56 protein-coding genes (1 of these 56 running past the window's edge) are annotated in these 57671 nt (G+C 43.6%); 19 read left to right on the forward strand and 37 right to left on the reverse strand.

Features of this window, described 5'->3' with window-relative positions:
• A partial coding sequence (locus NCCP2222_RS08470) for an amino acid kinase family protein (RefSeq protein WP_483882515.1) occupies positions 1–273 on the forward strand: 273 nt, incomplete at its 5' end.
• On the opposite strand, the gene NCCP2222_RS08475 is transcribed toward NCCP2222_RS08470, so the two are convergent.
• On the reverse strand, positions 254–1339 hold the full coding sequence (locus NCCP2222_RS08475) for a CAP domain-containing protein (protein WP_248511458.1): 1086 nt from the start codon (positions 1337–1339) through the stop codon (positions 254–256). The genes NCCP2222_RS08470 and NCCP2222_RS08475 overlap by 20 nt on opposite strands.
• Positions 1340–1644: 305 nt before the next feature.
• Here NCCP2222_RS08475 and NCCP2222_RS08480 point away from each other — a divergent pair, with 305 nt between their 5' ends.
• Both NCCP2222_RS08480 and ytvI read left to right on the forward strand, forming a co-directional pair.
• Positions 1645–2010, forward strand: a complete 366-nt coding sequence (locus tag NCCP2222_RS08480) for a YugN family protein (RefSeq protein WP_248511459.1) — start codon at positions 1645–1647, stop codon at positions 2008–2010.
• 104 nt (positions 2011–2114) lie between these two features.
• Complete coding sequence (gene ytvI, locus NCCP2222_RS08485; protein ID WP_248511460.1) at positions 2115–3173, forward strand: sporulation integral membrane protein YtvI; 1059 nt, start codon at positions 2115–2117, stop codon at positions 3171–3173.
• A gap of 45 nt (positions 3174–3218) precedes the next feature.
• Here the strand turns inward: ytvI and NCCP2222_RS08490 are convergent, their stop codons facing one another.
• From NCCP2222_RS08490 to cyoE, 7 genes are all read right to left on the reverse strand, one after another.
• Positions 3219–3680: a DUF420 domain-containing protein gene (locus NCCP2222_RS08490; protein ID WP_248511461.1), complete on the reverse strand. Its 462-nt coding sequence runs from the start codon at positions 3678–3680 to the stop codon at positions 3219–3221.
• 31 nt (positions 3681–3711) lie between these two features.
• Positions 3712–4626, reverse strand: coding sequence for a cytochrome c oxidase assembly factor CtaG (gene ctaG / locus NCCP2222_RS08495; RefSeq protein WP_248511462.1), 915 nt, complete (start codon positions 4624–4626; stop codon positions 3712–3714).
• Between the two features lie 149 nt (positions 4627–4775).
• Positions 4776–5123 (reverse strand): cytochrome C oxidase subunit IV family protein, encoded by a 348-nt coding sequence (locus NCCP2222_RS08500; protein WP_248511466.1) that lies wholly within the window; start codon positions 5121–5123, stop codon positions 4776–4778.
• A gap of 1 nt (position 5124) precedes the next feature.
• Entirely contained in the window at positions 5125–5751 is a 627-nt protein-coding gene (locus tag NCCP2222_RS08505) for a cytochrome (ubi)quinol oxidase subunit III (protein WP_248511468.1), read from the reverse strand.
• Positions 5751–7625, reverse strand: coding sequence for a cbb3-type cytochrome c oxidase subunit I (locus NCCP2222_RS08510; protein ID WP_248511469.1), 1875 nt, complete (start codon positions 7623–7625; stop codon positions 5751–5753). Before NCCP2222_RS08510 ends, NCCP2222_RS08505 begins: the two co-directional genes overlap by 1 nt.
• Before the next feature lie 32 nt (positions 7626–7657).
• A complete protein-coding gene (gene coxB, locus NCCP2222_RS08515; protein ID WP_248511470.1) occupies positions 7658–8722 on the reverse strand; it encodes a cytochrome c oxidase subunit II in 1065 nt (354 codons plus the stop codon).
• A 97-nt stretch (positions 8723–8819) separates the two neighbouring features.
• A complete protein-coding gene (gene cyoE, locus NCCP2222_RS08520) occupies positions 8820–9737 on the reverse strand; it encodes a heme o synthase (RefSeq protein ID WP_248511472.1) in 918 nt (305 codons plus the stop codon).
• Positions 9738–10060: 323 nt separating this feature from the next.
• On the opposite strand from cyoE, the gene NCCP2222_RS08525 reads away from it, so the two are divergent.
• Both NCCP2222_RS08525 and NCCP2222_RS08530 read left to right on the forward strand, forming a co-directional pair.
• Positions 10061–10975, forward strand: a complete 915-nt coding sequence (locus NCCP2222_RS08525; RefSeq protein ID WP_282570683.1) for a COX15/CtaA family protein — start codon at positions 10061–10063, stop codon at positions 10973–10975.
• Positions 10976–11071: 96 nt separating this feature from the next.
• Entirely contained in the window at positions 11072–11263 is a 192-nt protein-coding gene (locus NCCP2222_RS08530) for a hypothetical protein (RefSeq protein ID WP_248511473.1), read from the forward strand.
• Between the two features lie 361 nt (positions 11264–11624).
• Here NCCP2222_RS08530 and pyc read toward each other — a convergent pair whose 3' ends face one another.
• The 3 genes from pyc to NCCP2222_RS08545 all read right to left on the reverse strand — a co-directional run bounded on the left by pyc (position 11625) and on the right by NCCP2222_RS08545 (position 16594).
• The gene (gene pyc, locus NCCP2222_RS08535) at positions 11625–15062 is read right to left on the reverse strand and encodes a pyruvate carboxylase (RefSeq protein ID WP_248511827.1); all 3438 of its coding nucleotides are present in this window, start codon (positions 15060–15062) and stop codon (positions 11625–11627) included.
• A 7-nt stretch (positions 15063–15069) separates the two neighbouring features.
• The gene (locus NCCP2222_RS08540) at positions 15070–16251 is read right to left on the reverse strand and encodes an FtsW/RodA/SpoVE family cell cycle protein (protein WP_248511475.1); all 1182 of its coding nucleotides are present in this window, start codon (positions 16249–16251) and stop codon (positions 15070–15072) included.
• Positions 16252–16312: 61 nt separating this feature from the next.
• Positions 16313–16594: an Fpa/YlaN family protein gene (locus NCCP2222_RS08545; RefSeq protein ID WP_238084326.1), complete on the reverse strand. Its 282-nt coding sequence runs from the start codon at positions 16592–16594 to the stop codon at positions 16313–16315.
• 179 nt (positions 16595–16773) lie between these two features.
• On the opposite strand from NCCP2222_RS08545, the gene NCCP2222_RS08550 reads away from it, so the two are divergent.
• Together NCCP2222_RS08550 and NCCP2222_RS08555 are read left to right on the forward strand one after the other, a co-directional pair.
• Positions 16774–17271: a peptidyl-prolyl cis-trans isomerase gene (locus NCCP2222_RS08550; protein ID WP_248511482.1), complete on the forward strand. Its 498-nt coding sequence runs from the start codon at positions 16774–16776 to the stop codon at positions 17269–17271.
• Between the two features lie 24 nt (positions 17272–17295).
• Positions 17296–17499, forward strand: a complete 204-nt coding sequence (locus NCCP2222_RS08555) for a YlaI family protein (RefSeq protein ID WP_248511483.1) — start codon at positions 17296–17298, stop codon at positions 17497–17499.
• A 20-nt stretch (positions 17500–17519) separates the two neighbouring features.
• Here the strand turns inward: NCCP2222_RS08555 and NCCP2222_RS08560 are convergent, their stop codons facing one another.
• Together NCCP2222_RS08560 and typA are read right to left on the reverse strand one after the other, a co-directional pair.
• Positions 17520–17855 carry a YlaH-like family protein gene (locus tag NCCP2222_RS08560; RefSeq protein WP_238079838.1) on the reverse strand — a complete coding sequence of 112 codons (336 nt, stop codon included), beginning with the start codon at positions 17853–17855 and terminating at the stop codon, positions 17520–17522.
• A gap of 66 nt (positions 17856–17921) precedes the next feature.
• The gene (gene typA, locus NCCP2222_RS08565; protein ID WP_248511484.1) at positions 17922–19763 is read right to left on the reverse strand and encodes a translational GTPase TypA; all 1842 of its coding nucleotides are present in this window, start codon (positions 19761–19763) and stop codon (positions 17922–17924) included.
• Positions 19764–19861: 98 nt separating this feature from the next.
• On the opposite strand from typA, the gene NCCP2222_RS08570 reads away from it, so the two are divergent.
• A complete protein-coding gene (locus tag NCCP2222_RS08570) occupies positions 19862–20047 on the forward strand; it encodes a YlaF family protein (RefSeq protein WP_248511485.1) in 186 nt (61 codons plus the stop codon).
• Between the two features lie 95 nt (positions 20048–20142).
• On the opposite strand, the gene NCCP2222_RS08575 is transcribed toward NCCP2222_RS08570, so the two are convergent.
• Both NCCP2222_RS08575 and NCCP2222_RS08580 read right to left on the reverse strand, forming a co-directional pair.
• Positions 20143–20934 carry an inositol monophosphatase family protein gene (locus NCCP2222_RS08575; RefSeq protein ID WP_248511486.1) on the reverse strand — a complete coding sequence of 264 codons (792 nt, stop codon included), beginning with the start codon at positions 20932–20934 and terminating at the stop codon, positions 20143–20145.
• Positions 20935–21209: 275 nt separating this feature from the next.
• Entirely contained in the window at positions 21210–21407 is a 198-nt protein-coding gene (locus NCCP2222_RS08580; protein ID WP_207962264.1) for a hypothetical protein, read from the reverse strand.
• A 157-nt stretch (positions 21408–21564) separates the two neighbouring features.
• On the opposite strand from NCCP2222_RS08580, the gene NCCP2222_RS08585 reads away from it, so the two are divergent.
• On the forward strand, positions 21565–22197 hold the full coding sequence (locus NCCP2222_RS08585; protein WP_248511487.1) for a YktB family protein: 633 nt from the start codon (positions 21565–21567) through the stop codon (positions 22195–22197).
• Positions 22198–22233: 36 nt separating this feature from the next.
• Here the strand turns inward: NCCP2222_RS08585 and NCCP2222_RS08590 are convergent, their stop codons facing one another.
• The 8 genes from NCCP2222_RS08590 to NCCP2222_RS08625 all read right to left on the reverse strand — a co-directional run bounded on the left by NCCP2222_RS08590 (position 22234) and on the right by NCCP2222_RS08625 (position 30259).
• A complete protein-coding gene (locus NCCP2222_RS08590) occupies positions 22234–22506 on the reverse strand; it encodes a UPF0223 family protein (protein ID WP_248511488.1) in 273 nt (90 codons plus the stop codon).
• Between the two features lies 1 nt (position 22507).
• On the reverse strand, positions 22508–23479 hold the full coding sequence (locus tag NCCP2222_RS08595) for an NAD(P)H-dependent flavin oxidoreductase (RefSeq protein ID WP_248511490.1): 972 nt from the start codon (positions 23477–23479) through the stop codon (positions 22508–22510).
• Positions 23479–24327 (reverse strand): polysaccharide deacetylase family protein, encoded by an 849-nt coding sequence (locus NCCP2222_RS08600; protein WP_248511492.1) that lies wholly within the window; start codon positions 24325–24327, stop codon positions 23479–23481. The genes NCCP2222_RS08595 and NCCP2222_RS08600 overlap by 1 nt, the downstream gene beginning before the upstream one ends.
• Before the next feature lie 160 nt (positions 24328–24487).
• The gene (gene lpdA / locus NCCP2222_RS08605; protein ID WP_248511493.1) at positions 24488–25900 is read right to left on the reverse strand and encodes a dihydrolipoyl dehydrogenase; all 1413 of its coding nucleotides are present in this window, start codon (positions 25898–25900) and stop codon (positions 24488–24490) included.
• 4 nt (positions 25901–25904) lie between these two features.
• Positions 25905–27242, reverse strand: a complete 1338-nt coding sequence (locus NCCP2222_RS08610) for a dihydrolipoamide acetyltransferase family protein (RefSeq protein ID WP_248511494.1) — start codon at positions 27240–27242, stop codon at positions 25905–25907.
• Between the two features lie 36 nt (positions 27243–27278).
• The gene (locus NCCP2222_RS08615) at positions 27279–28256 is read right to left on the reverse strand and encodes an alpha-ketoacid dehydrogenase subunit beta (RefSeq protein WP_248511495.1); all 978 of its coding nucleotides are present in this window, start codon (positions 28254–28256) and stop codon (positions 27279–27281) included.
• A gap of 3 nt (positions 28257–28259) precedes the next feature.
• Positions 28260–29375 carry a pyruvate dehydrogenase (acetyl-transferring) E1 component subunit alpha gene (pdhA, locus tag NCCP2222_RS08620; protein ID WP_248511496.1) on the reverse strand — a complete coding sequence of 372 codons (1116 nt, stop codon included), beginning with the start codon at positions 29373–29375 and terminating at the stop codon, positions 28260–28262.
• 245 nt (positions 29376–29620) lie between these two features.
• Entirely contained in the window at positions 29621–30259 is a 639-nt protein-coding gene (locus NCCP2222_RS08625) for a YkyA family protein (protein ID WP_248511497.1), read from the reverse strand.
• Between the two features lie 158 nt (positions 30260–30417).
• Here NCCP2222_RS08625 and def point away from each other — a divergent pair, with 158 nt between their 5' ends.
• From def to rnjA, 3 genes are all read left to right on the forward strand, one after another.
• The gene (def, locus tag NCCP2222_RS08630; protein WP_248511498.1) at positions 30418–30975 is read left to right on the forward strand and encodes a peptide deformylase; all 558 of its coding nucleotides are present in this window, start codon (positions 30418–30420) and stop codon (positions 30973–30975) included.
• Between the two features lie 229 nt (positions 30976–31204).
• Positions 31205–31414, forward strand: a complete 210-nt coding sequence (locus NCCP2222_RS08635) for a DNA-dependent RNA polymerase subunit epsilon (protein WP_248511499.1) — start codon at positions 31205–31207, stop codon at positions 31412–31414.
• Between the two features lie 5 nt (positions 31415–31419).
• Entirely contained in the window at positions 31420–33087 is a 1668-nt protein-coding gene (rnjA, locus tag NCCP2222_RS08640; RefSeq protein WP_248511505.1) for a ribonuclease J1, read from the forward strand.
• A gap of 248 nt (positions 33088–33335) precedes the next feature.
• On the opposite strand, the gene NCCP2222_RS08645 is transcribed toward rnjA, so the two are convergent.
• The 3 genes from NCCP2222_RS08645 to ahpA all read right to left on the reverse strand — a co-directional run bounded on the left by NCCP2222_RS08645 (position 33336) and on the right by ahpA (position 35352).
• Positions 33336–33995 carry a potassium channel family protein gene (locus NCCP2222_RS08645; protein ID WP_248511506.1) on the reverse strand — a complete coding sequence of 220 codons (660 nt, stop codon included), beginning with the start codon at positions 33993–33995 and terminating at the stop codon, positions 33336–33338.
• 284 nt (positions 33996–34279) lie between these two features.
• Complete coding sequence (locus NCCP2222_RS08650) at positions 34280–34729, reverse strand: TlpA family protein disulfide reductase (RefSeq protein WP_248511507.1); 450 nt, start codon at positions 34727–34729, stop codon at positions 34280–34282.
• Positions 34730–34809: 80 nt separating this feature from the next.
• Positions 34810–35352, reverse strand: coding sequence for a biofilm-specific peroxidase AhpA (gene ahpA, locus NCCP2222_RS08655; protein ID WP_238079857.1), 543 nt, complete (start codon positions 35350–35352; stop codon positions 34810–34812).
• 244 nt (positions 35353–35596) lie between these two features.
• Here ahpA and NCCP2222_RS08660 point away from each other — a divergent pair, with 244 nt between their 5' ends.
• From NCCP2222_RS08660 to NCCP2222_RS08690, 7 genes are all read left to right on the forward strand, one after another.
• Complete coding sequence (locus NCCP2222_RS08660) at positions 35597–37048, forward strand: magnesium transporter CorA family protein (RefSeq protein WP_248511508.1); 1452 nt, start codon at positions 35597–35599, stop codon at positions 37046–37048.
• 149 nt (positions 37049–37197) lie between these two features.
• Complete coding sequence (locus tag NCCP2222_RS08665; protein ID WP_248511509.1) at positions 37198–37740, forward strand: helix-turn-helix domain-containing protein; 543 nt, start codon at positions 37198–37200, stop codon at positions 37738–37740.
• Between the two features lie 13 nt (positions 37741–37753).
• The gene (locus NCCP2222_RS08670) at positions 37754–38857 is read left to right on the forward strand and encodes an ABC transporter ATP-binding protein (protein ID WP_248511511.1); all 1104 of its coding nucleotides are present in this window, start codon (positions 37754–37756) and stop codon (positions 38855–38857) included.
• Entirely contained in the window at positions 38850–39671 is an 822-nt protein-coding gene (locus NCCP2222_RS08675) for an ABC transporter permease (protein ID WP_248511513.1), read from the forward strand. Before NCCP2222_RS08670 ends, NCCP2222_RS08675 begins: the two co-directional genes overlap by 8 nt.
• Positions 39655–40455: an ABC transporter permease gene (locus tag NCCP2222_RS08680; protein ID WP_248511515.1), complete on the forward strand. Its 801-nt coding sequence runs from the start codon at positions 39655–39657 to the stop codon at positions 40453–40455. Before NCCP2222_RS08675 ends, NCCP2222_RS08680 begins: the two co-directional genes overlap by 17 nt.
• Positions 40452–41525, forward strand: a complete 1074-nt coding sequence (locus tag NCCP2222_RS08685) for an ABC transporter substrate-binding protein (protein ID WP_248511517.1) — start codon at positions 40452–40454, stop codon at positions 41523–41525. Before NCCP2222_RS08680 ends, NCCP2222_RS08685 begins: the two co-directional genes overlap by 4 nt.
• Before the next feature lie 179 nt (positions 41526–41704).
• Positions 41705–42904: an MFS transporter gene (locus NCCP2222_RS08690; protein WP_248511519.1), complete on the forward strand. Its 1200-nt coding sequence runs from the start codon at positions 41705–41707 to the stop codon at positions 42902–42904.
• 40 nt (positions 42905–42944) lie between these two features.
• Here NCCP2222_RS08690 and NCCP2222_RS08695 read toward each other — a convergent pair whose 3' ends face one another.
• The 11 genes from NCCP2222_RS08695 to cbpB form a co-directional block, all read right to left on the reverse strand.
• The gene (locus tag NCCP2222_RS08695; protein WP_248511520.1) at positions 42945–45542 is read right to left on the reverse strand and encodes a VWA domain-containing protein; all 2598 of its coding nucleotides are present in this window, start codon (positions 45540–45542) and stop codon (positions 42945–42947) included.
• Positions 45526–47292, reverse strand: coding sequence for a vWA domain-containing protein (locus NCCP2222_RS08700; protein ID WP_248511521.1), 1767 nt, complete (start codon positions 47290–47292; stop codon positions 45526–45528). The genes NCCP2222_RS08695 and NCCP2222_RS08700 overlap by 17 nt, the downstream gene beginning before the upstream one ends.
• Positions 47293–47306: 14 nt before the next feature.
• Complete coding sequence (locus tag NCCP2222_RS08705) at positions 47307–48176, reverse strand: DUF58 domain-containing protein (protein WP_248511523.1); 870 nt, start codon at positions 48174–48176, stop codon at positions 47307–47309.
• Positions 48176–49168 (reverse strand): AAA family ATPase, encoded by a 993-nt coding sequence (locus tag NCCP2222_RS08710; RefSeq protein ID WP_248511525.1) that lies wholly within the window; start codon positions 49166–49168, stop codon positions 48176–48178. Before NCCP2222_RS08710 ends, NCCP2222_RS08705 begins: the two co-directional genes overlap by 1 nt.
• A gap of 17 nt (positions 49169–49185) precedes the next feature.
• Positions 49186–50664, reverse strand: a complete 1479-nt coding sequence (locus NCCP2222_RS08715) for a hypothetical protein (RefSeq protein ID WP_248511527.1) — start codon at positions 50662–50664, stop codon at positions 49186–49188.
• Between the two features lie 17 nt (positions 50665–50681).
• On the reverse strand, positions 50682–51530 hold the full coding sequence (locus NCCP2222_RS08720; RefSeq protein ID WP_248511529.1) for an ABC transporter permease: 849 nt from the start codon (positions 51528–51530) through the stop codon (positions 50682–50684).
• Between the two features lies 1 nt (position 51531).
• Positions 51532–52464, reverse strand: a complete 933-nt coding sequence (locus NCCP2222_RS08725; protein WP_248511531.1) for an ABC transporter ATP-binding protein — start codon at positions 52462–52464, stop codon at positions 51532–51534.
• Positions 52461–54875 (reverse strand): hypothetical protein, encoded by a 2415-nt coding sequence (locus NCCP2222_RS08730; RefSeq protein ID WP_248511533.1) that lies wholly within the window; start codon positions 54873–54875, stop codon positions 52461–52463. The genes NCCP2222_RS08725 and NCCP2222_RS08730 overlap by 4 nt, the downstream gene beginning before the upstream one ends.
• 90 nt (positions 54876–54965) lie before the next feature.
• Positions 54966–55859: a transcriptional regulator CcpC gene (locus NCCP2222_RS08735; RefSeq protein ID WP_248511534.1), complete on the reverse strand. Its 894-nt coding sequence runs from the start codon at positions 55857–55859 to the stop codon at positions 54966–54968.
• Complete coding sequence (locus NCCP2222_RS08740) at positions 55846–57336, reverse strand: MDR family MFS transporter (RefSeq protein WP_248511535.1); 1491 nt, start codon at positions 57334–57336, stop codon at positions 55846–55848. The genes NCCP2222_RS08735 and NCCP2222_RS08740 overlap by 14 nt, the downstream gene beginning before the upstream one ends.
• Before the next feature lie 175 nt (positions 57337–57511).
• Positions 57512–57671, reverse strand: partial view of a cyclic-di-AMP-binding protein CbpB gene (cbpB, locus tag NCCP2222_RS08745; RefSeq protein ID WP_248511536.1) — the 3' end only. The gene runs 281 nt beyond the window's last position; 160 of the gene's 441 nt are visible here — the last part of the coding sequence; its start codon lies beyond the right edge, outside the window; the stop codon is at positions 57512–57514.

A 57671-nucleotide genomic window follows, 5' to 3' on the forward strand; every position in this document is an offset into this window, starting at 1 on the left:
ACCGCTGTTGCATTGGCAGCAGCATTACAGGCCACCCATGTTGAATTTTTTAAAGATGTGCCAGGCGTTATGACAACCGATCCAAAACGTTCGGCAGAGAGCAAGAAAATCGACAGTCTCACTATTCCGGAATTACTTCCGCTGCTTGAGGAGGCGCGTCCCATTATTCAGAAACGCGCTGCTATTTACGCACATAAAAAGTCGATGCCCCTATACATAAGAGGCATCGATACGATTGAAAAAGGAACATGGATCATTCCGTATTCAGATTAAGGTTTTCTTTCTTTTTATTTTCGTTCTGGATAAAGTCCTGCGTATAATATTTGCCGTATACCCCAGTACCTAAATGTGAAAAATCGCTATCCAGCAACACTTGACGGTGAGCTGATGAATTCAGCCATCCATGCACGGCTTCAATGGCATCCACATAATTGAATGCAATATTTTCGCCGGCTTTGCGATGCACAAAGCCCGAAGTCTTTAAGCGGTCGCTAAGCGTGCCGGTGGAAGGGGACTCATTTGAAAAATAATTTTCCAGAGCCATATCTTTGCTATGTTCTCGTGCCAGGACACCAAGCCAATAATCGTTTTTCAACTCGGTCAGTCCATGATTTTTCCGATATTCATTTGTCAATTCAAAAACTTGACGTTCCATGGCACGATCCACTTCCATCTGTATAGAAGCCGAAGGCGGAGAAATACTGATCATTTCTCCGCTGTATTCCATATCATACGGCTGATGAATGACCAGAGTCTTCGGCTCGATAAAACGGATTCCTTCAATCTTGGCATCCTCTTCATCTACGTATACTTGAGCATACAAATCCTTGAATTTCACAAGAGCACGATTTGCGATATCCTCACTTTTTAATGAAAACATATAAAGATTCGAGCCTAGCTGCACATCCACTTCCGATTCTATAATCGTAGAGCGATATACTTGATTGACATCCTGACCGATTGTAAATGGGCTCATATTCACTTGGCTATCTGCACTAAATACTTGATTGACTTGTTCTCCGCTCACCCCAGCCATAAAATATGGATCATCCAAATAAATCCACCACTCATAACCGTAAGCTGACGGCTCAATTCGATCGGGATCTCCATACGTTTTAATGAGCTGCTCAGTTGTTTTGCCGACGAAAATGGATAAGCCCTGGTCAGGCCTTTCTGCTCCAACAACCTGGCTATTCAATTGTTTTTCCGGTACCGGTATGGCCGTGCCATGCTTGACTGGAGATTCTAATGGTTCATTCTCTTTTACGCGCGTATCCATCAAGTAAAATAGGCCGAGAAGGATAACGAGTAACAGAGCTATTTTCCATATAACTTTCACTTCGACTGCGCCCTACTTTCGATTCATGATTATTAGTACTACTTTAACATGAGAGAGAATGAGTTTTACACCCTTTTTGCTTATTCCGGCATTTTTCAGATAACATTATGTAAGTTGAGGTAAATAGATTCCAATATTGACATCCAAGTTTTTGTTTACATAGTAGCCAAGCAAACGATGAAACCAATTGAAATGCAGTACGAATCCTTCATGACACAATGTTGTCATTGCAACTACCGGTAATTTGTTCTATGATTATGAAGTATAGGCAAATGACTGGTTATGAGTGAAGGAGGATTTGTATTATGGACATTCTAAATACTGGAATCGAAGGCATCGTTGCCGAATTGTCCGTTCTGGATGAAGTTTTGACAAAGCATGATCTGATCCGTGCGGGTCAATGGGATTATGAGCGGGTGACGTATGATAAAAAATATGTGATCAAAGAAGGCACTTACTATTTGCGTGTTTTCGGTTATACACCCGATGAGGATATCGGCACACGTGAAGCCGTCATCCATTTGAAAACACCGGCTGTGGGCAAGCATTATTATCCACATGGTGTTGAATACGGAGAAGATGAAGTCTATCCAGAAGGCTTGATCAAAGACTGCCAAGCGACGCTTAAAGCAGTATATGAAGAACTTCAAAATTTTAATTTAGCAAAATAATTTGTTACAGCCGGAGAACAATAGGTTCTTCGGCTTTTTTTTCCTATTCATTACTCATTTTTTTGGTTATAATGGAAACAATGAATTAATTGGAGGAATTGCCGTTGTCCCGTTGGTTTACAAAACGAATTCTCATTTTTACGATTGCCATAATAGCTCTCATCTTAATCTGCCTTTTCATTTTGCCCGTCTCCGTTCCAATTATTATCGCCCTTCTTACTGCCATGGTATTTGAACCGCTCGTTAAATTGGTTGAAACCAAATTTAAATGGAAGCGGAAAGTTTCCGTTATCACCATCTACATCTTTTTTGTTGCCTTATTAGCAGCTCTTCTATACTACACTGTCAATTCCCTTATCGGTAAATTGATTCAATTTACAAAAGATGCACCGGATCATTTAAATAAGCTCTCAGGTGTCTGGATTGATTTGCAGAGCAAGATGTCGAATTATACAGCCGGCATGCCTCCTGAATTCGTAAAAGCTATTCAAGATGAATTTGATAAAATGATCGTGACCCTTCGGAATTCTTTAACCAGTTTGTTAAGTTCCGATAAAATCATGACATTGGCAGGCGAAATCCCCAATTTTCTTGTCAGCTTGATCGTATTTATGATCGCTCTTTTCTTATTCATGCTCGAATTGCCAGATTTAAAAAAGATGTTCTTCCGTCATTTAACTGATGATACCGCAAAGAAAGTCCGATATATGATGTCTAAATTGAACTCTGTGATTTTCGGATTCATGAAAGCCCAGTTGCTTGTCAGCTTAATCATTCTGGCCGTTACATTTGTGGGCCTTCTCGTAATCACACCAAAGTATGCAGTCGTCATGTCGCTTATTATTTGGATCATTGATGTTATCCCTATATTAGGATCAATTATCATCCTCGCTCCCTGGTCGCTGTATCAGCTGGTTAGCGGAGATGTCGGAATGGGAACGAAGCTGGCTATTCTTGCAGTCATCCTGCTCATTATCCGAAGAACGGTGGAACCGAAAGTAATGGGGAATCAAATTGGCCTTTCCCCGCTGCCAACATTGATTGCAATGTTCATCGGCTTGAAGCTATTTGGATTTCTTGGCTTTTTTATCGGTCCACTCATCGTTATCCTCTTTAACACTGCCCGTGAAGCCGGCATCATCAAAATGAATTTCAAAATATGAGAAAGCACAAAAAACGCGCGCCTTTCATAAAAGGCAGCGCGTTTTTTATAATCCTAAAATGGCTTTGATGACGGAAGTTGTCTCCCCGCCGTGGTAAAACACATACAGAAGCAAGTAAACAGCAACTCCTGTAATGGCTGTGAAAAACCAGATAATGCTGGTCACCGGTCCTAATTTCCGGTGTCTTGCCAGATTGTTTTTAAACCCTGCGACAAGGGTGAAAATCCCTAAGACTGCACCGACAGTCGCCAAGGTGATGTGAAATATTAAAAAGATCGTGTAGTAAATTTTCAAATGTTCTGGTCCGCCAAAAGCGGTATTGCCAATGAATACCGTTCTGGAAAGATAGATGATAAAAAAGATCAATGCTGATACAGCAGCAGCTATCATCGTTTTTTTATGCGCCTCGATCTTTCTTTGTCGAATCAGATTCCAGCCAATTGCTACAAAAATGGCGGATAACACAATAAAAAAAGTACTAATCGTTGGCAATAAAGGAACGTTCATTTGGAATCCCCTCGTCTAGAAATTGTGCAATTTAGTTATGATACTCCAGGTTTTGACGGTCAATCAGTGCCTTCTTCGTAATTTCCTCGGCATTCATCTGCTCATCACGATACCACTGGATGAAAATCTTTCCGATCACAACAACATAAATCAGCTCCTGGATCACTTTCATAATAATACCGCCCAATTGCTGGTCATATAATGTTGGCATATTCGTAAATAGCTCAGGGCCAGAGATGGATAAGCCCGACAAGGTCCCCGGTGGAACACATAGAGCCATCGCTTTTAACCAAGCTTCCCCGCTATAGTACGTTTCGTACACAGGCACGTCCACAAAAATGATAAGGGAACAAGCAGGCGTGATAAGAATGGCACTTAGAATAACATAGCCAATTTTTTTTAATCCGTGTAGCTTTGGCTGGCTTTCGAGTGTGTTAACAATTGGCCACCAAAGGAATAATGCAGCTATGAATAAAGTGATGGTAAAAACAGCATGAAGAACGAGACTGAGCTTAACATAATCCAAAATTAACGGATAATGATATAACGAAAACATCAATGTGAAAACCATCAGGCTAATAATCGGTTTGGTAAACAACCGGACGATACGGTCAATAATTGAAACCGACAAAACTTTTTTCCAAATAAAATCCGGTATGCCGATTATGAACAATGGCGCGACGATTAATAGAAGAATGGCCATTTGTGCCATATGAACCGAGAATAGAATATGTCCAAGCAGATCCATCGGGGAACCTTTTACCACATAGAGAAGAAACATGGAAAGAAGAAAATAGGTAATCTCCTTGCGGGTCACCTGTTCACTGCCTTCAAACCGATTCCTCCATTTTTTCGTCAGCAGGAAATATAAAACAATACCAGCCAGTATGAAGAACAAAAAATAAGGACTCCATAAGGCACGAAACCCAAAAATACTTAAAGGCATTATGCCATCGCTCCTTTTTCAGACTATCCCCATTATAGAACGTTCCGTCTTCGATGACAATGAACGAACTTTGACATTTGCAATTGTATGAACTTAGCATGTAAATTCATAAAAAAACTCCACGGATTTGGAATCCGTGGAGTTTTGAATTACCACCAAACAATTGTAGCGAAAGTCAATGGAATGAGGAAACCAAATAGCGCTCCAGTAAACATGAACATTTGCGGAATGCCATGGCCTTTTTCACTCATATGCATGAAATAATACAATTGTAAACCGACTTGGACAGCTGCGAAAAGCATCAGCATTGGAACAATGAAGTATTTGGAGAAACCAGCTACTCCACTTTCAAATGCGACAACCATCGAAAACGAAATAAGAGTCAAGAAGATCATGAGGGAAAACATCATGATTTGGCCTTTCATCGACTGCTTTGCCCGTTTCTTCAACATAGCCTGCTCAGCAGGCGTCCTTTTGTAAACTTCGATCTCTGCCATCTTAACCTATCACTCCCATCAAGTAGACTACAGTGAAGATGAATACCCACACAACGTCAATGAAGTGCCAGTAAAGCGAGAAGGTGTAATACTTAGTTGCATTATAAAGGTTCAAGCCTCTTTTCGCATTACGGAAAATAAGTAATGTGATCCAAACAAGACCAATCGCAACGTGGAAACCGTGAGTTCCTACCAATGTGAAGAAGGAAGAACTGAAGGCACTATTGCCATAAGTAAATCCGATTTTCACATAGTGGGAGAATTCATATACTTCAAGCATCAGGAAGCCGAGACCAAGCAATGCTGTGATTGCAAGCCAAAGCTGCATCTTTTTGAAGTTATAGTTTCTAAGATGATACATAGCATATACACTCGTTAAAGAAGATGTTAAAAGCAACATCGTCATAACAAAAACAAGTGGCAATTCATAAAGTTCTTGCGTGCTAAATCCGAAACCGCTCGGACCGGAGTTTTTAAGCGCAATATACGTTGCAAACAAAGTTGCGAAGAGAATTGTTTCCCCGCCAAGGAATAGCCAGAAGCCGACAAACTTATTTTTTGCTTCAAGTGTCGCTTTTTCCGGATGATCAGGCCATGTTTCTGGAGTGAATTTTTTATTCAAATCCATTATGCTTGACCTCCTTTGCGCTTCATATCACGAAGCAATTCATCTTTTTTAATGTAATAGCCAGTGTCATCAATCAATGAACGGGCCGACATGCAGACAAATGTGAAAGCCAGACCGATGATGAGAACCGGAAGTCCCCAGCTTGTTTCTGTACGGAACATCGCACCGAAACCTGCAACGAACAAACCTAAAGACATGAATAACGGAATGATGGAACCGTTTGGCATATGGATATCCTTTACAGGCTCCGCTGCTGTATAACCGGCTTCATTTCCTTCCATTTTCTCGATCCAAACTGTATCCAATCCACGGACAAGCGGTGTTGTCGGGAAGTTGTAAAAAACAGGCGGAGATTCGATCGCCCATTCAAGTGTACGCCCGTCACCCCATGGGTCATTGGATACCCGAACATTTTTAACAGATGTAATGATGATATTGATGACGAGTACAATTACGCCGACTGCCATTAGAATAGCACCGATCGTACTGATAAAGTTCGCCATATTCCATCCTTGGCCATCCATGAAAGTCCATACTCGGCGCGGCATGCCCCAGAATCCTAACCAGTGCTGAATTAGGAATGTCATGTGGAAGCCGATGAAGAAAAACACAAATGTCACTTTTCCAAGACCTTCATGCAGCATCGTACCAAACATTTTTGGCCACCAATAGTGAGTTGCTGCCAAGATCGCAAGCACAACCCCACCAACGATTACGTAGTGGAAGTGGGCAACGATAAAGTAAGAATCGTGCAATTGATAGTCAAGTGGCGCAGCACCTTGCATGACACCTGTAACTCCACCCATTACGAAAGATGGGATGAAACCAAGCGCATACAACATTGGTGTGGTCACCTTGATGCTACCGCCCCACATAGTCAAGAGCCAGTTAAAGATCTTAACCCCTGTCGGAACAGCGATCGCCATTGTAGCAACCGCAAAGATTGCGTTCGCTGTTGGTCCTAGACCAACTGTGAACATGTGGTGAGCCCAAACCATGAATCCGAGGAATCCGATAAGGACCGTTGCGAATACCATGGATGGATAACCGAACAGACGTTTTCTTGAGAATGTAGAGAAAATCTCAGAGAAAATACCGAAGGCCGGCAAAATTAGAATGTAAACTTCAGGGTGACCGAAAATCCAGAAAATATGCTCCCAAATAATCGTGTTACCACCCATCGCATGATGGAAGAAGTTACCTCCGAACATGCGGTCAAATGTGAGGAAGAACAAACCAACTGTCAATGGAGGGAATGCGAAGAGAATCATCGCAGACGCTACAAACGTTGTCCATGTAAACAATGGCATACGCATGTAAGTCATCCCTGGTGCACGCATGTTAATGATCGTGACCAGGAAGTTGATCCCCGCCATCAACGTACCACCACCGGCTATCTGAAGCCCGATAGCGTAGAAATCGATACCATGGCCAGGCGATGCAAGAGATAGGGACGCGTAAGAAGTCCATCCTGCATCCGGCACTTCACCGTAAATCCAAGAAATATTCAGGAATAATCCTCCGAAGAAGAACATCCAAAAACCTAACGAGTTAATAAATGGGAACGCAACGTCCCGTGCTCCAATTTGAAGCGGTACTATGGCATTCATAAATCCGAATAAAATCGGCATGGCCGCTAAGAAAATCATCGTCGTTCCGTGCATCGTGATCAAGTCATTGAAAAGTCCCGCACTGACGAAATCGTTGTTTGGCTTATGGAGCTGCCAACGGATCAACATCGCTTCGATTCCGCCGACAACGAAGAAGAATCCGCCTCCAAGGAAGTAAAGGATTCCGATCTTCTTATGGTCGACTGTTGTCAGCCAATCCCATAGCGTTGCGCCAAAACCCTTTTTTTGAGCAACTGAACTCACTTTGTTACCTCCTCTACAAATTCAAGTGGAAATTATTTTTCTACTGATAATCCCATTAAGTATTCAGCCAACGCGTCCAGTTCTTCATCTGAAAGCTGGTCTTTGAAAGCTGGCATTGTGTTGCCTGGTTTATGTTCCTGCGGGTCTTTGATCCACTCGATCAAATTTTCCTTTGTATGGTCCATATAACCGGCAATTCGGTTACGGTCTCCAAAAGTGGCAAGGTTTGGTCCTTGAGCACCACTCTCTCCAGCTCCTGAGTTAGCGTGACAATAAATACAGCTTGCTTCGAATACTTCTTCACCTTGTGGGTTTGCTACAACTTGCTCATCTTTTGTAGATTGCATCGCTGCAACCCACTTATCAAAATCAGCACGAGGCATAGTCTTAACTTTGAAATCCATCAAAGCGTGGGATGGTCCGCAAAGCTCAGCACACTTACCATAAAAGACGCCGTCCTTCAGGTCAGTCGAGTCTTTGTCAAATTTCAAATAGAATTTGTTGACGTTTTCAACGTTCGTATCCATCTTACCGCCAACTGCTGGAATCCAGAAGGAGTGCTTTACATCAGCAGCAAGTAGATTGAAGTAAACCTTTTCATCTGTCGGTACTACGAGTTCCTGTGCAGTAACGATACCTAGATCCGGGTATTCAAATTCCCACCAGTACAATTTAGCTGTTACATCGACAACTAGATTTTCAGGATTCCCTTCATCATCAACAGCTCCCATTGCTGACACATCTCCAAGTTTATACGTGTAATAAACTGTCGGTACAGCAAGAAGCAAAATAAGGAGAATCGGAATGATCGTCCATACAAGCTCAAGCGTATGGCTTCCTTCCACTTGTTCAGGAATATGATCTTCACCTAGTTTCGAACGTCTGAAACGGAGTAGGGCGATCAAATAGATTGCTACTACAACAATAATGACCAGTAACATGATTCCTGATGATAATAGCAGTAGATTGAACTGATCCTTACCGACCTGACCAGCCGGAAGAAGCGTGGAAAGTTCTTCTTGTCCACATCCTGCAAGGAAAACCGTAAGAACTGCTAATAGAGAAAAGAGACGCCATTTTTTGAGTCCTTTCATCATCGCTTCGTATACCTCTCTTTCTAAAAAATGTTTTCTTTTACTGAGGACGCTAGACCTCTCTATAATGAATTCCTGTCAAAAAGAAGAAATTCCCGCTTTAAATAAAAATAGAAAAGATGATCATGGAGACAAAAAGAATTGTCATGTAGTTCAGAGAATAAACGAACATGGAAGTCGCCCATTTCAGATCCTCTTTTGCTTTAAAGCCTTTGATCGCTAAGTATAGCCAGCCTACATTCAATAGTGTGGCTAGGATGATGAATCCGATGCCAAGTTCAGACAATAGGAATGGCAATGGGAATAAGATCAGAATCCATCCGAATATCGATCTCTTCGTTCTTGCAAACCCTTTTACAACTGGAAGCATCGGTATGTTCGCAGCACGGTACTCTTCCGTTCTTCGCATAGCAAGCGCATAAAAGTGCGGCGGCTGCCAAGCGAACATGATTAAGAACAATGCCCATGCGCCCATTCCAAGTGATGGTTCAACTGCAGCCCAGCCAATCAGCGGCGGAATCGCGCCTGACAAGCTTCCTACTACTGTATTGCCCACATGTTTCCGTTTGGACCACATGGAATAGAGCACGACGTAGCTAAAAATGCCTGCAATCCCCAGCCAACCTGCTGTAGCGGATGCAAGGAACAGCATGATTTCTCCAATTGCCAAGAAAGTGAGTGCAAGTGCCAATACAGCCGTCGCATTGAATCGCCCAGTCACCGTCGGACGTGATTTTGTCCTTGACATGATGGGATCGATATCCCGATCAATCAAGTTATTCAAAGCTGCAGACCCGGCAATGATCAAAGCGGAACCGAGCAAGGCATAGATAAGCAGATCCAAGTTTTGTATGAAGCTCTTATCAGCCAGCCGGATTGCCAAGAACAAGCCTGTAAATGTCGTTATGAGATTTGAATTGACAATGCCGATTTTAATGAGTGCTAGAAAATCTTTTAATAAGGAAGCCGATTCGACGGACGTTTCAGTGGACGTTGATATCGTTCGACCGTTTGACATAGTTACCCTCCTTTCCATGATGTCGGCAATAGCCACTATATTTAACTATATCGAAATCCTGCGCTAATTTCTATACTTAAACAAAAAAACAGCTAAGAATGCGCAATACTTCGACATAATTACCCCTTCACCCTATCTATAGTAAATCATTTCCGTATACCTTTTGTGAAGTTAAAGGGGCTTTTTTATGAACAATTTGTGAAAAGGACATAGAATGCTCACTTTTCACCCAATGGACGTTGTTTTTTGCCGGCTTTTTCGCTATCATCAAAAAACAGGGCCTTTTTGCACGATGGTCATCATTCACAAAGAAGGTGCTAAATTTGCGTTATCATAAATATTTAAAGTGGTTTGCAGTCGCCTCCACGATCGGGATGCTTTTAATCCTCCTCGGTGGTGCGCTTGTCACTAAAACAGACAGCGGCATGGGCTGTGGCCGACATTGGCCAGGCTGCAACGGACAACTGATTCCCGATGAAATCACACCAGAAGTGCTCATCGAGTTCTCCCATCGGTTAGTCACCGGGGCAGTTGGAATTTTTATTCTCATCTTATCTGTGTGGTCGTGGAGATCGATCGGCCATATACGCGAGACAAAATTCCTTTCATTCATGGCTTTATTCTTTTTAATTCTTCAGGCACTGATTGGAGCCGCCCAGGTCCTTTGGGGCCAAGGAGATTTTATTCTCGCTTTGCATTTTGGCATATCACTTATTTCATTCGCCTCAGTGTTCCTGTTAACCCTTCTTATTTTTGAAGTGGACAAGAAATTTGACGCGGACAAGATTATCATTGGTAAAAAAATGCGTTGGCATACGATTGGGGTAACAATTTATTCTTACCTCGTCATCTACACTGGAGCTCTTGTACGGCATACTGAATCCGAACTTGCCTGTACTGACTGGCCGATGTGCCGCAATGGCGACTTCCAGCTTCCCGCGAATTTTTGGGAATGGATCCAAATGAGCCATCGATTTGCCGCAGCATTGATTTTCATCTGGATTGCTATTATAGCTCTCCATGCGTACCGGAATTATAAAAACTCACGCATTATTTATTGGGGATGGATCATCGCTTTCATTCTCGTCTGCTTGCAAGTTCTTGCAGGTGCATCCGTTGTTTTGACAAGACTGAACTTATACTTGGCGTTGCTGCATTCCTTGTTTGTCACATTGCTATTTGGTTTGCTGACTTATATGGTATTGCTAATTTCACGAAGCCGCCAAAGGAACAAATAATTCGGAAAAATGGACTATCTCGATCGTCAGTGTTGCTGACTTTCTGGATAGTCTTTTCTTATGAAGAATTCCACTTTTGGTTAGAGGAAGTTACGAGTGGTTCGACAACGAATTCGAGCGGTTAGCGAAATATACGAGTGGTTCGACAGCAGATACGAGCGGTTAGAAAAATATACGAGTGGTTCGACGGCAGATTCGAGCGGTTTGAAAAATATACGAGTGGTTCGACGGCGTATACGAGCGGTTCGAGGAATGTACGAGTTGAAGTCTTATACGAGCGGTTGGTAGAATATACGAGTCCTTGACAGCGGATACGAGCGGATAGCAAAATATACGAGTGGTATGACGGCGGATACGAGCGGTTAGAAAAATATACGAGTGGTTCGACGGCGGGTACGAGCGGTTAGAAAAATATACGAGTGGTTCGACGGCGGGTACGAGCGGTTGATGGAATATACGGGCACTCCTAGGAATATACGAGTGGTTCCGGCACATTTACGAGCGTTCAAAAAATAATCGAGGACTTCCCGTATACATCCGATTAAGTAAAGCTACCAATTGCATATCCATAATAGAAAAAAGACGGAGAAAAACAACTTGTTTTTCTCCGTCTTTTTCATGCTTAGACCTATTTAATTGTACTAGCTGCTCAGTGTTCCAATTCAAGCAGCAAGTCGCCTGTCGAGATGGCTTCGCCTGCACCAACGTGGATGGCTTTGACAGTGCCCGCGAACGGTGCTTGGATGGTTGTTTCCATCTTCATCGCTTCGGTAATGAGCAAGTGTTCTCCCCGTTTTACCTTTGCGCCAGCCGAGACGGCTACTTTTAGCACAGTGCCAGGCATCGTCGCAGCAATATGTGTATCATTCGATGGATCCGCTTTCTGCTTGCGCACGACGTCCGCCTCTACGCTCATATCTTGAATAATCACTTCACGCGGCTGGCCGTTCATTTCGAAATAGATGATCCGTGTGCCGTCAGACTGTGGCTCGCCGATGGATACCAGCTTGACGATCAGCGTTTTGCCTCGTTCAATTTCCACTTCGATTTCCTGGCCGAGACGCATTCCAAAGAGAAACTCTGGTGTGCTGATGACTGATACATCGCCGAACTGTTTTTTCACCGCAGAGTACTCTTCAAATACTTTTGGATAGAGTGCATAGGCAAGAGCATCCTGCATCGTCGCCTGCCCTTCCACAACGCCCTCCAGTTTTTTCTTAATTCCTTCAAAATCTACGTCATCCAGCAGTTCACCTGGCCTTACAGTGATCGGCTTTCTTTCTTTCAAGACGATACGCTGTAATTCTTCTGGGAATCCGCCATACGGCTGTCCGATATACCCTTCAAAGAATTCGATGACCGATTCAGGGAAGTCGATTGATTTCCCCCTCGTAATGACAGTTTCCTCATCCAGCTGGTTCTGGACCATAAACAATGCCATATCCCCGACTACTTTAGATGAAGGCGTTACTTTCACGACATCGCCAAAAAGCATATTGACGCGGGAATACATCTCTTTCACTTCTTCCCAACGTTCGCCAAGACCGACTGCTTTCGCCTGCTGCTGCAAGTTGGAATATTGGCCACCCGGCATTTCGTGCACGTAGATTTCTGAATGTGGACTGATCATGCCACTTTCAAAATGCTGATAATACTTTCGTACATCTTCCCAATAATACGACAGATCTTCCAATGCCTTCACGTCTGCCCGAATATTTCGCTTGCCATATTGCAAAGCGTAGAATAATGAGCTGGCGGATGGCTGGGATGTCAAGCCGGCCATTGCTCCAAGTGCTGTATCGACAATATCGACTCCAGCTTCGATCGCTCTGGCATACATATAAACTCCGTTTCCGCTCGTGTCATGAGAATGAAGGTGAATTGGTATGGAAATACTATCTTTTAATTCTGAAATTAAACGATAAGCTGCTTCCGGCTTCAGTAATCCAGCCATATCTTTGAGTGCCAGTATATGGGCTCCTGTTGCTTCCAATTCCTTCGCCATCTTCTTATAATAATCCACAGTATATTTCGCTCGGGATTCATCCAACAAGTCGCCTGTATAGCATAGAGCAGCTTCTGCAACCTTGCCTGCGTCCCTCGTGGCTTCAATTGCCACTTCCATCCCTTTAATCCAGTTAAGACTGTCAAATATACGGAAGACATCAATTCCCGCCTCTGCTGCATTTTTAACAAATTCACGGATGACGTTATCCGGATAGTTGGAATACCCTACCGCATTGGCTCCGCGGAATAGCATTTGGAACAATACATTCGGAATTTGTTTCCGCAATTTTTCCAGCCTATCCCAAGGGTCTTCCTTAAGGAATCGGTAAGCAACATCAAATGTGGCGCCGCCCCACATCTCATAAGAGAACAGATCGGGCATCAGCCGAGCAGATTCCGATGCAATATTGAGAAAGTCGGATGTCCTTACACGCGTAGCCAGCAGCGATTGATGGGCATCCCGGAAAGTCGTATCTGTCAACAGGACATCATTTTGGCTTTTCACCCACTCGACCAGTCCGTCCGCACCCCTCTCGTCTAAAATTTGCTTTGTCCCAGGTGCTGGCGGAGACGATAAATCGACTGCCGGTTTCCGAACCGGATGGAAAACAGGTTTGGATTGCTTGCCGATTCCCGGAAAACCGTTTACGGTTACATTCCCTAAATAATTTAGCAGCTTGGTACCTCGGTCGAGCCGAACCGGGAACTCAAACAATTCCGGCGTGCTGTCAATGAATCCTGTATCATAATTACCTGTTAGGAAGCTTTCATGCCGCACGACATTCTCAAGGAACGGAATGTTCGTTTTAATTCCACGGATACGGAACTCCTGCAAATTGCGGTCCATTTTAGCTGCCGCATCTCTGAAAGTCGTACCCCATGTAGAGACTTTCACTAATAAGGAATCATAATAAGGCGTAATGACAGCCCCTTGGAAACCATTTCCGGCGTCCAGTCTTACCCCAAAACCACCACCTGAACGATAAACCATCAATTTTCCTGTATCCGGCATAAAATCATTCAATGGATCTTCCGTCGTGACGCGAGATTGAATCGCATAGCCAAACAGCGGAATCTCATTCTGTTTAGGTACAGCCGCCTTCCCTTCATGCAAATCACTGCCATTTGCAATGTGGATTTGCGCATGGACGATATCAACGCCTGTCACCATTTCTGTTATGGTGTGCTCCACTTGGATTCGAGGATTTACCTCAATAAAATAGAACTTTCCTTCCGACACAAGGAATTCGACCGTCCCGGCATTGACATATGAGACATTTTTCATCAATACGACAGCTGCCTCACAAATCGCTTTTCTTAATTCATCGTCAAGAGAGATGGACGGTGCGATTTCCACGACTTTCTGATGACGTCGCTGAATCGAACAATCCCTTTCATACAGGTGGACGACATTGCCATATGTATCACCTATGATTTGAACTTCAATATGCTTTGGTTTATTAATATATTTCTCCACATACACTTCATCTGAGCCAAACGCAGATTTCGCTTCCGATCTTGCTCGCTCATATGCTTCTGCAACTTCCTCGGCATTGTGGACGATTCTCATTCCACGCCCCCCGCCTCCGAGAGAAGCTTTTATGATGATCGGATAACCATATTCCTCACCAAAAGAACTCACTTCTTCCATCGATTTAACAGGTCCGTCACTGCCCGGAATGACGGGAATGCCTGCGCGAATCGCCTGTTCCCGCGCTTTGACCTTATCTCCGAACATATCAAGATGCTCTGATTTAGGACCGATGAATAGGATGCCTTCTTCTTCGAGACGCTTAGCGAACTGGACGTTTTCAGCCAGAAAGCCGTACCCTGGATGAACAGCATTGGCACCGCATTCCTTTGCAATTTGGATAATCCCTTCAATATCCAAATACGCATCAATCGGTTTTTTCCCTTCGCCGACCAAATAGGACTCATCAGCCTTGTAACGATGGAAAGAACCTCTGTCTTCGGCAGAATAAATGCCGACAGTCGGTATTTTCAGTTCTGTACAAGCACGGAAAATACGAATGGCGATTTCGCCTCTGTTTGCTACGAGAATTTTCTTGATTTCTCCCATTTCCACTTCAGGCACTCCCTTTACTAGTGTTCTTTTTGTATTTTACGAACATTGACACATTCATCAATATTCCTAAAGCTAAAGATAACAGAATAATTGAAGTTCCGCCATAACTAATAAACGGGAGAGGAACACCTGTCAGTGGAATCAAGCCGGTTAACCCCCCAATATTGACAAATGTCTGGATACCGATGACACTGCCGATCCCCGCCGCAAGCATTCTCGCTTGCGGATCCTTTGTGCGCATCGCGATGAATAGTGCACGCAGCACAATAAATCCTAAGCCCCCAATAACAATAAACGTTCCGAGAATGCCTGTTTCTTCTGAAATGACTGCCATGATGACATCGGTCTGAGGCTCAGGCAAATACCCGAGTTTTTGAATGGAATTCCCCAATCCAAGACCTTTCACTCCGCCCGTTCCGATTGCGATATACCCGTTTGCAATTTGATAGCCAGATCCCTGCATATAGTCAAACGGGTTTAAGAAAGATAGAATCCGACCTTTCCGGCCAGGAGTCATAATGGAATCCCATGCCAAAAAGATGCCGATGGCCATTGGAATCATCGCAAGTCCAATATAACCGCATATCTTTCCGAAAGTCCGAACTTTTATGCCGCTGGAAGCCAGCACCGCCAAAGCTGCCATGAGAATGATAAATGACGTACCAATATCCGTTTCCGTCATGATTGAACCAACCGCTAAAATCAATATGAAAACCGGTGGCGCAATCGATCTATTAATATCATCTATGGTTCCAGCTTCATATTTTTTTGCAAAAACGCTCGCAAAATAAATGATAATAACGAGCTTGGCCACTTCCGATGGTTGGATGCTTCCCAGCTTCGGCAATTGAATCCAGCTCTGCGCTCCGACATCTCCACCATAACCGACGAAGTGGACAAGTATTAACAAGATAAACATGATAACGACAGAGGAGACCATGAAACCTTTTCTTTTATAATTTTGGAACGGGAAAAAGGCGGCAGCAAAAAAAGCGAAGGCCGCAATTGTGAGGTTAATAAGCTGCTTTTTGTAGAAATAATCCGGAGCATACCCATACTTATTCACCGCCCACGCCATACTGGAGCTATAAATCATGACAAGACCGAATGAACATAGCAGCAAATATGTAAAAAATAGTGGAAAATCGAAGTTCTTAATCATTCTTTTAACGTAATTTTTCATGGCAATTCCCCGTTTTCATTAAATAAAAAACTCAAACCTTTAACGAGTTTGAGTCTTACGTCTATTTGTCTGTATATAATTCATGCAAGACATTCATTTCTTTTTCAAGCAAGGAGAGGATTTCCTTTCCTTTTTCGCGTTCAATCAAGCCCAATTTGACAGCGAAGTCAATCTCTCTAGATAACCCGTACATTTGCGTATCCAACACTTCTTCATAAAGTGGGCATTGAGGCATCGTCAAATGATCCATCTGCACTTTGATGAGTTGAGCGATCTTCTCGGCATCTGCCTGAAGTTGTTTCAACGCTTTCTCCTGATATGTTTCTCGCACTTCTATATCCATGAGGACGCCCCCATTCACCTATTATTCCATCATGGTGACCATACGTAAATTGTATCTTTTGATAAGATAAAATGCAAGTGTTTCCCTTAGGCGCCGAGAATGGTAAATGACTTTCCTCCAAAGAAGTAAAGCGTTATACTTACATTATGACGGTTTTATTATGTAGGAGGTTCTGTAAAGTGGAAACAATTATCCCAGTGACAGGAAATGTTAAATTTAGTATAACTTTAGATCCGACCGTATGGATTTTTGACGATAGAAGACTCGATCTTGATACATTTTTTACTGATCAGCATGTAGATCGGGACGAGATGGAAGAGTATAAAGAAGCGATGGGCAAACATTGGTCCCGCGAAATTATGGAAGGGGCTACGTTCCCTCCTACTTTAAAGACCGAGAAGAAATACGAGAAACAAAAAATGCTGACAGGCACTTTCGGCATGTTGCTTGAACCTTTCATAAAAAATGCCGAACCCGGGGAAAATGCCACTACGTTTTCATTCGTTACCGGTGATGAGGAGCATACTTTCCCTCTTAAGGATGCGGTTGATATGATTCTTCAATATAGTATCGAAGGAAAGCCGGTAAAAGAAGGCGGTCCCGTCTATGTGCTTTTCCGTGACGGTTCGAATCGTGATAATCCAATCAAGAATGTTACAGCTATCCGTGTGGATTAATATCAATTTGAAGGAGTTGAGGAGATGCGTGTAAAATGCGTCTTATGCGATGAAATCGGTCAACTACCGGATGATCTGCCGCTCGCAAAGAAGCTGCGCAACCATCCGATCAACACCTATATGTGTGAGACCTGCCACGAGCGCATTGCAGATGAAACAAGCAAACGCCTGGCGACGGGCAATTTCACGTTCTACCGTAGCTCACATGTGTCAGAAAAAGATTTTTAAAACGGTAAAAAAGGACTCTGTCAAGATACGACAGAGTCCTTTTTATGTTCATTGAGACGGCGCAGCCGATAAATAATCAGAATGAGCGCCGCCACAATCAATCCTTCTACTATCGGAAGGAAAATGGCAAAAAACGTTAAAACGATACACCCTAAAAATAGGAAGCTATAGACAACGATATTTTGCCAAAACTTAATTTTCCTAGCGAAACCTAACTTATATACGATGGCGGAAAGGATGAAAACAACTGCAAACAGCACAATTCCGGTCATGGATGAAGATGTCAATTCATAAATCATCCGCACAACTGGAGACATGGCTTCAATAGTTTCAGCATCCCCGATAGGACCATTCATATAGCACATTCCCTTCTACACAAAGCGATTGTACGCATTCTTTTTACTAGCTTTGACCATTATACCTCATTCACCGAGTTTTTTCTTTTTTTGCGCACGTTCCCGCTCGTTTTTATCAAGAATCTTCTTGCGCAAACGAATCGATTGCGGCGTCACTTCACAATATTCATCATCACCGACATATTGCAAAGCTTCTTCCAATGATAAAATCCGTGGTTTTTTTGTTGTGACCGTCTGATCTTTCGTAGCAGAACGAACGTTGGTTGCATGCTTGACTTTCGTCAAGTTGATCGTCAAGTCATTGTCTCGGTTGTTTTCCCCGACAATCATGCCAGCGTAAATATCTGTTCCGGCTTCCACGAACATGACTCCGCGGTCTTCCAGCTGCATGATTCCGTAACCTGTCACTGTTCCGTTCTCCATAGACACGAGAACCCCATGACGGCGTCCGCCGACTCTTCCGGCAGCAAGCGGCTTATATGAATCAAATGTATGGTTAATGATTCCGTACCCTCTTGTCAGCGTCAAGAACTCGGTAGAATAGCCGATCAATCCTCTTGCTGGAACGAGGAAAATCAAACGTACTTGACCGTTGCCGTTATTAATCATATCGAGCATTTCGCCTTTACGTTCACCAATTGATTCGATAATCGAGCCTGTATATTCTTCAGGAATGTCGATTTGTACTCGCTCAACCGGTTCACTCCGTACACCATCAATCGTTTTCACGATAACTTCCGGCTTCGATACTTGCAATTCATACCCTTCACGGCGCATGTTTTCAATTAGGATGGAAAGATGCAACTCACCACGTCCAGATACGATCCAAGCATCAGGAGAGTCAGTTGGGTCAACCCGCAGCGATACATCAGTCTGCAATTGCTGTTCCAATCGCTCTTCGATCTTGCGAGCAGTCACCCATTTCCCTTCCTTACCGGCAAACGGACTGTTATTCACAAGGAATGTCATCTGCAAAGTAGGCTCGTCCACATGAAGTTCAGGTAATGCTTCCAAATGATCCACCGGGCAAACCGTTTCACCGACGTCAATATCCTCCATACCTGATACGGCAATGAGGTCTCCTGCAAACGCTTCTTGTATTTCAATCCGTTTTAATCCAAGGAATCCATACATTTTAGTAACACGGAAATTCTTCGTCGATCCATCCCGTTTCAGGACTGACACTTGCTGGCCAACTTTCATAGTACCACGGAAAACTCGTCCAATCCCGATTCTTCCTACATAATCATTGTAGTCAAGTAGCGATACTTGGAACTGTAATGGTTCTTCGCGATTATCGACAGGCGCAGGGATATGTTCCAAGATGGCATCAAAGAGGACACGCAACGTCTCTTCTTGATCTGCCGGATTTGGCGAAAGGCTAGCTGTTCCATTAAAACCGGATGCATAGACGACAGGGAACTCAAGCTGCTCATCGTTCGCATCAAGTTCAATGAACAATTCAAGGACTTCATCGACAACTTCTTCTGGGCGAGCGAATTCGCGGTCGATTTTATTTACGACGACGATCGGCTTCAAATTAGTCTCTAGCGCTTTTTTCAATACAAAACGGGTTTGCGGCATACAGCCTTCGAAGGAGTCAACAACAAGGATTACCCCATCTACCATGCGGAGGATACGTTCCACTTCGCCTCCGAAATCGGCATGTCCTGGTGTGTCGAGGATATTGATTTTTGTATTGTTATATTCAATTCCCGTATTCTTTGCAAGAATCGTAATTCCACGTTCCCGCTCTAAATCGTTGGAATCCATTGCGCGTTCATCCACATGTTCATTCGAACGAAAAATTCCTGATTGTCTTAGCAATTGGTCAACTAGTGTCGTTTTCCCGTGGTCAACGTGGGCAATAATTGCTATATTACGTAAATCATTACGAGATGTAGTCATAATTTCACTCCAATATTCTTTTTTCAGGTGATTAACTGTGTTATTATAGCACATGAGTACAAGATTAAAAAACATTTACTTTATGTGGAGGGTTTTTTTTGAATAATATAAAGTGGATTTTCGTGCTTTATTCACTCGGCGCACTTGCCGCCATGTGCGGAATTGGCGTTGCAGTCGGCATGCGTAGCATCCCCGTTGCCATTGTTGCTATACTCGCATTGATTTTTGTCATGGGAAATGGATTCAAGACGAAAAAGAAAATGCGTGAAAAAGGCTTATTATAAATTAAGGATATCAGTGCCCTTTCAAGTAAAGGACTGGCAGAGGATTCGTTCCTGCCAGTCCTTTTTCCGTCTATGTATGGAAGCGTGCCTGTTCTTTATTTCAAACGGATGTGGTTTCGTAACATGTTGTCATGCAATCCTGGACGCGCAACGATAAAAGTATCGGTTCCAAGCAGATGAGGCGTTTCCCCTTTCAGGTTTGTTGCCACCGCTCCGACTTCCTGCGCAATGACCATGCCTCCCGCAATATCCCAAGGTGCAAGCCGCATGGACACATAGGCGTCAATTCTCCCAGAAGCCACATAGGCAAGCTCAATGGCGGCGGAGCCATAAGAACGGGTGCCTCTGCATTTTGCTACAAGCTCAATGAGCGGTTCATGCTCTACCCTGCGATTCGGCACGACCCAACTGGCATTAATGCCAATTACCGCTTCTTCCAGTCGCGTCACTTCAAGTAAAGGAAGTCTCTCGTCATTGTAGTATGCCCCTTCTCCCTTGACGGCATGGTAAAAATCATCTGCCATTACATCATAAATGTACCCGAGCATCCCGACCCCGTCCTTGTAAATACCAAGTGAGATGGCGAAATTCTTTTTTTGGTGAATAAAATTCATCGTTCCATCGATCGGATCTAGCAGCCACACGATACCATCAAGTGAATGGATCTGGTCCCCAAATCCTTCTTCACCAAAAATTTTATGGTCAGGAAAAGCATCTCTAATTCGTTGAATAAAAAATCGTTCCACTTCTTTATCAATATTTGTAACCAGATCATTGGCCTCCGCTTTCGACTCCACATCGATCTGGCTATAAAACGAAATGCGTATTTTATGTCCCGCTTCTCGAATAAGCGACTTCGCAAATCGATCAATATATCCCAAATTCATGTCAGCACACCTCGTTATCATTCAACATTTTGTCCAGTATACCATACATCTCCATCATTTCTGAAAGACGGGCTCACCGTGCGGCATCCACTTCTTTCATCTTCAACTTTAACTTAGAATCGATCCGCTGCCGGCTTCTAAATTCATTTCCGTTGACAGAGCGCTGTTTTCTATTTAGATTGGATAGCATCGGACGCAAAAAAAGGCAACCGTACACAACATCTTCCTCTCAGAAGAGCGTGGACAGAAGCCTTTTTTCGGGTAGCAATATTCGATTACGCAAAAGCATTGAATGTCTCCAGCTCGCCGTGAATTTCAGTCAATCTCTTCTTGCTTTTACCGATTTGCTTCGAATCATTTTCCTGTACAGCATCGTAAAGAGTAGCCAATTCATAATCAAGTTCCAACTGAAGCAAATTGACATATTCCTTTTCAATTTCAGCTTTTCGTATAATATGGACCACTTGTTTCATGTTCAACACTCCTTTATGAAGTATAGTTTTCCGTGCTTATCACTTACTATAAAGTATGCCGTCGTTTTTACTTTTGTTAGTTATAAGCCTTCTTGTATAAGATTGTTCCCCAATTTTTGATACGATAAACGTGGAATACACGAAAGGAGGAATTAAATTGGCAACAACTACAAGCTATTGGACACCGGATGATTTTAATGTGTTCACTATTGAAGGGCTGGAGCATCGCATGGCTGCACTTCAAACAAAAATCCAGCCAAAATTTAACGAACTCGGAGAGGAATTCGCTTCCCAACTGTCATCTCATGGAAAAGGAGAGTTTTTTCCTCATGTTGCAAAGCATGCCAGAAGAACGGTAAATCCGCCGAAAGACAGCTGGGTTGCATTCGCCCCTGCGAAACGCGGCTACAAGGCGCTTCCACATTTTCAAATTGGTTTATGGAATACTCATCTGTTCATTATCTTAGCTGTTATTTATGAAAATCCGGATAAAAAAGGTATCGCAGAAAGGCTGCAAGCCAATAGGAATGTTCTGAATGACTTGCCGGATACATATATCATCTCGGGAGACCATATGAAACCGGAAGCGCATACACTGAAGGAAGCAGGCGAGACGGGAATTGAAGAAGTACTGGAAAGACTTCAGACGGTGAAGAAGGCGGAATTTCTAGTCGGCAGGCATATCCCTCGTGAAGCGGCTGTCACCTACTCAAAAGAAGCATTTCTGGAATTGACACGGCAAACTCTAAACGAATTGCTTCCTGTATATGATGTAATTGTTGGTGGATAATAAAAAGAGTGCAGCTCGCGCAGCACTCTTTTTATATTATGATCCAGAAATTGCGTCCCCATCATCCGCTTCTTTGGCAAGTTTGACGATCCGATAACTGCTAAGGCCGCTCGCTTCTTCGAATTCCTTAAACAGCGTCTTCTCTTCTGCCATTGACGGCACAATCCCTTTAAATTTACGGTAGGCTTGCATGAATTCTTCTCGTTTTACTTTTGTCTCGTATGCTTTTTCAATCATTTCAAAAAATGTAACGACCTCAATTATCTCTTGTGTCGACCAATCATGCCGTATCGGATAACTGTATTCCATCTTAGCACTCTCCTTCATTACCCCATCTTTTCCTTATTTCCGTTGCCTCACACACCATCCGTCCAAATAACTCCTCGACGGTGGGGATATCATTAATTAAACCAACGACTTGCCCGGCCCAGCCGAATCCTTGCTCTGGATCGCCTTCATGGATAAATCTCCTGTTCGCCTCACCGCTAATATATGGTTTTAGACCCTCATACCCGGCGGATTCTGACTCAAGCCGTAAAATCTTCTCCGTCCAGGTCCCCTTTAATGCACGAGCAGGTGCTCCAAGCGACCGTTTGATAATGGCAGTACCTGTTTCAGCACTTTGTACGACTGCCTCTTGATACGCTTTAGAAGCATGCACACACTCCTTTGTGGCAATGAATCGCGTTCCCATCTCAATGCCTTCCGCGCCAAGGGCATGTGCGGCCATCCAGCCTCTTCCATCCCCAATTCCTCCGGAAGCGATAACAGGGATTTTGACACTATCGACAACTTGCGGCACCAGCACCATAGTGCCAATATCATCTCTGCCTAAATGTCCGCCGCCTTCCTGCCCAACAACCATCACAGCATCAGCACCAAGCTCTTCGGCTTTTACAGCCTGCCTCTTAGCTGCGACAAGAACCAGCTTCTTCACGGACGTCCCTTGAAGCACGTCAAAGAAAGGAGCGGGATTGCCTCCTGTTACTGACATGATGCCAACGCCTTCATCCAAAGCAACTTCGACCATATGCTCAAACGGCCTTCCGTGTTGCCCGATAGCAAAGTTCACCCCAAATGGCTTGTCTGTCATTTGCTTAACTTTTTTAATTTGCTGCCGAAGAAGCTCAGGGGATTCCAAGCTCATTGCTGTAATCTGTCCAAGCCCGCCAGCGTTTGAAACAGCTGAAGCCAGCTCGGCGTATGCCAAATATGCCAATCCCCCTTGAATGATCGGCAGCTCGATACCTAACATGGCGGTCACTCGAGTTTTCCATTCCATCACTCTTTCCCCACTCCCTGTATAGTCTTCGGATCAACAAAGCCATACCCTTTGTTGCGCAATCCTGTAATAATTTCTTCTAACGCATCAGCCGTCCATTCACGATCGTGCATCAACAGATTCGCGCCATCCCGCAGATACTCAGTGTTTACCATAATATCAGCAATCTTCTCTTTGGACATGTACTCTTTTTCAAAGTCATATCCATACGACCAGTTCATCAGGAGCATCCCCTCCTGTTTCGCTAACGCACGGCTGAAATCGGTATTGGCACCGAAAGGAGCTCTGAAAAACATGGGCCGTTCCCCTGTAATCGCTTCGACTTCATCATTCACTGAAACAATTTCCTCACGTTGTTCCTCTTCAGAGAGCTCTTTTAGATTCGCATGGGTCCTAGTATGATTACCTATTGAGAACCCCATATCATATAGTTCTTTTACTACCTTCTTCTTTTCCTCCGTTTGCAAGAAGTGTCCATTGACAAAGAATATCGCAGGCGCATCCATCTTTTGAAGCGTCTTTGCAATGTCGAGCGCACGTTTGTCAGGAGCATCGTCAAAAGTAAGCAGAACCACTTTCGGATCTGCCTCATCGATCGGCACAACCGAGTACACCTCGTTTAATTTATATAGAGGTGCTGTAGGTTGTGTTTCACTAATTTCTGCTCCTGATGTTTCTTTCATTTCCTCATCAGGTTCTTCCGTTTCCTTCTTTTCTGCTTCATTCTGTCCTTGTGAGGATGATAGATTACCCTCTTCGTTCTTCTCCACTTTATCATCCGAAGATTGCGAACAGCCGGCTATCACTAGAATCAAACTGATGAATATGTATACCAAAAATTTATTCATAGTCTCCTCCTTTTTCTTCATCCTATCACGTGAAAAACGACAACTCCACTCAAAGGTGTTCCAGTATTTCTATAACCATATCCTATGGAGATACATAATTTTTTCGCTATGTAAATAAAGACAAAAATCCCGGAAAGGATTACCTTTCCGGGATGGAGTATTACTTCGTAATCATGTGAATTGGTTTACCAAGCGCAACTTCAGCTGCTTCCATGGAGATTTCTCCAAGGGTAGGATGCGCATGGATTGTCATCGCAATATCTTCAAGCGTCATACCAGCTTCAATCGCTAGACCTAGTTCAGCGATCATATCAGATGCATTCGATCCTACGATTTGAGCACCGATCAATAGACCGTCTTCTTTACGCGCTACAAGTTTAACAAAACCATCTGTTTCATTTAATGAAAGGGCACGGCCATTCGCTGCAAATGGGAATTTGCCTGCGACTACGTCAAATCCTTCGTCTTTCGCCTGTTGCTCGTTATAGCCCACTGTCGCAAGTTCAGGATCTGTGAAGCAAACAGCCGGAATAGCTAAGTAATCAACTTCGGATTTTTCACCTGAAATCGCTTCTGCAGCAACTTTCGCTTCATAGGATGCCTTATGTGCAAGTTGTGGACCAGACACGATATCACCGATTGCGTAGATGTTCGGTACACTAGTACGGCATTGCTTATCAACGTCAATCAAACCGCGATCAAGGAATTTAACGCCCATTTCCTCAAGGCCGATTTCGTCAGTATTTGGACGTCTTCCAACAGTTACGAGTACATAATCAGCTTCGACTTTAACCTCTTCGCCTTTTGCTTCATACGTCACGATTACGCCGTTATCAGTCTCTTCAACGCCTTTTGCTGAAGCTTTGACAACAACTTCCACGCCTTTTTTCTTCAAGCCTTTTTTCACGATTTGAGTCATTTGTTTTTCAAATCCAGCTAGGATATCATCCCCACCTTCAATGATTGTCACTTGTGCCCCAAGATTTGCATATGCTGAACCGAGTTCAGTACCGATATAACCGCCGCCGATGACGACTAATTTTCCTGGTACTTCTTCCAAGCTCAAAGCGCCTGTAGAATTGATAACGCGTTTAGAGTACTTGAACGTCGGGATTTCAACCGGACGGGCACCCGTAGCGATGATCGCATTTTTAAACTTATATGTTTGTGCGGAATTCTCATCCATGACACGCGCTGTGTTAGCATCTACAAAATATGCTTCACCTTTAACGATATCAACTTTATTGCCTTTGAGAAGTCCTTCTACACCGCCAGTCAATTTTTTGACAACGCTGTTTTTAAATTCTTGTGCTTTGGAGAAGTCCAATTTGACTTCCGTTGCTGTAATTCCCATATCATCGGAACCTTTTGCATGTTCAAAACGATGACCTACAGAAATCAATGCTTTCGATGGAATACAACCTACGTTCAAACAAACTCCACCGAGGGTGTCTTTCTCGACAATCGTCACTTTTTGACCTAATTGAGCTGCACGGATCGCAGCAACATATCCTCCGGGACCTGATCCTACGACGAGTGTATCCACTTCGATTGGAAAATCTCCTACTACCATTTGCTTACGCCTCCATTAATAAAAGTTCTGGATTACCGAGCAATTTTTTGATATGGTTCAAGGCTTGCTGACCTGTCACACCATCAATGACCCGATGATCGAATACCAATGATAATGCTAACATAGGTGCAGCTACAATTTCACCATTTTTTACAACAGGTTTTTCAGAAATGCGGCCAATACCAAGGATTGCCACTTCCGGATGGTTAATTATCGGTGTGAACCATTGCCCACCTGCAGAACCGATATTAGTAATGGAGCAGGAAGCCCCTTTCATCTCGCTTGGTGACAACTTGCCATCTCTCGCCTTTTCAGCTAAGTGATTGATTTCTTCTGAGATAGCGAACACTGATTTACGGTCTGCATGCTTGATGACAGGAACAAGCAGTCCGCGATCCGTGTCTGCCGCGATTCCGATATTGAAATAATGCTTTTGGATAATCTCTTCGGTTGCATCGTCCAAAGAAGCATTCAATTGCGGGAATTCACGCAATGTAGATACAAGTGCCTTCACAACATACGGAAGGTACGTCAGCTTAATGCCTTTTTCGGATGCGATTTCTTTGAACTTTTTGCGGTGAGCAACAAGCTCCGTGACATCCACTTCATCAAGCAACGTGACATGTGGAGCCGTATGCTTCGAGTTAACCATCGCTTTGGCGATCGCTTTTCTCATGCCGGACATTTTTTCTCTTGTTTCAGGGAATTCACCTTCAAGTGAAACAGGTGCTGGAGCTGCTTTCGGCGCTTCAGAGACAGTCGTTTCCTCTGCAGGCGCTTGTTGAGCTTCTTCCGGTTGTGAAGCAGCTTGACCGCCATTGAGGAATGCCTCAACGTCTTCTTTCAAAATGCGGCCATTTTTACCTGTACCGTTTACTTGGTGGATATCCACGTCATGTTCGCGGGCAAATTTACGTACGGAAGGCATGGCAATGACACGCTGGTTCGGATCCTTTTCAGGTTGGCCTCCACCAGAAATCGCAACACCGCTTTTCTTGTCAGCAGGTTGTTCTGTCTTTTCCTTGTCCAGCTCTTGGCCTGCTTCAGCAGTTGATTGGACCTGTGCTTCCGTTGTTTCCTCTGAACTTTGTTCGCTTTCATATCCAGGTGCATCAAATCGGATCAATACATCACCGACGACAGCGACCTTGCCTTCTTCCACTAGAATTTCTTCGACTGTTCCAGTTACCGGTGAAGGAATTTCAACTACAGCCTTATCGTTTTGGATTTCAAGAAGCGTATCGTCTTCATTGACTTGATCGCCTTTAGCGACAAACCACTTTACGACTTCGCCTTCATGAATCCCTTCTCCGATATCTGGCAAACGGAATTCATATGCCACAAGATTCACCCTTTCTCGATTTCATGGATTAACCAATTAGAATGTTAGAACTTTTTTAGCAGTTTCAATGATATCCTTCGAGTTAGGAAGCCAAGTGTTCTCCCCTTGTGCGAATGGATAAATTGTATCTGGAGCCGCTACACGCAAGACAGGAGCTTCCAGGCTCAAAATAGCCCGCTCTGTGATTTCCGCCACGACATTCGCTGCAATACCAGCTTGCTTTTGTGCTTCTTGGACAACAATTGCGCGATTTGTCTTTTCGACAGATGCCACGATTGTCTCAATATCAAGCGGCTGCACTGTGCGAAGGTCAACTACTTCAACCGAGTAACCTTCTTTCTCAAGTTCTTCGGCAGCTTTCAAACTTTCATGCACCATTGCACCGTACGTGAAGACCGACAAGTCTTTTCCTTCACGTTTCACATCCGCTTTGCCGAGTGGAATCGTATATTCCCCTTCAGGCACTTCCTGTCTGAATGAACGGTACAGCTTCATATGCTCCAGGAAAATGACCGGGTTCTCATCGCGGATCGCCGAGATAAGAAGACCTTTTGCATCATATGGAGTGGAAGGAATGACAACTGTTAATCCGGGCTGAGATGCAACCAGGCCTTCCAAGCTGTCAGCATGCATTTCAGGTGTTGCTACACCGCCGCCAAATGGAGAACGGATTGTAACAGGCGCATTGAATTTACCGCCTGTACGGAATGATTGGCGAGCGAGCTGGCCGCTGACAGAGTCGATCACTTCATAAAGGAAGCCGAAGAATTGGATTTCCATAACTGGACGGAAGCCAGTAAGCGTCAACCCAACAGCAAGACCTCCAATTCCTGATTCAGCTAACGGCGTATCAAAAACGCGTTCTTCGCCGAATTCTTTTTGAAGCCCTTCTGTTGCACGGAAAACGCCACCGTTTACCCCGACGTCTTCACCGAAGACGAGGACGTTTTCATCATTTTTAAGCTCCGTGCGCATCGCATCGGTAATCGCTTGAATCATCGTCATTTGTGCCATCGGTTACTTCGACTCCTTCTCTGTATAAATATCAAGTTGCTCTTGTACGTTGTATGGCAGGTCGCCTTTGTACATGACTTTTATGAAATCGCTTACCTTCTGTTTCGGTGCGCTGTCTGCTTTTTTGATTGCTTCTTTGATTTCTTCTTTCGCGCGTTCGATTACTTCGTTTTCTTTCTCTTCGTTCCAGATTCCTTTGGCTTCCAAGTATTTACGGAAACGGATTAATGGATCGCGTTTTTCCCATTCACTATCAGTTTCAGAAGTACGGTAACGTGTCGGATCATCGCCAGCCATTGTATGTGGACCGTAACGGTAGCACATTGTCTCAATCAAAGTCGGGCCTTGCCCATTGATTGCACGTTCTCTGGCATCACGTGTCACTTTATAGACAGCCAATGCATCCATTCCATCTACGAGTATGCTTGGCACCCCTGCAGCTACACCTTTTTGAGCAAGTGTCTTCGCAGCTGTTTGGAGTTCGCGTGGAGTAGAAATGGCATATTGGTTGTTTTGCACAACAAAAATCGCCGGAACTTTATAAGCTCCCGCAAAGTTGATCCCTTCATAGAAATCCCCTTGTGAAGTCCCGCCATCGCCTGTATAAGTCATCGCAACCGCTTTCTTACCACGTTTTTGATAACCTAGCGCAACACCCGCAGCTTGGATGTACTGTGCCCCGATGATAATTTGCGGCATGAAAATATTCAAACCGTCCGGTATGATGCTTCCTTCAAAATGTCCGCGTGACCAAAGGAATGCCATATGTAATGGAAGACCATGGAATACGATTTGTGGCACGTCACGGTATCCAGGAAGGATAAAATCGTCTTTTTCCAAAGCATAATGGGAAGCCAATTGCGATGCTTCCTGCCCAGCTGTCGGAGCATAGAAGCCCAGACGCCCTTGACGGTTCAAGGAAATCGAACGCTGATCCAAAATTCTTGTATACACCATGCGCGACATCAACTCGACAAGTTCTTCATCCGATAAATTCGGATTCGCTTCCTCGTTGACGATTTCGCCTTCTTCGTTCAGTATTTGAAACATTTCAAACTTCTCTTCAATAGAATGAAGCGTTTCCACCGGATCGAACTGCTTGTCTTTTTTTGCAGCCATATCGGCAACTCTCCTTTGCATCTGTATTATGATGAATGTTCCAATCGATTGATACAATTATCATTCCTAATCAGTATACTGAAGTGCAACACTTTGGTCAATCATTGAAACGGCGACGCTCGTGAGGCATTTAACATTATCAGTATTACATTAAAATAATAAACTGTAATAACACAACTCACAATCTGTATTATAATAGAATGGAAAAAGATGAGGAATATAGCTTCCCCATCTTATCTTTTCCTTTATTCCTTTGAATTCAAACTTGAAAAGAGTTTATCTTTTAATGTATTCACCTCTTTTGTTGTTTGATTGAAATCTTCAATCGCCGATTTCACTTTGCCATTTAATGAATTGATTTCTTCCACTTTCTCTTTCAGCTGATCGATATCAGCATTTTCACTATCCAGCATTTCGTAAAATTCTTTTTGCTTTGCCGATAGACTTTTATAATCCTCAGAGAACGTAGAATGCAAATCATAACGTTTGCTTAGCAGTTCGTGGAGCGTTTTAATATCTTCTTTTTCTTTTCCATCTGCTTTCTCAATGACCTCTTTTAATTTGGCGGCAGTATCTTTGGAAGAACGGATGGAGTCCAATTCCTTATCTAACACTTTCAATCTATTATCGACAGAAGCGATCAGTTCCTCGACATTTCCCTTGAGCTTATCGTCCTCTTCCTTCGTCAATTCCATCGTCGATTTAAACAGCCCCTGCTCACGTTCTTCTAGTTTTGTCAATTCAGCCTGGGCATCCCGGTATACTTTCTCTGACTCGCTCATGCTTGTCATCGTATCTGATAGTTTTTTCTCCACGCTTCCTCCAAAACTGCATCCGCCAAGAACGATGCAGGAAACGGCCAGAGCGATAAATCCCTTTTTCACGTCGGCAACCCTCCAAGTGATTGTTTAATATTTCTAAAAGAATTAGGTAAACTATATCTTTTCAGAACACCAATTTCAAGTTAACACCTTAATTCTTTTACCATGGGGACCATTCGATTATACTAGTAAGAAAGAAGGCAGTGAAAGGAAGAAGAATCATGATTTTAATGAAAGATATCATACGTGAAGGCCATCCAACATTGCGAAAGGTTGCTGAAGAGGTCACTTTCCCGATCAGCGAGGACATTAAACAGCTTGGCCTTAATCTACATGAATATGTAATGAATAGCCAAAACCCCGAAATGGTCGAAAAGTACGGCTTGCGTCCAGGCATAGGCCTTGCAGCTCCGCAGGTAAATGAGTCGAAAAGAGTTTTTGCTCTTCATATAGAGGGAGAAGGAAAAATTGAAGCTAGCTTTATAGCGATCAACCCTAAAATCGTCAGCCACTCTGTAGAAATGACTTATATTACTTCCGGGGAAGGCTGCTTGTCTGTCGATCGGGATGTGGAAGGTTTTGTTCCTCGCTATGCAAGAATTACTGTAAAAGCCTATGATGTGGAAGGAAAAGAATTTAAAAAACGGCTAAAAGGCTTGCCTGCGATTGCATTCCAGCATGAGCTGGATCATTTGAATGGCATTATGTTCTATGATCATATCGATCAAAAAGCACCATTCAAAGAGATTCCGAACGCCGTCCCATTTGTAAGGGAATAACACTTGACAGAAAGTTCCGATTGCGATATACTATTTTCAAGGAGTGATATGCCCATGTACAAACGCCTGAAACGGAAATTGTTGAAACGGCTCAATGGCATACTCGGGAAAAAGACAATCGCATAATAATAGCCCGCCATTCGCTTGGTGGGCTTTTCTTTATTTTACGCAAATGACGTGATAATATGAAGAGAATAAATTGAAACGAACGTAAAAGGAGAGTTCACGCATGATTTACAAAGTTTACTACCAAGAGGACAAAGAACAAGTGCCTGTAAGAGAAAACACGAAGAGCTTGTATGTAGAAGCAGTAACTGAAAGAGAAGTCCGCGCCAAATTGAAAGAACGCAACTACCATATTGAATTTATCCAGGCTCTCGAAGGAGAACATCTGGAATACGAAAAAGCTTCCGTCCACTTTGAGATCGAGCAGGTTTGATGGCGATGAAGTTAATTAAAAACAATGAAACTGCCGTTTTCGCTCTAGGCGGACTAGGAGAAATCGGCAAAAACACCTATTGCGTCCAATTCCAGGACGAAATCATCTTGATTGACGCGGGCATCAAATTCCCGGAAGACGATCTTCTAGGGATCGATTATGTCATTCCGGATTATACCTTTCTAGAACGCAATGCAGATAAAGTAAAAGGCCTCTTTATCACACATGGTCATGAAGATCACATCGGTGGGATTCCATACTTGCTTCGCAAATTGAACATTCCCGTTTATGGCGGCAAGTTGGCCCTCGGATTATTGAGAAACAAACTCGATGAACACGGCTTGCTTCGATCTACCAAAATGATAGAGATCGACGAAGATGACGTCATTAAATTTAGAAAGACTTCTGTCTCCTTCTTTAGGACAACCCATAGTATTCCGGATGCCTTCGGAGTCGTGGTCAAAACTCCTTGCGGAAATATAGTCCACACAGGAGACTTCAAATTCGATTTTACTCCTGTCGGGGAGCCGGCCAATCTGGCGAAAATGGCAAAAATCGGCAGCGAGGGTGTACTTTGTCTATTATCAGACAGCACGAATGCTGAAGTTCCAAATTTTACAATGTCCGAACGAAAAGTAGGAGACAGCCTGCACGAGATTTTCCGCAAAGTGGACGGACGAATCATTTTCGCCACATTCGCTTCGAATATACACCGTTTGCAGCAAGTGATTGAGGCTGCGCAAACATACGGAAGAAAGATTGCAGTGTTTGGTCGAAGCATGGATAATGCGATTACGATCGGACGTGAATTGGGCTATATTGACGCACCAAAGGAATTATTTGTAGATACCCAGTCGCTCAATCGCCTTCCGGCAAACGAAGTCATGATCCTTTGTACAGGTAGCCAGGGAGAACCGATGGCGGCACTTTCCCGAATTGCGAACGGGACGCACCGACAAGTTCAGATTCAACCAGGAGATACAGTCATTTTCTCCTCCTCCCCTATTCCAGGAAACACGCTGAGCGTCAATAAGACGATCAATGCTTTGTTCCGAGCAGGAGCTGAAGTCATTTATGGAGCATTGAACAATATCCATACATCAGGCCACGGTTCGCAAGAGGAACAAAAACTGATGCTCCGACTGATCAAACCGAAATTTTTCATGCCAATCCACGGGGAGTACCGGATGCTGAAAATGCATACGGAGTTGGCAGTCGATTGTGATGTGGAACAGGATAACACCTTCATCATGAGCAATGGAGATGTACTCGCCCTTACGGATAGCAGCGCAAGAATTGCCGGCAGAATCCCTTCCGGAGACGTCTACATCGACGGCAGCGGAATCGGTGATATTGGAAATGTCGTACTTCGCGATCGCAAAATCCTGTCTGAGGATGGATTGGTCATTGTCGTTGCTACAGTCGACAAGAAGAAGAACCGGGTAGTCTCCGGTCCGGACATCATATCCAGAGGTTTCGTTTATATGCGGGAATCCGGATCAATGATCAGTGAAGCACAATATTTGTTATCAAAAGAACTGCAAAAGAGAATAGCAAATACTGGAAGTGAATCGAGTTCATTGAAGAGCGATATTATCGAAATTCTATCCCCATATTTATATGACAAGACAAAACGCCGCCCGATGGTATTGCCTGTCGTAATGGAAGTATAAAAGTTTCAAACTGGTCAAACGGGACTTCACAAATTTAAAATATAACAGGTGGAGAAAAACTCATCGTTTTTCTTCACCTGTTTTTTTGTGCACGGGAAAGGGCTCCTTTGCGCGAATGCAGCTGTTTATGCGCCTTGATGGTGCTCTATTGGGAAACAAGAAAAGGACTGTCCAGGCAATCAGTTTTCACTGACTCCCCGGACAGCCCCTTACTATCTACTATTTGTTGCAATCTATCAATAAAACAATTAATGAAGTGCCTTCTTCTCAAACCGATGGATGTCCAAATCCGATCCGATGACGATTAGAATATCGTTCAACTCAATCTCCTCGATAGCTGCTGGAGAGACAAGAATCTGGGAAGCCCGTTTAATGGCAACGATGTTCACACCGTACTTGGCACGGATATCCAAATCAATTAACGTGTAGCCTGCTAGTTTTTCGTTCGCTTGGATCTCCACAATGGAGTACTCATCCGACAGCTCCAGATAGTCTAGGATGTTGTTGGACACCATATTATTGGCTATCCTTTTCCCCATATCCCGTTCGGGGTGCACGACCTGGTCCGCACCAATTTTTCGCAGCACCTTTTCATGATAATCATTTTGAGCTTTTACGGTAATGCGTTTGACTCCAATTTCTTTCAAGATAAGCGTCGTCAATATGCTGGCTTGAATATTCTCTCCGATTGCCACGACGACATGTTCAAAATTGCGGATTCCAAGTGAGCGCAATGCAGATTCGTCCGTTGTATCTGCCGCCACTGCCTGTGTTGCAATCTGAGCGAACTCATCGACCTTTTCTTGTGAAATATCTATTGCCATCACGTCTGCGTCCAATTCAACAAGTTCATTCACGATACTGCCGCCGAACCGGCCCAATCCAATGACTACAAATTCTTTTTTCATCGTATTTACTCCCTTATGTATTTGAAGGATGCCCTCAGTGTACCATATCATGGGACCTCTCCTCAAATTGCTATCGGTATCATGAATCATCTTTAGGCGACTTTTTCGTGATATAGGTGTCAAATAATTACAGAATGCTGTTGTTCTTTCCGTATACAGGAACAATGTGGAGCAATGCCCCCTGCCCTCTCTACTCACGCTCATTTTATGGGTAAAAAAAATCAGGTGAAGAAACACACACGGTTTCTCCCCCTGATTTATTAGTGGGCTTAGTCAGACTGCCCTTATCGCTTCATTTCATCCAATACACGGTTTACCCGCTTTTCAAGCATTTTCATACCGCTTCCGCCTGCTTGGAAATGACGCAACTGGCCGTCTTTATCAAACACATAGTAAGCAGGTACATATTGATTATCGTACGCATCTGTAAGCTTCAGATCGCTATCGACAAAAATAGGCTGCGTAATGTCATGTTCTGCAGCAACTTCTTTAATCTTGTCGAGGTCTACATCGTCTTCTGAACGTGGCATATGCACTGCAATCACGTTCAATTCGTCTTTGTATTGATCGCGGAAATTGTTTACATCTGGCATTGCTTCTTTACATAAATGACAGCTAATTGACCAAAAATGAATTAATGTTGGCTTTTCACCAACTAGTTCATCTTTCGTCACTTTGCCGTTCAACCAAGTTGTCGCGCCTTCCAGTTCAGGCATTTGATCCCGTAGCTTCATGTTTGTCTCTCCTCCGGTTTGAAAAGATCCCCACTGCCTATAGTATGCATGGGGATCCTAATTGGTAATTTAAAATCAACTTAAAGAGTTTTTTGACCTGGTCTCCAGTTTGCCGGGCATAGGCCGCCAGTTTGAAGTGCTTGAAGAACGCGCAATGTTTCATCTACATCGCGTCCGATATTGTTATGGAAAACAGTTTGATATTGCATTTCGCCTTCAGGGTTGATGATGAATAGACCGCGCAATGCGATACCTTCTTCTTCGATCAATACGCCATATTCGCGGGAAACAGCGTGATTTGTATCAGCAGCAAGCGGATATTTCAAATCGCCTAGACCATTTTCTTTGCGATCTGTGTTGATCCATGCAAGATGCGTGTGGATCGTGTCAGTCGAAACACCGATCACTTCTGCATCAAGGTCTTCAAACTCATCGTAACGATCGGACATAGCCGTGATTTCAGTTGGACATACGAAAGTGAAGTCCATTGGATAGAAGAAAAGCACTGTCCATTTGTCATTTTTCATATTTTCTTCAAGACTTACTTTACCGAAAGATTTGTCTGCAAGTACAGCTTCCATCGAAAATTGTGGTGCTTGTTTACCAACCATGCGTTCAGCCATTTGTTGATCCCTCCAATAGTTCTTTGCCAAGGGCCAGTCCCTTGGACAATTCTCATTTAGAATACCAAATGTTGTTCATCTTTTCAATTAGAATGGCTCGAATCTAATAATTATTATTATAAATATGTCGTTTTTCTTCATCTTTTGTCAGCCGTATTGATAGGCCCTATCAATTCGCTTCTATGTTTAGTAAGCAGCCGTTTGAGGAACTATAAGAATAGACGCTAGTAGAAGGACGGATATTATGCAAACAACCATCATCCCATCAAAACTGGATGTGATTCAATCACATATGTCATTTTTTCTTCCATTCGGATTTGACGCACGAAAGAAGGATGGGATTATTGAAGCGCTGAAAGAACACGGCTACCCATACTTTCAGTTAAAGAAAGCGGATGAATGGAGAGATATATACGGACCCGGCATCCACGTCGGCGGTAAAGAATTGGAGCAATATTTTTATCCCTATGTTGAACATAAGTTATTTCCTTTATCCATAAAAGATAGAGGCTTTCATCGATTTACGAAGCAATTTGATATGCCGTTTCTATTCTCCATCCGCGACGAGCAATGGCATTATATCGTCCGCAGTGTTGATATTATCCTTGGTCCATTCGGCCTCGCTTTTCTTACAGTTCGGGTTGAAAGTGAAGAATCGTGCGCTGATTTGGCGGACGTTCTTGAATTTATGCAGCATTTCAGGGCGATTGATACCCATCTCATGGAAACAAAAGGTTCTCGCATCGTACTAGAGAACGGCGAAGACCTTTCGGTTTACAACTTTTTATTAGAAACGCTGTGTCCGTTCCTAAAGACGTATATGATCAGCGATAAAAGACTTGAAGGATATTTCGGTTCCCTTCCCTATTTCGATGATGAACGGATGTATGCCTCTGCCTTCCTGTTCACAAAGAATGGAAGTGAAATTACGGAAGAGCAGTTATTTCGAATGGGCAATCTGAATGGCAGAACCCCATCGGGAGAGACTTTTATCTCTGCCCATAATCCGGAATATATAAAACGGTCACTCGCCCATACCTTGCATGATCGCTGGGCGCCGCATACATACACGGTTACGACCGAGCACGCCTATGTAACCGTCACGGATCAAACGCCGGGAGCCATGCAGGATGAACTCGTTCATTATATGGGAACACACTACTATAATTTTATTATCCATTATTTCTATCGCATTATGTTATTAAGGGTTTCCTACGAATACAGCGAAATCGTCTGGAGCAAAGATGAGGAGTACGTGAAATCACTTATAAAGTTAATTACGTTGTTCTCCTCCTGGTACTATTTCAGAGAAATCAGCACCCGGTCGGAAGGAAAAGAGCTATCTTTAGCTTTCTATAAAGCCTTTAACATCGAAAACCTGTTCAATGAAGTTAACTTATCCCTGAACGAATTGTATAAAGCCCAGGAGAACAGCAGAGCAGGACGCATGAATATGTTATTATTCATTCTCACTGTCTTTACTGTTGTGTCTGGTATTTATGGAATGAACCTCGTCATTTCGGATTGGGAAGATCCATTCGGGTGGAAAAAATATACCTCTTATACGTTTTTTGAATGGATCTCGCTCGTGACAGCGGTAAGCGGTATTGGCCTCTCCGGCTATTTGATCATCAGCATGCTGATCAAGTTCATTTTACGAAAATCAAGGGATAAAAAGTCCGATCTGTATATGTAATCAAACCGGTTCCCTGCCCAAGCGGCATGGACCGGTCTTTTTTAAGTTAGCCACTTGATTTCCCAGTGTAATTTTGTATAATAAAAAAGGTTTATAGTAAACTTGAAGTACAGTATTACTAAACTCAGGAAATAGAGGAGGGATATTGCGTGCAAATCGGAGGGAAGATCAAGAAACTTCGTTTAAAAAAAGGACTTACCCAAGAAGAACTAGGTGAACGGACCGATTTAACGAAGGGGTACATCTCCCAATTGGAACGTGAATTAAACTCACCTTCCATCGAAACACTTTTCGCCCTGCTCGAAGTGCTTGGCACAACACCGAAGGAATTTTTTGAAGAACCGAAAAAAAATATGAAAGTGGTCTATTCGCCTGCAGACCAAACCACATATACAAACGACGAACACCAATATAGCATTCGTTGGTTAGTTCCCCGTTCAAATGAAAACGAAATGGAACCGGTACATATCACCTTCAAACAAGGCGGAGAGTTCAAACAATTTGAACCGTCACTTGCTGAGACTTTCATCTACGTGTTGACAGGAAAAATTGAAGTGGAGTTAGGGAAAAGACGGTACATTGCGAGTGCAGGCGAATCCGTCTATTACGAGGCATCCGACCATCATCGAGTCTACAATGCAAATGACGGTCCGAGCGAACTGATACTTGTGGCGACAGAATCTTATTTATAAAGGGAGGTCCACCATGACTACTGAACCAATTATCCGCTTTGAGAACGTAACAAAGCGCTATGGCACGGACACAACCGTGTTGAACGAAGTTTCTTTTGAAATGGAAAGAGGAAAATTTTATACATTGCTAGGTCCCTCTGGATGCGGAAAAACAACGATCCTGCGATTAATTGCCGGATTTATTGAACCGAGTGAGGGCGGCATCTTTTTCAATGGCCGTAAAATAAATGATGTACCGGCCAATGAACGCCAAGTGAACACTGTATTCCAAGACTACGCCCTCTTTCCTCATTTAAATGTATATGAAAATGTTGCATTTGGGCTACGTATTAAAAAAGTGAAAAAGGCTGAAATTGATCAGCGCGTAAAGGAAGCATTGAAATTCGTTAACCTGGAAGGCTACGAAAATCGGGAAATTACCGAAATGTCTGGTGGACAGCGTCAACGTGTCGCCATCGCCCGGGCCATCGTCAACGATCCTGAAGTGATTTTACTGGATGAACCACTTTCGGCTCTTGACTTGAAGCTTCGTTCTGAAATGCAATATGAGCTTCGTGAATTGCAGCAGCGGCTTGGAAAAACCTTCGTATTCGTTACCCACGATCAGGAAGAAGCCCTTGCCATGTCGGATGAAATCTTTGTCATGAATGAGGGAGTCATCCAGCAATCAGGAACGCCTATCGATATTTACGATGAACCGATCAACCGTTTTGTTGCAGATTTCATCGGCGAATCCAATATTGTCTCCGGACGGATGATCGAGGATTACATTGTCGAATTTACCGGGAAGCGATTCGACTGTGCCGATGCCGGCTTACAGCCAAATGAGAAAGTGGATATTGTCCTCCGGCCGGAGGACTTAGAAATTACTTCCACAGATAAAGGAAAATTGAATGTTAAAGTGGATACCCAATTGTTCCGCGGTGTCCATTATGAGTTATCTACGTATGACACAGACGGGAACGAATGGCTCGTCCACTCCACTAAGAAAGCAGAAGTCGGAGAGATGATTGGACTGGATTTCAACCCTGAGGACATCCACGTCATGCGTTTGAACGAAAGCGAAGAAGATTACGATGCACGTCTCGAATCGTATGGAGCATTGGAAAATGAATAAAGGATTACAGCGGATCTACATGCTTCCCTATGCACTATGGATTGTGCTTTTTGTTGTGGCGCCGATTGCACTCGTCCTTTATTATTCGTTTTTCGATATTACTGGTCATTTCACACTCAGTAACTATAAGAGCTTTTTTTCGTCGACTTATTTGACGTTAACCATCAGCTCGTTCTGGTATGCCCTGCTCATTACGTTCTTTGCCCTGCTCGTCTCATACCCGACAGCCTATCTGTTGACGAAGACAAAGCATAAGCAGCTTTGGCTCTTGCTGATAATTATTCCTTCTTGGATTAATCTACTGCTGAAAACGTATGCTTTTATCGGCCTGATGGGACTTTATGGACCTTTGAATGCTTTTCTGGAAGCAATCGGCATCGGCAAGCAGCAAATCCTGTTTACTGATTTCAGCTTCGTCTTCGTGTCGGTTTATATTTTTATTCCGTTTATGATCCTGCCGATCTTTAATGCACTTGATAAGCTGAATCCTGCATTGATTGACTCTTCCCGCGATCTTGGGGCAAGTTCTTGGACGACATTTAGAAGGGTCATCTGGCCACTCACATTAAATGGAGTGAAATCGGGTGTTCAGGTCGTATTTATCCCGGCTCTGTCGTTGTTCATGATTACCCGGTTGATTGCCGGAAATAAAGTCATTACACTCGGTACCGCCATCGAACAGCAATTTCTCGTCACTCAAAACTGGGGCATGGGTTCAACAATCGCCGTCTTCCTAATCCTCTTTATGTTTATTGTGATGGTCATTACAGGCGGTAGCGATAAGGGGGCGTCCGTGAATGAAAAGAATAAATAATTTACAAAAACTATATTTGATTGCTGTGTTTATCATTTTGTATGCCCCTATTTTCTATTTGATCTTTTATTCGTTCAACTCGGGCGGCGGTATGTCTCATTTCGAGTCATTTACATGGGAACATTATGCCGCTGTCTTTGAGGATAAACGACTCATTATCATAGTACTGAACACTGTAATCATCGCATTGCTCTCCGCCCTGCTTTCCACAGCAATCGGCGTGCTTGGGGCAATGGCCATTCATTTCATGCGAAATAAAGGCATGCGGAATGCAGTGCTATCATTGAACACGATATTAATTGTCAGTCCAGATGTAATTATAGGTGCTTCCTTCTTGATTTTATTCACAATGATCGGTGTGAAACTCGGATTCGCCTCGGTGCTTATTTCCCATATCGCATTCAGTATTCCGATTGTGGTGATCATGGTTCTTCCAAAATTGCAGGAAATGAGCTCCTCCTTAATAGATGCGGCGTTAGATTTAGGGGCGTCTAGACGGGATGTCGTGACACGGGTCATTCTACCATTTATCCAGCCGGGAATTTTCGCAGGCTTTTTCTTGGCCTTAACGTATTCATTGGATGACTTTGCCGTCACCTTCTTCGTGACCGGAAATGGCTTCTCGACACTTTCCGTTGAAATCTATTCTATGGCACGCGCGGGAATCACTTTGACTATCAATGCGCTGTCCGGTTTGATTTTTGTCATTACCGTCATACTCGTTCTTGGGTATTATGCTATTAGCAACCGGACGAAAATGCCTCTTACGGGGGTGAAGAAATGAAGGAATTGCTTCGAGGTGCTATTCTGATCGTGGCCGTTTCCCTTGTCTTGCTGCTGATCAATGACAATTTAAGTGAAGGCAGCAATAAAACAGGGAAAAATATTTTGACCATTTATAACTGGGGTGAATATATTGACCCCGACCTGCTAAAGCAGTTTGAAAAGGAAACAGGCATAAAAGTGATTTACGAAACGTTTGATTCTAATGAAGGAATGATGGGGAAAATCGAACAAGGCGGTACCTCCTATGATATTACGATGCCGTCTGAATATATGGTGGAAATGATGGCTGAAAAAGATTTATTGCTGCCTATTGATTACAGTCAAATTCCAAACATCCAACATATTGATCCTTATTTTCTCGATCTTCCGTTCGATCCGGGCAACAAATTTTCGATTCCCTATTTCTGGGGAACGGTAGGCATTGCTTATAATCCTGACTTGCTGGATGGCCAAACATTCGAGAGCTGGGACAATCTTTGGGATCCGTCCTTAAAACAACAAGTGATTCTTGTAGATAGCGCAAGGGAGACAATTGGCATGGGGCTGAATTCCTTGCATTACTCCTTGAATTCTACTGACATCAATGAATTGCAAGAAGCAACCGAGAAGCTGAAAAAGCTCAGTCCAAACGTGAAAGCGGTCATTGGAGACGAAGTGACTCAATTAATGGTGAATAACGAAGCGGCTGTTTCACTCACTTGGTCAGGCCAAGCGGCTGATATGATGAGTGAAAATGAATCGATTGACTATGTGGTTCCCGAAGAGGGCTCTAACTTATGGTTTGACAACTTTGTCATTCCACGGACCGCCAAAAACATTGAAGGCGCTCACGCTTTCATAAACTTCATGCTGGATCCTGAAGTGGCGGCCCAGAATGCTGATTATGTCGGTTATTCTACGCCTAACCTGACGGCGCTTGACTATATGGATCCCGAAGTGGTAGAAGACGAGCGTTTCTACCCAGATGAAGATACACGCAGCCATTTGGAAGTGTATAAGAACTTAGGACTTAAAATGTTAGGTGTTTACAACGAGCTCTTCCTGGAATTCAAAATGGATATGAAATGATCAAAGCTGCCACAGAAAGCGCATTTCTGTGGCAGCTTTTTCTTTTGCCTGCGGTCATATTTCATCCTCCATTCATTCCCTCTTACTTTCTCGGTGCCTAACAGTATGAGAACGCCAGCCACGTATGATAGAATATTTCAGAATGCGAAATGTTATGTAGATAGAAAGAGGGGATGCCGATGACAACAGGTTCATCGAAAGCCGCATTATATATTTTAATGTTTAACATGTTTATTGCTATGTCAGGTATTGGACTTATCATTCCCATCATGCCGCAGTTTTTAGGATCATTTGGCGCGGCGGGAAAAGTACTTGGATTTCTAATTGCCATCTTCTCTTTTGCACAATTTATTTTCTCCCCTTTAGCAGGAAGCTTGTCCGATCGACATGGCAGGAAAAAAATAATTATTTTTGGCCTAATTATTTATGGCCTGTCCCAGCTGGCCTTCAGTTTATCGACAGAAGTCTGGATGCTGTTCATCGCCCGTTTCTTCTCAGGCTTCGGCTCAGCTTTTATTGTGCCACCTATGATGGCATTCGTTGCGGATATTACTGCCTACGAAGATCGTGGAAAAGGCATGGGGCTGCTCGGTGCGTCCATGTCGCTCGGTTTTATGATCGGACCAGGGATAGGGGGCTTTCTCTCAAAAGTGAGTTTGGAGTTCCCGTTTTATGTGGCGGCCGGCGCAGCCATTTTCGCCGCGCTTTTGTCCATTTTCATCCTGCCGAATCCTGTGCCAACGACTGAACAGGCAAAATCGATGAAAAAGCAGGATAACATATTGGCCCAATTGGTTCGATCCACAAAAACACCTTATTTCATCATGTTACTTGTCATGTTCGTTTTCTCTTTCGGACTTGCGAATTATCAATCCACCATTTCTTTATACGTAGACCATAAGTATGGGTATACGCCTTCTCAAATTGCTGTTTTGATTACAGTCGGCGGGTTCGTCGGTGTTATTGTCCAAACGTTTGTCATCACCCCGCTCTTCAAGCGATTTGGAGAAATGAAAGTCATCCTTTTCAACCTGGTACTCGCTGCCTTATCCATGGTTTCCATCCTGGCGGTCAATACATTTTGGACAATATTGATGGTGGCTACCGTATTTTCGATTGCTACTTCCTTGCTTCGGCCCGCCGTCAATACACTCGTTTCCAAATTGGCTGGAGATGAACAAGGGTTTGCAGCCGGTATGATGAATGCCTATATGAGTTTAGGAAATATGGTCGGCCCAGCGCTGGCAGGCTCCATTTTTGATGTCAATATTGCTCTCCCTTATATGTTAGGAACGGCAATTCTCTTTATATGTTTCGGCATTGCAGGCTATTGGTCCAAACGGAACGCAGCACTCTTAAATTCAACTAGAACAGCTTAAAAATGCCCATCTGACTGATCAAGTCGGATGGGCATTTCTCTTATCTTCGTTTTTTTGCTTTCAACAGCTCTGAAACATGGCCCGACTCTTCCTGCTTATCATTTACAAACGATTCAGTCTCGCGTTTCTTCATCGGTTTCCCTTCGATGAGTCCGAAACGACGAATCGTGATATCAATGAAAAACAGCAGCATGGCCGCAAGTAATAAGTAATTTCCAATCGGCAATCGATTACCGCTTTTAAATGGATGCTGCCTGAAAACTTCTGCGGGATTATCCATTAAAGGTTGCCCCCCAGTTTTTTCTGCAATCGCCTGAAGAAGCTTAGTATTTGGCTCTCCTGGTTTAAATTCCTCGCTATAAGGTACCGAAACACCTGCTTCGAATAAACCGCCACGATCATCCGTCACCCCGAAAAACACAAGACCCGGTTTAGACTCTAGCGTGACGCGTGTTTTCCCAGGTGCCAGCGGTTCAGTTGTAACAGGGATCTCTTCACCTTTTTCATTCACCACATCAATATCCAAAAATGCTGCTTTTCGTGAACTATCGGTTACGGTATAAGTCCCGCCCCCATCGTGAGTAATCATATACGGAACATCTTCGTAACTTGGCAATAGTCTGGAGATGGCTGTATTCCAAAATTCAGGATAGCGTTCCCATCTGGCGAGATCCCCTGACCATTTGCCAGTTGAATCGGACATGAAAGCGATCGTTTTTCCTAATCCATAACTCCATTCTGCCAAAACCGGGTCATTCTTTGGGCTCTCCGCAACAACGGTAGCCGTACTTTTCGGCGTCGTGGCGATGTAAGCATTCATTTGAGGGACTCCCTCTCGGAATAGTGCCAGCCATTCCGGCACTTGATGGAAGGACATGTAGAAAGGGTCGTCTTCAATATACGTCCTTGTCATCATTGTTGTTTCACGTGTCAGGATGGAGGGGACTGTCGATTCATCTATGACATTATAAAAGCGCCCTCCCCCTTGCTCAGCAAGTTCTTCAAGCAACGCACCATCCGCATCCGAACCGATAGCAACAGTCGTAAGCGTAATATTGTTCTTTTTCCCTTCTTCGATTACTTCCTCATAATCAGGAGGCATCGGCGATTGGCCGTCTGTCATCAAAATAATATGTTTTCGCTGTAGTTCCAAATCGGCAAGATCTCCGTATGCTTTCTCCACGGAAGGAAAAATATCAGTTCCCCCACCAACAGGAATAGAGAGAATCTTTTCCATGGCATCTTGCTTCTGTAATGGACCAACGGGTATCAATTCCCAAATTTCATGATCAAACGCCGTAAAGCCGAATGTATCATCATCTCTTAGCAGTTCAACTGCTCGAGCCGCCGCCTCTCTTGCCAGGACGATTTTTGATCCTGACATACTGCCTGATCTATCTAAGGCAATGACCAAGCCTAAAGAAGGCAATTGTTCCTTCCCTTTCACTTCCATTTCAACTGGCAGAAGCCGTTCGATCGGTGATTTGAAATACCCTCCCAATCCAAAGCTTTCCTGCCCTCCAACCATCATGAAACCGACTCCGAACTTTTTAACAGCCTGTTCAATAACGGTCATTTTCTGCTCCCCGACTAAATGACCCGGGACATTATCAAAAATAACAGCACTATATCCAAGATAGCCTGAGAGCGATTCAGGAAGCTGCTCAGCAGACACAACGTCAACAGCCAAAGAGCGCTGATCCAGCAATGGAGGAATAGCAGAAGGGTTTTCTTCTGTTTCGACTACTAAAATCCGCGGCGATTTTTCAAGCATCGTCACAGAAAGCATTTTATTGTTTTCCAGGAAGCCATCATCCGAAACGATGAGCTTCGCTTCGTATTTTAATAAACCCTTCCCAGAAGCTGTTGTTTTAAAAGAAAATGCATTCTTCCCTTCATCTAATTGAACCATTTCACTTAGGACCTCTTCGTCGTTTCGGTAAATGATCACTTGTCCATTTGTCGCTGTAGATGATTCAACGTCCAGTTCGATGAATTGCTGCTCCCCTTCATAAGCCGTTTTCGGTGTTTCAAACTTTGTAATAGAAGCGTCTTTGCGATTGGAACGGCTGAGCAGTACCGTATCAATTTCTATTCTTTCGCCTTGGTATTTGGGAAGTATCTCCTCCAGGGAGCCGTCTGTCTCCAACCCGTCTGTCAGTAGGACAATCCTTGTGGCAATGTCTTTCTTTGCAATACTGGCAGCCAGATCGATCGCTTTCCCAATATTAGTCGCGTCGCGGTTTTCCATCGGTTCCATTTTAGGCAAGCTAATCTCATTGCCGGTCAATTGAACATCTGTGCGGAATCCCCCGGCAAATGAATAAATACCGACTGTCTGGTTCGATTTGCGATGCTGCAAACTATCGATGATCCAACTATCAGCCGTATCACCTGCATTCTCTATAGAAATGGAACGGTCCACAACAAACAGCACTTGTTCTTCGGTATCCTGGAGTCGAAGATAAGGTACGGTTAATGCTAAAACAACACATAGGATCGTTAAACAGCGTAGGATGTAAAGTACAATTGCTCTGTCTTTCACTTTTAACTTGGAAGTCTTCCATGCATACACCATATAAATTACAATGGGAATTAGCAATAAGAGCCACAATGGATGATCAATTCGAATATCCACGTCTGCGTTGCACCTCCCATTCCATTACAAGGAGAAGAAGAATAGGTAATAGAAAAATCCAACCGATTGATTTTTGACCTACTTCCTTTTCATTTCCCTTCGATTCCATTCCAATCTTGTACGATGTACCATGCCCCAGCCTTTTTTCTTCCTGCTCGAGTTGAACAGAAATCAGGCTTTCCCGCTTATTGTCGATGAGCTTGTATATTCCCGGTTTTTGCGGTGCTACAAAATCAGTGCCGCTAGCAAATGACGCTTCGTACTCATCTTTCAGATTGAAAACCTCAATCCCCTTCGTATCCACATACGACAAAATTGCTTTCCTTTGGGAAGGGCTGAACGTTCCTCCAACGGATGATCCGGAGCGAAGCGACTCCGTCACACTCCAGAAGAAAAGGGGAAAGGAGGGATGAAGTGGCCAGTCCGTCATCTCAATATCTGCCAAGACGACAATATCTCCACGTTTGGAACGTTGGATAAATGGTTCATTTCCAATGGATGCAATCGTGTCCATTTCTTCGAATGGCGGATAAAGAGAACTTACGTATACATCGTGAATCGGCGCGATGGAAAACAGTACATCTCCATTGTCTTCTACAACCCCAGAAACTGGATGGGCATTTGCATCGTTTCTGCCAATCAGTAAAATAGGATGTTCCCCTTCTTGTAAAAAGGAAGTTTCATTGGATACTAAAATGGTAGCCGTATTTTGCCGTTGCTTCATTTCATTGATGGAACCCGCCGTCACATCCATGCCTATTGCCTGAAACGCTTTGCGGATCAATTCATGAAGCTGGCTGTCCACCATGGCATCCGATATTTCGTCACCAAGTAGAATAAATGCTTCATTGTCTGCATCATACTGGTCTTCAACTAGGAGTTGTGCCTGTAAGGCGATTTGAGAAGGCAAATCCTTAAAGGAGATCAATGTCTCCCCTTCATCCTTCATAGTAAACTTCTTTTCTTCCAATTTTTCGCCTTTTAAGGCATCTAATATTTGGATGATTCCATCCACTTCCTTCTCTGATTGATTGACAAGCTTGACAATCGCTTCTGTTCCACCAGAGGTTTTGACAGCACCAAACTTATCAATCGAAACATTTGCAAGGTTTGACTCGCTTGCGTGGACGTAATAATCGATCGCTTCAGTTCCATCCGAGAAAACGGATCGATCCAAGTAATCAGTGAAAATATGAACAGTCGCAGATTGGTCGGCTACAACCGATTTCATGAACTCCAGTGTCTTGCCCATGTTTTCATGATCGTATGTAACCGACAACTTTCCAATGGACGCCTGAATGACTTCCTGGTTTGTTTCATCACGCAGCACCAAATCCGGCTCCTTGCCTGTCGTGATGATCGTTATCGCATTCCCTTTATTGTCTTCCACTAATTGGGTCATTTCTTGCTTATTCACATCAAAAATGGATGCTCCGTCTTCTCCTGCAAGCATACTTGCCGAAGTGTCAACAACAAAAATGATCTGTCTTCCTGCTGCTTGTTCTGATTTCACAAAAGGCCCGAGTAAAACAAATAGAAGAAGAAGGAGCGCGGCCATTTGCAAATAGAATAAAGCGTTTTGCTGCAGGTTTTTTAAGAAAGGAGATGCTTTCGTTTCTCGCATGGATTGTTCCCAAAAGAGAGTTGAAGAAATCGCCCGAGTCTCATACCGCTTTCTGAAGAAATAATAGAGCAGGACAGCCAAAGGAAAAATGACTGTCCAGCTATTTACTACATGACTAAACCCCACTTGGATTTCACTCCCTACCGTACCCAGCCTACATGTCGCATTTTCTTCGTTACCGTATTCAAAGTTCCCTCAGCTACTTCTGCCCGAACGGTCTGGATGCCATATTTTTTGGCCAAACTTAAAAATTTTGATTCATGTTCTGATTTCCGGTCCATATACAGTTGTTTGGACCTTGTAGTCATCGTTACTTCCACCGCTTGCTGTGTCTCTATATCAAGAAGACGGATATCTCCTTGAAGCTGCGGCTCTTCCTCGAATGGGTCATGCACAGTAATAACACGGCAATCCCTGCAAATTCCTGGAAGTCTTTTAAACAATCGCTCCCATTTTTCTAATGGTTCGAGCCCGTCTGTAATTATAAATAAAACCGTGACCGCCTTTGGTATATGGCGTAGTGCATAATCTGTAAAATCCCCAGGTAATGTCGGTTGATCGATTTGGGTAATAAACTTTTTCAGAGCAGCACGCTGCAAGGCTCCTTTTCTTCGAAAGAAATATTCTTGTTGTTCATTTTTCGAAGAAAAAGTAACTGTATCACCACTCTTCAAACCGATCTGACCAATCCCGATGGCGAGTTGCCGGGCAAATTCCCACTTTTGTTCAAAGCCCATAGATTTTGTGCCGTCTAACAAAATGTGTATTCGCATCTCTTGTTCATCCAGAAATTGTTTAATAAACGGTTTATCCGTTCGAGCATATACATTCCAATCAATATGCCTAAGATCATCACCTGGATGATATTCCCGAAAGTCAGAAAACTCGAGAGACGTGCCCGTCTTTGTTGAACGATGCGTTCCTTTATGATGGCCCAGGTATCGAGAACGTGACACAATCTTCAATGGCCCTAGACGGTTAGCGAGACTATCTGGAAATAAATCCGCCATTACAAGGCTTCTCCTTGCCGCGTTTCCTCCACCAGTTTGTCAATCAGGCTGTCGACATTAATTCCTTCCGCCTCGCCCTCATAATTGACAAGAACTCTGTGCCGCAATGCCGGTTTCGCAACCGCTTTAATATCAGAAATCGAAACATGGAACCGTCCTGCCATAAAAGCCCTGGCTTTCGCCAGTCGAATAATCGATTGCAACCCCCGCGGCCCGCTTCCATACTGAACATACTTCGTCCACATGTCTCCGGTCTCTTCTTTCTCATATGTGGAGGTGACCAAATCGACTGCGTACTCAATCATGTCATCTGCAACGACAATTTCTTTGACCATTTCCTGGGCAATACATATTTCTTCTTGTTGCATGACTTTACGGACAGCGATACTTCTGGCTCCCGTTGTGCGCAGCATAATCTCCTTCATTTCTTGCTTAGTTGGGTATGGCAAAATGATTTTGCATAGAAAACGGTCCATCTGGGCCTCCGGTAAAGGATAGGTGCCTTCCATTTCTATCGGGTTTTGAGTGGCTAGAACGAAAAATGGCCGTGCCATCTTTCTCGTCTCTCCCATCACTGTCACCGTTTTCTCCCCCATGGCCTCTAGTAGCGCACTTTGGGTTTTAGGTGTGGCACGGTTTATTTCATCCGCCAAGACCATCTGGCTAAAAATAGGACCTTCTTTGAAAACAAAGCGCTGGGTGCCGTCTTCACTTCTTTCCAAAATACTAGTTCCCGTAATATCCGCTGGCATCAGATCAGGTGTAAATTGAATTCGGGAAAATGATAGATCCAAAACTTCGGAAATCGTGCGGATCAGCATCGTTTTCCCTAAGCCAGGCAGCCCCTCCAGCAAAGCATGCCCGTCAGCTAGAATTGAAAACAAGGAGAATTCTATTGCCTCTTGCTGCCCGACGATAAATGTACTGATTTCCTCTCTTACTTCACTTAATTTACTGCTCATTTCTCCAAACTGCTCAGGTGTGAATGACATATCTACAACTCCCGTTCTCATTCAATTGACGAAAAATAGTCAGATAGAATCCTTTGTAAATCCGGTGACAATTCCATCTTTTCAGTGCTTCGTATATACGAATCTTTATACGTACCGACCACTTCTTCGTAAGGTCGGATAGTACCCCGCTCCACTAAATCATCCCGTTCGTTTTCTTCAATGAAATTGCCTTTTCCCAAATCTCCCTTGACCGTTGACGGGTCTCCCGAGGTACCAAATCGGTCAAACGGTATGGATAGAAGATCACGGCCGCCTTTTCCCGTGCCTGCTCCGTTTCCTCCTGAGCCTCCACCACCTGAGCCTGCCCCTTGACCTTGTCCCTGGCCTTGGCCTTGGCCTTGGCCTTGGCCTTGGCCTTGACCTTGGCCTTGGCCTTGACCTTGACCTTGGCCTTGTCCCTGACCTTGGCCTTGGCCCTGACCTTGGCCCTGGCCTTGACCTTGGCCCTGACCTTGGCCTTGGCCTTGGCCTTGGCCTTGACCTTGGCCTTGCTGTCCCTGGCCTTGCTGACCTTGACCTTGACCTTGCTGTCCCTGGCCTTGCTGACCTTGGCCTTGCTGTCCCTGGCCTTGCTGACCTTGACCATTTTGTTGTCCATTCGGATTATTCCCTGTGGAAGCCAGAGCAGGTAAGGATGGCGCTTTGCCGATCTTATTTAATGCGCTTTGTGTCTCACCTGTCTTCCGAGCTAATTGATCCGTAAGGTTTTGGAGATCCTCCAGTTCTTTCTTTTCGTCATTTGTCAATCCGTCTAAATCCTCGGAAGTGGATTGGCTCTTCTCCGCGAGACGCTGTTCCTTTAGTTTTAATTCTTTTTGTTTTTTAATTGCTTCTCTCAATAATTGTTCAGTCGTTTCGGCCTCCCGCAAGTTTTTCGCAAGGGATTCAAGCTCCTTTTTGACTTCATCTGTCTTTTGCTTTTTGGCCAGCTCCTCAATTTCTTTCGTATACTCTTTCACAATTTCTTTTTCGGCCATTTCCGACTTTGCCTCTAGCTGTGCTTCTGAAGGAAACAAAATGAGAAGACTGAGGACGAAAGAAGCGATGCAAAAACTAATCAACATAGCACTATTCCATATCTTCTTTTTCCGTTTCTTGAAAAGTTGTAGAGCCTCGTTTGATTGGTTTTCCGCCTGTTGCACTAACAACCGGCCCATCGATGACTCTTCGACCCTGTCATCCACTGCGGTCACAAGAAGATTGTCCGGAAAATAATAATCCAGCCTCCATTTGGCCTCTTCGTATGTAACTCTGCGTAAAATGATATATACAATTGTCGCCGCAAGGACCAAGCCTGCTGCGACCATTGCAAACCATGCATAGTTAGGGAGGACAAACAGCCGGGAAGAAACCATGACAATGACCGATCCTAGAACCGATAAAAACAATCCAGCCTGTATCATATAAACAGTCTTTTCGAATTGAAGCTTCCTCTGGGCTTTGCGAATAACGTCACGCAATATTCCTTTCCGCACTATTCATCCATCTCCCTTCACTTCTGTCTCTTTGTGTTGACACGTAATTTTTTCACTGCGATCAAAATCGCGATAATGGTAATTACTCCATAAAACAATAGAAAACCAATCCAAATTGGAAAATCTACTTTTGTCATTTCTTCCACCATTCCCCGAACGCCAGGAGATAGAAATGAAGCAAACAGGACACCCGGGTTAATGGATGCTAAGAAATGGCCAATATAAGATGGTGTGACAACGGTCCCTGTTTGATTCATCATTTTCATTTGCATCGTAATAATGAATAAAAAGCCGGTCACAACTGAAAGGAATAGCATTGTACCATAAGTGGCAATCATGGAAACGACCGTTTTTCTAATTAGCGTTGAGAACATGACACCAATGCTGCCAAAGGCGAGTAATATTACAAACAAGAATAAAAATATTCTAATGAAATCCCAAGGAGAAATACCGCCAAACAGAAATACCAAACTATATACCGGCATTCCGGCTAGGATCAAAAATAGCAAAAAAGCTACCGAGGATAATAACTTTCCTGAAATGATCTGAAACGAACTTTGCGAAGTCGTCAACAAGATCGGCAGTGTTTGCTTTTCCCTTTCAGAACTGATTGTTCCAGCCGTCAACCCAGGGGCCGTGAACAGGACGAGTCCTAATTGAATGTAGGATAGGAAAGCGAAGAGCACAAAACTCTCACTCGGTCTGAAATAGGATGTACCCGATACTGTTACGGTCATGAAGATGTATCCAAAGACAAATACGCACATCGCCAAAAGGAAAAACAGCATGCCATTGAACGACTTGAACGATCTAAATCTTAATTTAAGCTCCTTGAAAAGAACCGGATTTGTACCCATCAATTTCATTTCACTCGGCTCCTTTCGTTATTTCCATAAAGACATCCTCAAGATTCGTCACATGTTCCATGAATGAGACAATCGGAATTTCCTTTTTGACTGCTTGTTGCAATAAAGAAATTTGGCTTACTTCATTCCCCAAATACTTAAACGTGATTCCATCACCTGTTTCAAGCATTTCAATAGTAGAAACATGAGGCTGTTCTTCAAAAAATGAGAGTGCCCTGCTGACGGCATCAATTGGCACTTTGACTGTAATTACTTTTTCACCTTGAAGTTTGGCTTGAATTTCTGGAACGGAACCATGAGCGATCAATCTCCCGTTATCGATTACTCCGATCTCGTCGCACATCTCGGCTAATTCAGGAAGAATGTGGGATGAAATTAATATAGTCTTCCCCATCTTTTTTAGCGTTTTTAAAATATCTCTCATTTCCACTCGTGCACGTGGATCTAATCCGGAAGCCGGTTCATCTAAAATGAGAACCTTCGGATCGTGAATGAGACTTCGTGCCAGACAAAGTCTCTGCTTCATACCCCTCGACAGCAAATCTACGTAGGAATACCTTTTATGGGTTAGATTCACTAGTTCAAGTAATTGTGGAATTAGCTTTCTCCTTTCTTCCACAGGTATTCCGTAGCTGGCTCCATAGAAATCCAAATATTCATCTGCTTTTAATTGGTCATACACGCCGAAAAAATCTGGCATGTAACCGATCAATCGCCGGACAGCAGCCGGTTTTTCCCTTACATTGACGCCGTCGATGATTACGTCTCCAGAAGTGGCTTCCAATAAAGTCGACATGATAAGGAAAGTAGTCGACTTCCCAGCGCCGTTCGCACCCACGAAGCCGAAGACTGTGCCTTCATGTAAAGTTAAGTTTAAATTATCCAACGCCGTAAAGGAGCCGTATTTTTTAGTGAGTCCTTTGATCTCTATCATTTTGCCACCTCGCCTTCAACCTTTAATTGAGGTGCCCGCGCCTCTGTCCCTTGTTGTGTATCATGGAAATCCATCCGAATCTTCACTTGGCCATTCGCTGAAATATAGGGATTCGGTTGATCAATGGTGATTTTCTTATCTGCCGGAAGTGCATCATATTGTTCTGTTTGGCTATTCCAGATGGTGACCTCATAGCGATCTGTTTGAATCTTGGATAGTTCAATCATCTTCCAGCCCAATTTCTGTTTCAGCAGTTCTTCAGGAATTTGCCAAGTTTGAATATAAACATCTTCATCAAAATAATAAGTATCTGACTGATAACCGATAGAAGAAGCTTCGAAGTTGTTTGTCTCCGAAACAAGCTGAACTGCCATAGCTTCGGGATCGACGGTGAACAGGCCATTAATTTCAACCTTCGCTTCAATTGGCTGCATAATCATCGTTAAAGCGGATGTTTTCGCAGTTTTGACATCTTCCAAATTGACATCGACAAGCTGTGTATCCGTATAACCGGAAATCATCGGTTTAGCTGGGGCTGTCGGCATAGTCGAATCAGCGAACGTAACGATGCTTTCTTTCCTCATTTCCATTAAGTCGTCACTTTGGGTTGGACTTGGTCCATAATACATTTGATTTGAAGATCTTTTGGCAATAAGAGCTGATGTTTTTAATGTTTCTTTAACATCTGCAGTTTCCCCTGGTCCGAGGTCACCGACTTTGATTTGTCTAGTTCCCGACCAGATAATAATGTCAGTTAAGGCAAAAGGAAAATGGTTCGTTACGGTTCCTGTTAGCTCTTTATCACGCACGATCAGATCCGTTTCGATAGAGCCCTCTGATGGAACGGCAGTTTTCCCTACCAATGATGCAACATTCCAATAGCCGACATCGCGCAAATGCATTTTTGAGCCAGCTGCATCTCTTTCCAACATTGCTGTTTTATGTGCTTCTATCTGAGTTGGACCAAACAGCGTATTCATTGTGGAGGATGCGCTTAGTGTAGTAGTAGATGGGGCACTGAATGTGAAATCTCCTGATTTATTCGTCAAGATCGTCTCAACAAAATAACCTTCCATCCCACCTTCGGGCAAGACATTTAAGAGAGCAGTCTGCTGCAGTTGGGCTTTTCCAATCCGATCTTTTGCTCCATATGCAAAGATAAAGATAGAAGTCATAATGGCTATTGTCGGCACAATCCACCAAGTGTGTTCCCGTTTATCCTTCTTCTTCAGGAAAATGTATAAGACCGGAACGATAATAATGATATAGAGAATGATAATTCCGACTAATAATGGCGCAGATACTTTAAAGGAAGGGAATAATTCATTCGCATTTCCGATTGTATATCGAATTACTTCCAAAGGATTTTCATAGTAGCCTTGACCGTTTGCTACATTTTTTTGTACTTGCGCATTTAGCAATGCATTCCACCATGCCGTCGTTCCAGCGGTTTTAGAAAAAGGTTCATCTCCAAACGAGAAAGACGTCTGGATAACGGCTCCCTTACCCACTTCACGGATGCCGGCTAACGGCTCTGTTCCCGACCCGTATAATACTTGGGCGCCTTTACGAACGGATGTTTTCGAAGAGGTGATTGGCTTGTCGAATTGTTCCGTGCTTGCCCAGTTGTTTAAGACGGATGAATCGATACTGTCTTTACCCTCTTGTTCTAAAGGAAGCAAGTCTGCAAACAAACCAGATTCCGCACTTAACTGATCCGAGTCGCTGAAGACAGCAATTCCGCCTTGATTCACCCATTCCACCAGCGCTTGCTGTTCCTTCTGTGGTAAATCGGCTACAGGATATTCATCGAAGACGATAAAGTCAGTCGCCCCCCAGCCATCTGCTTCTTCCGGGAACTGGTTGACACCAACCTTTGAGGCATCGATCAACTGCGTAGAAGACGTATTAGGAAATCTGACTCCGCGCAAACCGGCAAGGCGATCCATATTGCCTGTGAAAGCCGTGATCAATTTGACATCATCGTAATACATTGCAGTGACAATTTGTTTTGAACCTTTATAGTCAATTTCTTTCCCTTTTTTCCATCCACCTTCATAAAAATGAATGGACTTCGAATTACTGGAAGATCCATACATATTGTAATCAAACATTCGTGGTATAACGAAAGAAATCGTTTTCGTCTCACCCGCACCGATATCTAGCGGGAAAGATTCCCCAATACCGGTATCATACGATTGCAGCAAATCAATAACGACATCGCCGCTGAATGCAGTCCCTTTGTTTTCAATGACAATTGTCACTGGTGCTCCCCTGCCATATTTCGCTTTCCCATCTATACCTGCGGTAACTGTAGCACGAAGTTCAGGTGCCGCCATTGCATGAGTAAGCGGGGTCGCCAATAAGGCGAACATGAACAAAAGAACGATTCCCCACCTATTTTTCAACATTCCGATAATCCTCCCATCAATTGACTCCATTGCTTATTTCTATTTATCTACCTAATTAGTACGTCAATAAAGAATTAAAGTTCCCTTAAATTACAACTCTGTTTCTTTTCTGAATTTATCAGCCCGCTGTTCAACAATTTGGGCAAAAGCGGCCACTTGTTTCAATGAAAAGGTTGAATCATATCCAATAAGCCATGTATCACGAGTCAGTTCGAATTCTTCTTCACTATTTAATAGAGGAATCATGTTGACATCTTCGTCTCCGTGCAGCGTTATAGATGGCAAAATCGCATACCCGATGCCATTTAATGCGAGCTGCTTGCATGTTTCAATCTGATCGACGGTGATCTGCCTCTTGGGATTTTTGGAGAAATGACGCTGCCACCATCTTTGAATTTCCATATAGTAATTTGAGTCGCTTTTAAATTGAATGAAGGGTCGTTCGCTGTTTTTCAATTCTTCAATAGATTTGATTTCTTTATCCACCAGATAGAGTTGGTCACGAAACAAATACGTTTTTCTACTTTTCCAATCGACTTGTCCACGGACGATGCCGACATGGGCTTCTCCCTCATATAATGCTTTAACAATCTCAGAACTCCAACCTGTCATCAGTGATATTTTGGCATCTGGATACAAGTTGACATATTCTTTCAGCACTTGGGGGAGCCACGTTTGACCGACAATGGAAGCACAAGCAATTTTCAAAGTACCATATACCTTATTGCCTAATGAGGCGATCATCTCAGCCGTTTCTTCTTTCTTGGCGATGGTGTCATTGGCATATGCGATAACAAGCTCTCCTGCTGGAGTTGGTTCCAGGCCTTTTTGAGAACGGACGAACAGTAAGGTTCCCCAATCCTTTTCGATGGTCTGTAAACGCTGGGACAACGCAGGCTGAGACAAAAATAACCGCTCAGCTGCTTTCCTCATATTTCCTTCCTCGTAAAGTGCTTTAATAATCTCCAATTCAGTCGTTGTCATGTAGGTTCACCTTTCCCCGCGGTATCCGCAAAATAAATAGTAAGCTAATGACTGCAAACAGAGCTACCGTCCCATACACCCATTGTAGCGAATGGTCGAGGCCTGCTTGTAATTCTGCAAGCTCCTTTACTGGAAGCTGCTGTCTCGTTTCTTCTGTCAGCAATGCGTTAATATCATTCACGCCATAGTCGACATGTTGGTTAGAAAAAAACGACATTAATGAACTGTTCAGAACAGCGCCAAAAATTGCGGCACCTACTGTATTTCCAAAGTTTCGCATAAACATATTGGCAGCCGTAGCTGCTCCTCTTTCAGCTCGTGAAACAGCCCCTTGAATGGTTACAATAAAAGAAGTACTAGTCAGTCCCATTCCAACACCAACGAAAAAACTCGAAGCCGCTGCCCATAACGGACCTGACCCAGCGCTCATCAAGACGAATAAAACCGAACCGACTACTAACGAAATCCCTCCCGCAAAGGAAACAGGAAAGGGACCATACCGAAGCAATAAATGCCCAGCCACAGAAGACGAGATCGGCCATCCGATCGACATGGCGGTTAATGTAAAGCCCGCGATTATAGCCGGCTGTTCCATGACACCTGTGACATATGTCGGCAAATAAGAAGAAACGCCAATTAATATGACACCCGTCGTCAACGAAACGATATTTGCGTATAAAATGATTGGATTCTTCCACAATGTAAAGGGAAGCATCGGATTTTCTGCTTTTCGCTCAACAAAAACAAATAAAATGAGTATAACGAGACCAACGATCAATATGCCTAAACTGATAGCAGAAATCCGTTGAAAGGATTGTCCCCCTTCTACAAGCCAATAAAGGATAATGGATAGGGAACTTGTTAATAGAATAGCGCCTTTCATATCGATGACAGCTTTCCCCTCAACCTTTGGTTCATGTAGAAAGAAATAAATCCCTGCCATTGCGAGCAAGCCGAGCGGTACATTCACCCAAAACACGTAGGCCCAATCCAAATACTCGACGATCATACCACCGATGACCGGACCTGATACAGCTGAAATCCCCCAAACACTTGATAAATATCCTTGTATTTTTGCCCTTTCTTCTGTCGAATAAATATCACCGACAATCGTCGTCGCAATTGGCATTACAGCCCCCGCGCCTAATCCTTGAATAAGCCGGTAGACGATCAACAGCTCCATTGAACCCGCAGTTCCACAAAGGATAGATCCCACTAAGAAAATCGTCAATCCGATAAAAAAAATCGGCTTTCTTCCAAATAGATCAGCCAATTTTCCGTAAATTAACACGGTAACAGTACTCATCAGCAAATAGGCTGAAAAAATCCAGCTATATCGGGAAAAACCTCCTAAATCTGAGGCAATTGCGGGCATGGCAGTTGAAACAATGGTTGCTTCCACTGCTCCTACAAACATGGCCAGCATGACGGAAACTAATACAAGAGGGCGTTTCGTTGTCTTTTGCACATTTTTCATTACTACTATCCAACTCCTTTAGGAAAACAATATAATTCCGTTCCTTCTGGAACAAAGGGCTGTCTTCTGACAGCTCTACAAATAATAAAAGGCTCCATTACGGAGCCTATGATCTCATCCTATCCGTCCGTTCGCAAAAGGAACTGAAGATCGTTTCAGACAATGTTATCAGTGATCACGGAGTTGTATATATAAATTTTTTAAATTGCTTGAGAACAACTCTTCTTGTTAATATGCCTGCAAAAACGCCATCGTCATCAGTTACACAAAGAAAAGGGTGGTTTATCAGTAAATCCAAGCCTTTTTGAAAACGGTCTGTCGTTTTCACGTTTGGA

It is taken from the genome of Sporosarcina sp. NCCP-2222 (genome assembly GCF_023168145.1).
In the GTDB taxonomy this organism is placed as follows: Bacteria; Bacillota; Bacilli; order Bacillales_A; family Planococcaceae; genus Sporosarcina.

Excerpts from the sequence above, each read along its gene's own strand:
- NCCP2222_RS08480 (WP_248511459.1), top strand. The coding sequence starts at position 1,645 with ATGGACATTCTAAATACTGGAATCGAAGGCATCGTTGCCGAATTGTCC.
- NCCP2222_RS08490 (WP_248511461.1), bottom strand. The coding sequence starts at position 3,680 with ATGAACGTTCCTTTATTGCCAACGATTAGTACTTTTTTTATTGTGTTA.
- ctaG (WP_248511462.1), bottom strand. The coding sequence starts at position 4,626 with ATGCCTTTAAGTATTTTTGGGTTTCGTGCCTTATGGAGTCCTTATTTT.
- NCCP2222_RS08500 (WP_248511466.1), bottom strand. The coding sequence starts at position 5,123 with ATGGCAGAGATCGAAGTTTACAAAAGGACGCCTGCTGAGCAGGCTATG.
- NCCP2222_RS08505 (WP_248511468.1), bottom strand. The coding sequence starts at position 5,751 with ATGGATTTGAATAAAAAATTCACTCCAGAAACATGGCCTGATCATCCG.
- coxB (WP_248511470.1), bottom strand. The coding sequence starts at position 8,722 with ATGATGAAAGGACTCAAAAAATGGCGTCTCTTTTCTCTATTAGCAGTT.
- cyoE (WP_248511472.1), bottom strand. The coding sequence starts at position 9,737 with ATGTCAAACGGTCGAACGATATCAACGTCCACTGAAACGTCCGTCGAA.
- pyc (WP_248511827.1), bottom strand. The coding sequence starts at position 15,062 with ATGGGAGAAATCAAGAAAATTCTCGTAGCAAACAGAGGCGAAATCGCC.
- NCCP2222_RS08540 (WP_248511475.1), bottom strand. The coding sequence starts at position 16,251 with ATGAAAAATTACGTTAAAAGAATGATTAAGAACTTCGATTTTCCACTA.
- NCCP2222_RS08545 (WP_238084326.1), bottom strand. The coding sequence starts at position 16,594 with ATGGATATAGAAGTGCGAGAAACATATCAGGAGAAAGCGTTGAAACAA.
- NCCP2222_RS08555 (WP_248511483.1), top strand. The coding sequence starts at position 17,296 with ATGCGTGTAAAATGCGTCTTATGCGATGAAATCGGTCAACTACCGGAT.
- NCCP2222_RS08560 (WP_238079838.1), bottom strand. The coding sequence starts at position 17,855 with ATGAATGGTCCTATCGGGGATGCTGAAACTATTGAAGCCATGTCTCCA.
- typA (WP_248511484.1), bottom strand. The coding sequence starts at position 19,763 with ATGACTACATCTCGTAATGATTTACGTAATATAGCAATTATTGCCCAC.
- NCCP2222_RS08575 (WP_248511486.1), bottom strand. The coding sequence starts at position 20,934 with ATGAATTTGGGATATATTGATCGATTTGCGAAGTCGCTTATTCGAGAA.
- NCCP2222_RS08580 (WP_207962264.1), bottom strand. The coding sequence starts at position 21,407 with ATGAAACAAGTGGTCCATATTATACGAAAAGCTGAAATTGAAAAGGAA.
- NCCP2222_RS08590 (WP_248511488.1), bottom strand. The coding sequence starts at position 22,506 with ATGGAATACAGTTATCCGATACGGCATGATTGGTCGACACAAGAGATA.
- NCCP2222_RS08595 (WP_248511490.1), bottom strand. The coding sequence starts at position 23,479 with ATGGAATGGAAAACTCGAGTGACCGCCATGTTAGGTATCGAGCTGCCG.
- NCCP2222_RS08600 (WP_248511492.1), bottom strand. The coding sequence starts at position 24,327 with ATGAATAAATTTTTGGTATACATATTCATCAGTTTGATTCTAGTGATA.
- lpdA (WP_248511493.1), bottom strand. The coding sequence starts at position 25,900 with ATGGTAGTAGGAGATTTTCCAATCGAAGTGGATACACTCGTCGTAGGA.
- NCCP2222_RS08615 (WP_248511495.1), bottom strand. The coding sequence starts at position 28,256 with ATGGCACAAATGACGATGATTCAAGCGATTACCGATGCGATGCGCACG.
- pdhA (WP_248511496.1), bottom strand. The coding sequence starts at position 29,375 with ATGGCTGCAAAAAAAGACAAGCAGTTCGATCCGGTGGAAACGCTTCAT.
- def (WP_248511498.1), top strand. The coding sequence starts at position 30,418 with ATGATTTTAATGAAAGATATCATACGTGAAGGCCATCCAACATTGCGA.
- NCCP2222_RS08635 (WP_248511499.1), top strand. The coding sequence starts at position 31,205 with ATGATTTACAAAGTTTACTACCAAGAGGACAAAGAACAAGTGCCTGTA.
- rnjA (WP_248511505.1), top strand. The coding sequence starts at position 31,420 with ATGAAGTTAATTAAAAACAATGAAACTGCCGTTTTCGCTCTAGGCGGA.
- NCCP2222_RS08645 (WP_248511506.1), bottom strand. The coding sequence starts at position 33,995 with ATGAAAAAAGAATTTGTAGTCATTGGATTGGGCCGGTTCGGCGGCAGT.
- NCCP2222_RS08650 (WP_248511507.1), bottom strand. The coding sequence starts at position 34,729 with ATGAAGCTACGGGATCAAATGCCTGAACTGGAAGGCGCGACAACTTGG.
- ahpA (WP_238079857.1), bottom strand. The coding sequence starts at position 35,352 with ATGGCTGAACGCATGGTTGGTAAACAAGCACCACAATTTTCGATGGAA.
- NCCP2222_RS08660 (WP_248511508.1), top strand. The coding sequence starts at position 35,597 with ATGCAAACAACCATCATCCCATCAAAACTGGATGTGATTCAATCACAT.
- NCCP2222_RS08670 (WP_248511511.1), top strand. The coding sequence starts at position 37,754 with ATGACTACTGAACCAATTATCCGCTTTGAGAACGTAACAAAGCGCTAT.
- NCCP2222_RS08675 (WP_248511513.1), top strand. The coding sequence starts at position 38,850 with ATGAATAAAGGATTACAGCGGATCTACATGCTTCCCTATGCACTATGG.
- NCCP2222_RS08680 (WP_248511515.1), top strand. The coding sequence starts at position 39,655 with ATGAAAAGAATAAATAATTTACAAAAACTATATTTGATTGCTGTGTTT.
- NCCP2222_RS08685 (WP_248511517.1), top strand. The coding sequence starts at position 40,452 with ATGAAGGAATTGCTTCGAGGTGCTATTCTGATCGTGGCCGTTTCCCTT.
- NCCP2222_RS08690 (WP_248511519.1), top strand. The coding sequence starts at position 41,705 with ATGACAACAGGTTCATCGAAAGCCGCATTATATATTTTAATGTTTAAC.
- NCCP2222_RS08705 (WP_248511523.1), bottom strand. The coding sequence starts at position 48,176 with ATGGCGGATTTATTTCCAGATAGTCTCGCTAACCGTCTAGGGCCATTG.
- NCCP2222_RS08710 (WP_248511525.1), bottom strand. The coding sequence starts at position 49,168 with ATGTCATTCACACCTGAGCAGTTTGGAGAAATGAGCAGTAAATTAAGT.
- NCCP2222_RS08720 (WP_248511529.1), bottom strand. The coding sequence starts at position 51,530 with ATGAAATTGATGGGTACAAATCCGGTTCTTTTCAAGGAGCTTAAATTA.
- NCCP2222_RS08725 (WP_248511531.1), bottom strand. The coding sequence starts at position 52,464 with ATGATAGAGATCAAAGGACTCACTAAAAAATACGGCTCCTTTACGGCG.
- NCCP2222_RS08730 (WP_248511533.1), bottom strand. The coding sequence starts at position 54,875 with ATGTTGAAAAATAGGTGGGGAATCGTTCTTTTGTTCATGTTCGCCTTA.
- NCCP2222_RS08735 (WP_248511534.1), bottom strand. The coding sequence starts at position 55,859 with ATGACAACGACTGAATTGGAGATTATTAAAGCACTTTACGAGGAAGGA.
- NCCP2222_RS08740 (WP_248511535.1), bottom strand. The coding sequence starts at position 57,336 with ATGAAAAATGTGCAAAAGACAACGAAACGCCCTCTTGTATTAGTTTCC.